Annotated in this window: 50 protein-coding genes and 1 CRISPR repeat array (2 of these 51 cut by a window edge); of the genes, 30 read left to right on the top strand and 20 right to left on the bottom strand. The window is 54.4% G+C overall.

Annotated features, from left to right (window positions below):
• Positions 1-414, top strand: the 3' portion of a protein-coding gene (gene hemL, locus EHV07_RS04120) for a glutamate-1-semialdehyde 2,1-aminomutase (RefSeq protein ID WP_147195364.1). 870 nt of this gene lie to the left of the window's left edge; the window shows 414 of its 1,284 coding nt (coding positions 871-1,284); its start codon lies off the left edge, out of view; its stop codon occupies positions 412-414.
• A 174-nt stretch (positions 415-588) separates the two neighbouring features.
• On the opposite strand, the gene fhuB is transcribed toward hemL, so the two are convergent.
• The 6 genes from fhuB to hrpB all read right to left on the bottom strand — a co-directional run bounded on the left by fhuB (position 589) and on the right by hrpB (position 11,807).
• Positions 589-2,568, bottom strand: coding sequence for a Fe(3+)-hydroxamate ABC transporter permease FhuB (fhuB, locus tag EHV07_RS04115; protein WP_147195362.1), 1,980 nt, complete (start codon positions 2,566-2,568; stop codon positions 589-591).
• Entirely contained in the window at positions 2,565-3,443 is an 879-nt protein-coding gene (fhuD, locus tag EHV07_RS04110; protein WP_147195360.1) for a Fe(3+)-hydroxamate ABC transporter substrate-binding protein FhuD, read from the bottom strand. The genes fhuB and fhuD overlap by 4 nt, the downstream gene beginning before the upstream one ends.
• 8 nt (positions 3,444-3,451) lie before the next feature.
• A complete protein-coding gene (gene fhuC, locus EHV07_RS04105) occupies positions 3,452-4,246 on the bottom strand; it encodes a Fe3+-hydroxamate ABC transporter ATP-binding protein FhuC (protein WP_147195358.1) in 795 nt (264 codons plus the stop codon).
• Positions 4,247-4,291: 45 nt separating this feature from the next.
• On the bottom strand, positions 4,292-6,481 hold the full coding sequence (fhuA, locus tag EHV07_RS04100) for a ferrichrome porin FhuA (protein WP_147195356.1): 2,190 nt from the start codon (positions 6,479-6,481) through the stop codon (positions 4,292-4,294).
• A gap of 276 nt (positions 6,482-6,757) precedes the next feature.
• A complete protein-coding gene (gene mrcB / locus EHV07_RS04095) occupies positions 6,758-9,289 on the bottom strand; it encodes a bifunctional glycosyl transferase/transpeptidase (protein WP_147195354.1) in 2,532 nt (843 codons plus the stop codon).
• Between the two features lie 76 nt (positions 9,290-9,365).
• A complete protein-coding gene (gene hrpB / locus EHV07_RS04090) occupies positions 9,366-11,807 on the bottom strand; it encodes an ATP-dependent helicase HrpB (RefSeq protein ID WP_147195352.1) in 2,442 nt (813 codons plus the stop codon).
• A 68-nt stretch (positions 11,808-11,875) separates the two neighbouring features.
• Here hrpB and thpR point away from each other — a divergent pair, with 68 nt between their 5' ends.
• The 9 genes from thpR to panD all read left to right on the top strand — a co-directional run bounded on the left by thpR (position 11,876) and on the right by panD (position 18,916).
• A complete protein-coding gene (thpR, locus tag EHV07_RS04085; RefSeq protein WP_147195350.1) occupies positions 11,876-12,415 on the top strand; it encodes an RNA 2',3'-cyclic phosphodiesterase in 540 nt (179 codons plus the stop codon).
• Entirely contained in the window at positions 12,412-13,116 is a 705-nt protein-coding gene (gene sfsA / locus EHV07_RS04080; RefSeq protein WP_147195348.1) for a DNA/RNA nuclease SfsA, read from the top strand. Before thpR ends, sfsA begins: the two co-directional genes overlap by 4 nt.
• Before the next feature lie 169 nt (positions 13,117-13,285).
• Positions 13,286-13,741: an RNA polymerase-binding protein DksA gene (gene dksA, locus EHV07_RS04075; protein ID WP_147195346.1), complete on the top strand. Its 456-nt coding sequence runs from the start codon at positions 13,286-13,288 to the stop codon at positions 13,739-13,741.
• Positions 13,742-13,794: 53 nt separating this feature from the next.
• Positions 13,795-14,673, top strand: a complete 879-nt coding sequence (gene gluQRS / locus EHV07_RS04070; RefSeq protein WP_147200521.1) for a tRNA glutamyl-Q(34) synthetase GluQRS — start codon at positions 13,795-13,797, stop codon at positions 14,671-14,673.
• Between the two features lie 189 nt (positions 14,674-14,862).
• A complete protein-coding gene (gene pcnB / locus EHV07_RS04065) occupies positions 14,863-16,281 on the top strand; it encodes a polynucleotide adenylyltransferase PcnB (RefSeq protein ID WP_147195344.1) in 1,419 nt (472 codons plus the stop codon).
• Positions 16,278-16,757 carry a 2-amino-4-hydroxy-6-hydroxymethyldihydropteridine diphosphokinase gene (gene folK / locus EHV07_RS04060; RefSeq protein WP_147195342.1) on the top strand — a complete coding sequence of 160 codons (480 nt, stop codon included), beginning with the start codon at positions 16,278-16,280 and terminating at the stop codon, positions 16,755-16,757. The genes pcnB and folK overlap by 4 nt, the downstream gene beginning before the upstream one ends.
• Positions 16,758-16,817: 60 nt before the next feature.
• Positions 16,818-17,612: a 3-methyl-2-oxobutanoate hydroxymethyltransferase gene (panB, locus tag EHV07_RS04055; RefSeq protein WP_147195341.1), complete on the top strand. Its 795-nt coding sequence runs from the start codon at positions 16,818-16,820 to the stop codon at positions 17,610-17,612.
• Positions 17,613-17,627: 15 nt separating this feature from the next.
• Entirely contained in the window at positions 17,628-18,482 is an 855-nt protein-coding gene (gene panC / locus EHV07_RS04050; protein WP_147195339.1) for a pantoate--beta-alanine ligase, read from the top strand.
• Positions 18,483-18,535: 53 nt separating this feature from the next.
• Positions 18,536-18,916 (top strand): aspartate 1-decarboxylase, encoded by a 381-nt coding sequence (panD, locus tag EHV07_RS04045; RefSeq protein WP_147200520.1) that lies wholly within the window; start codon positions 18,536-18,538, stop codon positions 18,914-18,916.
• 86 nt (positions 18,917-19,002) lie between these two features.
• Here the strand turns inward: panD and EHV07_RS04040 are convergent, their stop codons facing one another.
• Both EHV07_RS04040 and EHV07_RS04035 read right to left on the bottom strand, forming a co-directional pair.
• Entirely contained in the window at positions 19,003-19,773 is a 771-nt protein-coding gene (locus tag EHV07_RS04040) for an ABC transporter permease (RefSeq protein WP_147195337.1), read from the bottom strand.
• A complete protein-coding gene (locus EHV07_RS04035; protein ID WP_147195335.1) occupies positions 19,770-20,696 on the bottom strand; it encodes an ABC transporter ATP-binding protein in 927 nt (308 codons plus the stop codon). Before EHV07_RS04035 ends, EHV07_RS04040 begins: the two co-directional genes overlap by 4 nt.
• Before the next feature lie 107 nt (positions 20,697-20,803).
• Here EHV07_RS04035 and can point away from each other — a divergent pair, with 107 nt between their 5' ends.
• Complete coding sequence (gene can, locus EHV07_RS04030) at positions 20,804-21,469, top strand: carbonate dehydratase (RefSeq protein WP_147195333.1); 666 nt, start codon at positions 20,804-20,806, stop codon at positions 21,467-21,469.
• A 62-nt stretch (positions 21,470-21,531) separates the two neighbouring features.
• On the opposite strand, the gene hpt is transcribed toward can, so the two are convergent.
• Complete coding sequence (gene hpt, locus EHV07_RS04025; protein WP_147195331.1) at positions 21,532-22,068, bottom strand: hypoxanthine phosphoribosyltransferase; 537 nt, start codon at positions 22,066-22,068, stop codon at positions 21,532-21,534.
• Between the two features lie 258 nt (positions 22,069-22,326).
• Here hpt and EHV07_RS04020 point away from each other — a divergent pair, with 258 nt between their 5' ends.
• Both EHV07_RS04020 and EHV07_RS04015 read left to right on the top strand, forming a co-directional pair.
• Entirely contained in the window at positions 22,327-23,610 is a 1,284-nt protein-coding gene (locus EHV07_RS04020; RefSeq protein ID WP_147195329.1) for a cystathionine gamma-synthase family protein, read from the top strand.
• 255 nt (positions 23,611-23,865) lie between these two features.
• Complete coding sequence (locus tag EHV07_RS04015; protein ID WP_147195326.1) at positions 23,866-24,297, top strand: carboxymuconolactone decarboxylase family protein; 432 nt, start codon at positions 23,866-23,868, stop codon at positions 24,295-24,297.
• A 178-nt stretch (positions 24,298-24,475) separates the two neighbouring features.
• Here EHV07_RS04015 and cueO read toward each other — a convergent pair whose 3' ends face one another.
• Positions 24,476-26,062, bottom strand: a complete 1,587-nt coding sequence (cueO, locus tag EHV07_RS04010; protein WP_147195323.1) for a multicopper oxidase CueO — start codon at positions 26,060-26,062, stop codon at positions 24,476-24,478.
• Positions 26,063-26,260: 198 nt separating this feature from the next.
• On the opposite strand from cueO, the gene EHV07_RS04005 reads away from it, so the two are divergent.
• From EHV07_RS04005 to speD, 3 genes are all read left to right on the top strand, one after another.
• Positions 26,261-26,608: a YacC family pilotin-like protein gene (locus EHV07_RS04005; protein WP_147195321.1), complete on the top strand. Its 348-nt coding sequence runs from the start codon at positions 26,261-26,263 to the stop codon at positions 26,606-26,608.
• A gap of 111 nt (positions 26,609-26,719) precedes the next feature.
• A complete protein-coding gene (gene speE, locus EHV07_RS04000; protein ID WP_147195318.1) occupies positions 26,720-27,577 on the top strand; it encodes a polyamine aminopropyltransferase in 858 nt (285 codons plus the stop codon).
• 27 nt (positions 27,578-27,604) lie between these two features.
• Positions 27,605-28,414: an adenosylmethionine decarboxylase gene (gene speD / locus EHV07_RS03995; protein WP_147195315.1), complete on the top strand. Its 810-nt coding sequence runs from the start codon at positions 27,605-27,607 to the stop codon at positions 28,412-28,414.
• A gap of 45 nt (positions 28,415-28,459) precedes the next feature.
• On the opposite strand, the gene EHV07_RS03990 is transcribed toward speD, so the two are convergent.
• Genes EHV07_RS03990 through EHV07_RS03980 form a run of 3 tightly spaced genes read right to left on the bottom strand, consistent with a single transcriptional unit; the run spans position 28,460 to position 31,604 of the window.
• Entirely contained in the window at positions 28,460-29,218 is a 759-nt protein-coding gene (locus EHV07_RS03990) for a DeoR/GlpR family DNA-binding transcription regulator (protein WP_147195313.1), read from the bottom strand.
• 6 nt (positions 29,219-29,224) lie between these two features.
• Entirely contained in the window at positions 29,225-30,205 is a 981-nt protein-coding gene (locus EHV07_RS03985; protein WP_147195309.1) for a D-threonate 4-phosphate dehydrogenase, read from the bottom strand.
• On the bottom strand, positions 30,198-31,604 hold the full coding sequence (locus EHV07_RS03980; RefSeq protein WP_147195307.1) for a four-carbon acid sugar kinase family protein: 1,407 nt from the start codon (positions 31,602-31,604) through the stop codon (positions 30,198-30,200). The genes EHV07_RS03985 and EHV07_RS03980 overlap by 8 nt, the downstream gene beginning before the upstream one ends.
• Positions 31,605-31,806: 202 nt before the next feature.
• Here EHV07_RS03980 and EHV07_RS03975 point away from each other — a divergent pair, with 202 nt between their 5' ends.
• The 10 genes from EHV07_RS03975 (at position 31,807) to EHV07_RS03930 (ending at position 42,334) form a co-directional block, all read left to right on the top strand.
• Positions 31,807-32,949, top strand: a complete 1,143-nt coding sequence (locus EHV07_RS03975) for an iron-containing alcohol dehydrogenase (RefSeq protein WP_147195305.1) — start codon at positions 31,807-31,809, stop codon at positions 32,947-32,949.
• A 14-nt stretch (positions 32,950-32,963) separates the two neighbouring features.
• Positions 32,964-33,848 carry a dihydrodipicolinate synthase family protein gene (locus tag EHV07_RS03970; RefSeq protein ID WP_147200519.1) on the top strand — a complete coding sequence of 295 codons (885 nt, stop codon included), beginning with the start codon at positions 32,964-32,966 and terminating at the stop codon, positions 33,846-33,848.
• A gap of 47 nt (positions 33,849-33,895) precedes the next feature.
• Complete coding sequence (locus EHV07_RS03965) at positions 33,896-34,846, top strand: phosphoglycerate dehydrogenase (protein ID WP_147195303.1); 951 nt, start codon at positions 33,896-33,898, stop codon at positions 34,844-34,846.
• 84 nt (positions 34,847-34,930) lie between these two features.
• On the top strand, positions 34,931-36,250 hold the full coding sequence (locus tag EHV07_RS03960; RefSeq protein WP_147195301.1) for an MFS transporter: 1,320 nt from the start codon (positions 34,931-34,933) through the stop codon (positions 36,248-36,250).
• A gap of 78 nt (positions 36,251-36,328) precedes the next feature.
• Entirely contained in the window at positions 36,329-37,744 is a 1,416-nt protein-coding gene (locus tag EHV07_RS03955; RefSeq protein ID WP_147195298.1) for a sodium:solute symporter family protein, read from the top strand.
• A 1-nt stretch (position 37,745) separates the two neighbouring features.
• The gene (locus EHV07_RS03950) at positions 37,746-38,933 is read left to right on the top strand and encodes an exo-alpha-sialidase (RefSeq protein WP_147195296.1); all 1,188 of its coding nucleotides are present in this window, start codon (positions 37,746-37,748) and stop codon (positions 38,931-38,933) included.
• Entirely contained in the window at positions 38,930-39,178 is a 249-nt protein-coding gene (locus tag EHV07_RS03945) for a YhcH/YjgK/YiaL family protein (RefSeq protein WP_147195294.1), read from the top strand. Before EHV07_RS03950 ends, EHV07_RS03945 begins: the two co-directional genes overlap by 4 nt.
• A complete protein-coding gene (locus EHV07_RS03940) occupies positions 39,175-39,852 on the top strand; it encodes an SDR family NAD(P)-dependent oxidoreductase (RefSeq protein WP_147195293.1) in 678 nt (225 codons plus the stop codon). The genes EHV07_RS03945 and EHV07_RS03940 overlap by 4 nt, the downstream gene beginning before the upstream one ends.
• 166 nt (positions 39,853-40,018) lie before the next feature.
• Complete coding sequence (locus EHV07_RS03935; RefSeq protein WP_254446305.1) at positions 40,019-40,573, top strand: DNA-binding protein; 555 nt, start codon at positions 40,019-40,021, stop codon at positions 40,571-40,573.
• A 471-nt stretch (positions 40,574-41,044) separates the two neighbouring features.
• Positions 41,045-42,334 carry a glycoside hydrolase family 28 protein gene (locus tag EHV07_RS03930; RefSeq protein WP_147195291.1) on the top strand — a complete coding sequence of 430 codons (1,290 nt, stop codon included), beginning with the start codon at positions 41,045-41,047 and terminating at the stop codon, positions 42,332-42,334.
• Positions 42,335-42,470: 136 nt separating this feature from the next.
• Here EHV07_RS03930 and yacL read toward each other — a convergent pair whose 3' ends face one another.
• Entirely contained in the window at positions 42,471-42,833 is a 363-nt protein-coding gene (yacL, locus tag EHV07_RS03925) for a protein YacL (protein ID WP_147195288.1), read from the bottom strand.
• A 343-nt stretch (positions 42,834-43,176) separates the two neighbouring features.
• Entirely contained in the window at positions 43,177-43,986 is an 810-nt protein-coding gene (locus EHV07_RS03920) for a serine protease (protein ID WP_147195286.1), read from the bottom strand.
• A 478-nt stretch (positions 43,987-44,464) separates the two neighbouring features.
• On the opposite strand from EHV07_RS03920, the gene EHV07_RS03915 reads away from it, so the two are divergent.
• On the top strand, positions 44,465-44,821 hold the full coding sequence (locus EHV07_RS03915; protein WP_147195285.1) for a hypothetical protein: 357 nt from the start codon (positions 44,465-44,467) through the stop codon (positions 44,819-44,821).
• A gap of 144 nt (positions 44,822-44,965) precedes the next feature.
• Here the strand turns inward: EHV07_RS03915 and acnB are convergent, their stop codons facing one another.
• Both acnB and EHV07_RS03905 read right to left on the bottom strand, forming a co-directional pair.
• Positions 44,966-47,563, bottom strand: coding sequence for a bifunctional aconitate hydratase 2/2-methylisocitrate dehydratase (gene acnB, locus EHV07_RS03910; RefSeq protein WP_147195283.1), 2,598 nt, complete (start codon positions 47,561-47,563; stop codon positions 44,966-44,968).
• Between the two features lie 793 nt (positions 47,564-48,356).
• On the bottom strand, positions 48,357-49,355 hold the full coding sequence (locus EHV07_RS03905; protein ID WP_147195281.1) for an aldo/keto reductase: 999 nt from the start codon (positions 49,353-49,355) through the stop codon (positions 48,357-48,359).
• A gap of 99 nt (positions 49,356-49,454) precedes the next feature.
• On the opposite strand from EHV07_RS03905, the gene EHV07_RS03900 reads away from it, so the two are divergent.
• The 3 genes from EHV07_RS03900 (at position 49,455) to EHV07_RS25120 (ending at position 52,237) form a co-directional block, all read left to right on the top strand.
• Positions 49,455-50,363 (top strand): LysR family transcriptional regulator, encoded by a 909-nt coding sequence (locus EHV07_RS03900; protein ID WP_147195279.1) that lies wholly within the window; start codon positions 49,455-49,457, stop codon positions 50,361-50,363.
• A gap of 197 nt (positions 50,364-50,560) precedes the next feature.
• Positions 50,561-51,523 (top strand): Rpn family recombination-promoting nuclease/putative transposase, encoded by a 963-nt coding sequence (locus EHV07_RS03895; protein WP_147195277.1) that lies wholly within the window; start codon positions 50,561-50,563, stop codon positions 51,521-51,523.
• 507 nt (positions 51,524-52,030) lie between these two features.
• Positions 52,031-52,237, top strand: a complete 207-nt coding sequence (locus tag EHV07_RS25120) for an AraC family ligand binding domain-containing protein (protein ID WP_168199590.1) — start codon at positions 52,031-52,033, stop codon at positions 52,235-52,237.
• Positions 52,238-52,561: 324 nt separating this feature from the next.
• Positions 52,562-52,895: a CRISPR direct-repeat array (repeat unit 29 nt; unit sequence CGGTTTATCCCCGCTGGCGCGGGGAACAC).
• A 254-nt stretch (positions 52,896-53,149) separates the two neighbouring features.
• Here the strand turns inward: EHV07_RS25120 and lpdA are convergent.
• The 3 genes from lpdA to aceE all read right to left on the bottom strand — a co-directional run.
• Positions 53,150-54,574, bottom strand: a complete 1,425-nt coding sequence (lpdA, locus tag EHV07_RS03885) for a dihydrolipoyl dehydrogenase (RefSeq protein WP_168199670.1) — start codon at positions 54,572-54,574, stop codon at positions 53,150-53,152.
• 182 nt (positions 54,575-54,756) lie between these two features.
• Complete coding sequence (gene aceF / locus EHV07_RS03880) at positions 54,757-56,652, bottom strand: pyruvate dehydrogenase complex dihydrolipoyllysine-residue acetyltransferase (RefSeq protein WP_147195273.1); 1,896 nt, start codon at positions 56,650-56,652, stop codon at positions 54,757-54,759.
• A gap of 13 nt (positions 56,653-56,665) precedes the next feature.
• Positions 56,666-57,671 carry the 3' end of a pyruvate dehydrogenase (acetyl-transferring), homodimeric type gene (gene aceE / locus EHV07_RS03875; protein ID WP_147195271.1) on the bottom strand. The gene runs 1,658 nt beyond the window's last position, so 1,006 of the gene's 2,664 nt are visible here — the last part of the coding sequence; its start codon lies off the right edge, out of view; its stop codon occupies positions 56,666-56,668.

Here is a 57,671-nt window from a genome sequence, read left to right as displayed (position 1 = left end):
CCGGTTTACCAGGCTGGAACGCTGTCCGGTAACCCAATCGCGATGGCGGCCGGTTTTGCCTGCCTGAGTGAAATTGCTAAACCTGGCACCCATGCCACGCTGACCGAACTAACGACTCAGCTGGCAGAAGGGCTGCTGAAAGTGGCAAAAGAGACCCATATTCCGCTGGTCGTTAACCACGTAGGCGGCATGTTCGGCCTGTTCTTCACCGATGCGTCAGAAGTGACCTGCTATGCAGACGTGACCAAATGTGACGTTGAACGCTTTAAGAAATTCTTCCATCTGATGCTGGAAGAAGGCGTGTACCTGGCACCTTCCGCGTTTGAAGCCGGCTTTATGTCGCTGGCACACAGTCAGGAAGACATTCAGCGCACCATTGACGCGGCACGCCGCAGCTTTGTTAAGCTGGCCTGAGTAAGCAGTTAGCTGGTTAGCAAAACAGAGTGCGACTGCGCGGGGAACACAGGCCGCTCGTAAAGACGCAAAAAGCGCCGTCTATGGCAGCTCGACTCGCACCATCCATGGTGCGAGACGCTTTATTCCCGGCCTGTGTTCCCCGACTAAGCTCTGAGCCGTTTCTACAAAAACTCACACCTTCCGCAGCAGATAGACAAAGTAAGGCGCGCCGATAAACGTAGCCAGTAATCCCGCCGGAACCTGTGCCGGAAAAGCCACCATCCTGCCGCACCAGTCAGCCACTGCCATCAGTCCACCGCCCAATAGTGCAGCCATCACCAGCTGAGGTAATGCACGACGGAAACCGGTCATTCGGGCAATATGCGGCGCCATCAGGCCAATAAAACTCAGCGGGCCGATAGTCAGCGTTGCTGCGGCCGTCAGCGCAGCCGCCAGCAGCAGCAGTGCCATACGTGCAGGTTTTAACGCAACGCCCAGTGAGCGCGCTGTTTCGCCGCCCAGCGGCAGCAGCGTCAACCAGCGTCGGCAGAGCGGCGTTAGCGCCAGCAGCACTAACGCGACAAGAACCGTCCGCCATGCCTGAGCGGCATCAACGTTGTAAGTGGAGCCGGAAATCCACGTCATTAAATCCGCCATCCGTGGATCGCCACTGGCCATCAGCAGCAGCAGCAGCGTGGCGAATGCCGTACTCAGTGCCATCCCTGCCAACAGCATACGCTCCGGCGAGAAACCGCCACGCCCGCCAACAAAGGTAATAACCAACAGCGTCAGCGCCGCGCCCAAACTGCCCGCTGGCAGCAGCCAGCCAAACGCGTCACCGGGCACCAAAAACAGCATTACCACCACGCCAAATGCCGCACCGGAACTGATCCCCAATACTTCGGGACTGGCCATCGGATTGCCGGTCAGGCGCTGAACGATACAGCCCGCAACGCCAAGCATCATTCCGGTAGCAATGGCAGCGGTCAGGCGAGGCATGCGCCATGGCAGCAGCTGCTGCCAGAGTTCTCCGCTGGCCCAGTGCCAGCCGTGGGCATCACGTCCAAAGCTCAGCGCCACCCCGGCCAGAAGCAGCAATATCAGCGTGCCGGCCAGGCTCCAGCCCAGCACATGATGGCGCTCAACCGGCACATGGTCGCCCTGGTTCATCGCTGGCGGCGCGGAGGAGGTGCGTAAACGCGGCAACAACCACAGCAGCAGCGGTGAGCCGATAATAGCGGTCGCCGTTCCGGTTGACACTTCCCGCCAGTTAGCGGTTAACCAGATGACGCACTGATCGGCCAGCCACAGCAGCAGCATGCCGATCAGCGGTGCCAACAGTAGCCGACTGAGCAGCCGTCTTGCACCGAGCATTTTTGCCAGCAGCGGCGCAAACAGACCAATAAAGCCGATGATTCCTGCCGCATTGACCAGCTGCGCGCTCAGGACAATCGCCAGCGCCAGCACGCCCAGACGGGTGAGCGATAACGCCAGCCCCAGATTTTTCGCCACGCCGTCATCCAGACCCAGCAGCGTCATCGGACGCAGCAACAGCAGCGAGAGCAGAAAGCCCACCAGCAGTTTCGGCCAGAGAAAACTGACGTTGCTCCAGTCCATCTGATTTAGCGTGCCGGTGCCCCACAGAAAAATATTCTGCAACCGGTCATGGTTAAACAGGCCGATTATCTGATTTACCGCGCCGCAGTAGAGCGACATCACCAGGCCAGCCAAAATCAACGTAACCGGCGAAAGCCGTTTTCCCCAGGCAATGCCAAACACAATCAGCCCGACGAAAATCGCCCCGCCCATCGCCGCCATTTGCTGTACAGCAAGACCGCCCGGCAGGCTCCAGAGCGCCGCGACGGTCAGACCCAGCTGCGCGCCCGTTGCCACGCCCAGCGTGGTCGGCTCCGCCAGTGGATTGCGCAGTACCTGCTGGAACAGCAAGCCGACCAGCCCCAGCCCTGCGCCCACTAACAGCGACAGCGCCAGACGCGGCATCAGGCTGTAGTGAAACAGCATCTGGTCAATACGATCGGGCTGAGCGGCATGCAGCGTACTGAGCCATTGAGAAGGCGGCAGCTGCTGGCTAAAATTGTCATATGTCAGGCTTAACGCCAGTACAAACAGCAGCGTTAACAAAATGACCGGGAAACGTAGCGACGTTCTCATGCTGCCCCCAGCGCGCTGTCCAGCGAGCGGCAGAAACGCATTGCCGACAGCGTTGCGCCATAAAACCAAACCTGCGGCACCCGACGGAAGCGGTTTTCTTTCACAAAGGAAAATGACTGCCAGAGCGGCGTTGATGTTACCTGCTGCGTTAATGCATCGTCGCCGTGCGCGAAACAGATCGCATCAACATTGCTCAGCGTCGCCAGCCGTTCGATGCCAATCACCGCGCTGCCCCAAAAGTTGGTTTCACCCTGCCAGGCATTTTCAATTCCCAGCTCGTCCATCACTTCCAGAAACAGGCTGCCCTTGCCAAAAACCAGCGCGTGGCGAGGATCAAGCAGCGACATCAGCAGCACCGGCCGCTTTGCCCTGCCCGCCAGACGCTTTTTCGTTTGGGCAAGCGCCGCGTCAAATTCCACCAGATGCTGCTGCGCCTGTGGCAGACGGTCGAGGCGCTCAGCCAGCTGCAAAAGCGACTTGCGCGCCATCGTTAGCGGCTTACCGCTGTCATCGCTAAACGCAAAACCCATTACCGGCGCGATGCGTTCAATCTTCTCTTTCGCGGGCCCGTAGCCGGAAGAATAAAGGATCAGCGAAGGCTGCATCTGGATCATCAGTTCAAGGTTGGGCTCAGTGCGCAGACCGACATCCACGGTGGAGGCGGGAAGCACCGGTTCACCGACCCACAGTCCGTAATTATACATTTCGGCAGCGCCTACAGGCGCCACGCCCAGTGCCATCATCAGCTCGGTCGGTAGCCACTCGAGGGTAATGATGCGCTGAATATCAGGCCGGGCTGCCTGCACGCGTAATGAGGGCAGCAAAGGCGAAAGCGCCATCGCCATCAGCAAACGGCGGCGAAAATAGTTCGGCATAAAATCCCTTAGTAAACAAAGCTCACCGGCGTAACGCCGTCTGGGTGAGGCAAAATTCCCATCGGAATACCGTAAATGCGCTGAAGCACGTCGGGCTGCATAATCACGCTGGCATCGCCTTCGGCAATCATTTCACCCTGGCGTAGCGCAACAAGGTTGTCGCAGTAGCGTGCCGCCATATTGATATCATGGAGAACGGCGATCACGGTTAGCCCGCGCTCACGACTGAGCCGCTGAATCAGCGCCAGTACCTCAACCTGATGGGCGATATCCAGCGCGGAAGTTGGCTCATCCAGCAGCAGGCAGCGGCTGTTTTGCGCCACCAGCATCGCAATCCAGGCACGCTGCCGTTCACCGCCGGATAAGCTGTCCACCAGCCGTCCGGCAAAAGGTTTCAGTCCTACCAGGCTGATGGCTTCTTCTACCCGCTCACGATCCTCGTGCCCAAAACGGCCCAGCGCGCCGTGCCACGGATATCGTCCCATCGAGACCAGCTCACGCACCGTCATCCCTTCCGCAGGCGGCAGCTGCTGCGGCAAATAGGCCACGGCGCGAGCGAACATCTTGCTTTGCCATTCACCAAGCGGTTTACCGTTCAGCATGACTTTGCCACTGGTGGCTTGATAGTGCCGCCCCAACAGTTTCAGCAATGTTGATTTGCCGGAACCGTTATGACCAATCAGGCCGCAAACTTTACCGGTTGGGAAAGCGTGCGTTAACGGTTGCAGAAGCGTTCGGCCGGGAACGGCAAAGGTCGCGTTTTCAAGCGAGAAGGTAGTATCGGACGAGTGCGAAGAATGCATAACGGTCTTCTGATTGGCGGGTGCGGCGAACCGCACCCGGATAGATTAGAAACGGAACGTGGCTGTACCGACGATCTGACGTTCAGCACCCCAGTAGCAAGCGTAATCGCGATAGCAGCTGGCGACATAGTCGCGATCGAACAGGTTGTTGACGTTAACACCCACGGATGAGCCCGACAGGCCGAAACGGCCCAGGTCATATTTCACCATCGCATCCACGGTGGTATAGGCAGCGACGTTAAAGTTCTGGTTCGCATTATCGCCGGTACTGTACAGACCTTTGCTTTCGCCGACATAACGTACGCCGACACCGGTGGTCAGGCCGGAAAGCGCCGTTTCGTGGAAGGTGTAGTCCGCCCACAGCGAGGCCATATTTTTCGGCACCTGAACCGGCGTTTTTCCTTTCAGCAACGTATCGTGCGTGTATTCCGCATCGGTGTAGGTGTAGGACGCGGTCAAATCGACGTTAGCGTTAACGGCGGCCTTAGCTTCCAGCTCCACGCCGCGCGAACGGATCTCACCACCCTGATTACTGAACCGCACATCGGCAGGATCCGCCGTCAGGTTTTTGGTTTTAGTCAGCTGATAGAGCGCGCCGGTAATCACGATTGGGCGATCTTTCGGCACATATTTCACCCCGGCTTCATACTGCTTCGCGCGGGAAGGATCGAACGGCTGGCCGCTTGATGTTGTGCCGGAAGTTGGAATAAAGGATTCGCTGTAGCTGAAATAAGGTGCCACGCCGTTATCAAACACGTAGTTCAGGCCGCCGCGCCAGGTGAAAGCCTGATCGTGGCTTTTGACCAGGGTGCTGGCGTCACGGTTAAATGCCGAGGTCATGGCATAATCGTAACGCGCGCCCAGCGTCATCACCCAGCGATCCCACTCCATCTGATCCTGCGCATAAAGCCCGGTCTGCTCCTGCTTGTTCAGGTAGTGATAAGGGAAAGTGATAACCGTGCTGTCATTACCATACTGCGGATTCAGCGCGCTGAGCGAGGAGGCTGAACCGAAATTGGCGTTGATATCGTTGCGGGTACGCTGGTAATCCACGCCGAGCAGCAACGTGTGATCCAGTGCGCCAGTGGCGAATTTAGCCTGCGCCTGGTTGTCTACCGCAAACTGATTCAGTTCTTCTTCAGAACCGGCGTAGCCACGCGTGATGCTGTTGGTATTGCTGTCAAAACCATTACCGTAAATGCTGCGGTAATCGGTGCGCAAATCGGCGTAGCGCAGGTTCTGACGCACCGTCCAGGTGTCGTTAAAACTGTGCGAGAAGCTATAGCCAATCATTTTTGTGTTGCGTGAAATCTTGTTGCTGGCCTCGCCTTCGTCGAAGTCCGTACCCAGCTTGTGCTGTTTACCGTTAGCATCCGTTATTGGCACCACGGTGCCCTCACGAGGCAGCCAGCCGTAATAGCCGGTTTCAGGCTCGTTCTGGAAATAGGTCAGCAGCGTAAAGTTAGTATTGGCATCCGGCTGCCAGCTGAAAGAAGGCGCGATGGTGTAGCGCTTTTCCTTCTGCATCTCCTGTTGCGCATCCTGGCTACGCGCCAGGCCGGTTAAGCGGTAAGAATAAACGCCGCTATCGTCCAGCGCGCCGCCAAAGTCAAAGCCGGTCGAGAACAGATTATCGGTTCCCATCTGGAACTGGACTTCGCGCAGGGTTTCAGTTGTTGGCCGCTTGCTCACCAGCGAGACGACGCCGCCTGGATTGCTTTTCCCATACAGCACGGAAACCGGGCCACGCAGCAGTTCTGCGCGCTCCAGGAAGTAAGGATCGATAGCGAATTCAGAGTAGTTATCGCCCTGTAACTTCAGCCCATCGAGATACTGGTTAGTATTGGTTTCGCTAAAGCCACGAATCGACAGCGCATCAATCACCTGTGAGCTGCCGCGATTACCGGTCATCACGCCAGGCGTGTAGTTAAACGCTTCTTTTACCGTGTTGACGTTACGCGTTTCCAGCTCATCGCGCGTCACCACAGAGACCGACTGCGGATTCTTCTCGATTGGCGTATCGGTTTTGGTGCCGGTTGCACTGTGCTTCGCGGCGATAGTCGGTGCCGGGCCCCAGGCGCTTTCCTGCGGAGCGTTGGCAGCATCGGCGCTAACGGTAAGGGTTTCTTCGCCAGCCGCAAAAGCCGATGCGGAAAGACTCACTGCAACAAGGATCGCCAGTGGACGTAATGGGGTCGCTGGCGGGGACAAACGTTTCAAAGACAAAGTAGCCATTAGCATTTCTCTGAATCAAAAAGATGGAATGTAAACGCGAATTATTATTATATCGATTCGATAATATGCGAATTTCCGGAAAAGCTGCAAGAACAAATCCAGCCTGTTCCTACTGTCTGATGGCTGAATAGCCTGATGTTAATTGTGGAAAACAGAGTGGTAATCGGAATGTGATGATGAAAAGCGTATTTTTATTATTTAGTTAGCGGGAATCGGTTCAGATATCAGGCAAAAAAAAGCCGGTTTCGAGGAAACCGGCTTATCGCTACAGGTCAGTTACTTACCAAACATATCTTTGATCCAACCTGCCACGCCATTACTGTCTTTCTGCTCGTCCTGTTGCTGTTGCTGCTGCTGCTGCTGTTGCTCCTGCTGCTGCTGTTGCTCCTGCTGCTGCTGGACTTGCTGCTGCTGTTGCTGACACAGCGCGTTAGCATCCGTGGTCCAGACTGGCAGCGTACGCCAGCTGCTGCTGCCCGTGCCGCAGACAAAGTTACCGGCGGAATCAACGCTCATCGGCGCGATATCTTCCGGCGGCGTCGGCATCAGCGGCATTGGCGTCTGGTTATCCAGATAGCGACGGTAAATCTGCATTGCGCCGCTGGCACCATACAGTTTGGTGGTCTGGTTGTTATCGCGACCAATCCAGGTGATGGCGACTTCTTTGCCATCCACGCCCGCAAACCAGCTGTCGATCTGATTGTTGGTGGTGCCGGTTTTCGCTGCCAGATGCGCTTTTGGATAACGTGCGCCCAGCGCATGGGCCGTCCCTTCCTGCGCCACCTGCTGCATGGCATACAGCGTCAGATAAGCAGCCTGAGCCGGTACCGCGCGCTCCGCCTGAGGGAAGCTCTGATACAGCACCGTGCCGTCTTCAGCAATGACCGAGCGCAGCGCGGAAAGCGGTGCACGGTTGCCGCCGCTGGCAATGGTCTGGAACGCCTGCGCCACTTCAACCGGCGTCAGGTTCAACGCGCCCAGCAGCATTGACGGCACCGGGTTCAGCTGATCTTTCGCCACGCCCAGTTTGGTCCAGGTATCCACCACCTGCGGCAGTCCCAGCGTCATCCCCAGATTTACCGTCGGCACGTTCATTGAGTGCGCCAGTGCATCAACCAGCATCACCTGGCCACTGAAGCGGCGGTCATCGTTCTGCGGTTTCCAGATCTGGCCATTTGGCTGTTTCAGCGCGATAGGGTTATCGGCGATCCAGGTATTCAAACGGTAGGTGTCCGGCTGGCTGAGCGCGGTCAGGTAGGTCGCGGGCTTGGCCAGAGACCCGATTGAACGGCGAGCCTGCAAGGCGCGGTTATAACCGGCGAACTGCGGATCGGAACCGCCAACCATTGCGCGCACTTCCCCACTGAAACGGTCAACAATCACCATCGCCGTTTCCAGATCGTTCAGGCCACGCTGTTTACGCAGCGCCGGGATCCCATCTTCAACCGCTTTTTCGGCCGCATCCTGAGAAACCGAATCCAGCGTGGTGAAAATCTTCACGCCGGAAAGATCTTTCACTTTGTCGCCGAGCTTCGCCTGAAGCTCGTTACGCACCATCTGCATAAACGCAGGCTGAGGCGTAATCACGCCGCCTTTCGGCTGCACGCCCAGCGGACGTGCGCTGAGCATGTCGTACAGCTCCTGATCGATCACTTTCTGCTGCTGCAACAAACGCAGCACCAGGTTACGTCGCTCCAGCGACAGCTTCGGATTGCGCCATGGATTATACAGCGACGCGCCTTTCACCATGCCGACCAGCAACGCCTGTTGATCAAGGCTCAGCTCGTCGACCGGACGGCCGAAGTAGTACAGGCTTGCCAGCGGGAAGCCGCGGATCTGATCGTTACCCGCCTGGCCCAGATAGACCTCGTTCAGGTAAAGCTCCAGGATGCGATCTTTGCTGTAACGCGCATCCATAATCAGCGCCATATAGGCTTCGTTAGCTTTACGCCACAGCGAGCGTTTGTTGGTGAGGAACAGGTTCTTCACCAGCTGCTGCGTCAGCGTACTGCCGCCCTGCACTGCCCTTCCCGCCGTGATATTGGCCAGGAACGCACGTCCAATAGAATAGAAACTAATGCCATCATGCTGATAAAAATGACGGTCTTCGGTCGCCACCAGCGTATCTACCAGCAGATCGGGGAAGCCCGCGCGCGGCACGAACAGTCGCTGCTCGCCGTTTGGCGATTGCAGCATGGTGATCAGACGCGGATCGAGGCGGAAGAAACCAAAATCACGGCCGCTGTCGAGATTTTTAATTTCACTCAGGGCGTCGTTACTGAAAGTCAGTCGCGCACGGATCTGCCCTTCTTTGCTGTCCGGGAAGTCGAACGGACGACGGATCATCTCGATGCTGTTCGCCTGAACGGTAAACTCGCCAGGCCGCGTCATGCGCGTCACTTCACGATACTGCGTGCCTTCCAGCAGCGCGATCATCTCTTTCTTGTTATAAGACATGCCCGGCTCAAGGCTGACCATACGACCATAAACCGTCGCCGGTAACTGCCAGACTTTGCCATCAATACGGCTGCGGATCTGTGAATCGAGGTAAACCCCGTACACCACCATCACCACTATAAATACCAGCAGCAGCTTCAGTAATAAGCTCAGCCAGCCCCTCTTTTTGCGCGGTGGGCGCCCTTTTCCTTTACGTGGCACGGGTTCTGCCTCCTCATTGTTATGATTGTCATCCTGAAAATCAGCATAATTATCGTGTTCGTCATCCCTGCGGCGACCTCGTCCCGCTTTGTTACGCGGGGGTTTGGGCTGTTTACCTTTCCGCCCAATAGGTTCGCGATCGTCAGACATTCTTCTCTTCTCTCCAGGGCCGCATACTTTGTTCTTACACTCGCTGCTTCGGAACGGGAACCTTCCGAAACGCAGCTCAGGAAGGCGCAGAATACTTTTTCACGCGCCGGGTTGGCAGCGCGTTGGCCGGATCGTCTGGCCAGACGTGCTTCGGATAGCGGCCTTTCATCTCTTTTTGTACTTCGCGGTAAGCGCCCTGCCAGAACGCCGCCAAATCACGGGTAATTTGCAGAGGACGCTGTGCGGGTGAAAGCAGCTCCAGTACCAGCGGGATCCGTCCCTCGGCCACGCAGGGATTGCGTGCTTCGCCAAACATCTCTTGCAGGCGCACGGCCAGCGCGGGCGGCTTGTCAACATCGTAGCGAATGGCAAGCCGGCTTCCGGTGGGCACAGTGTAATGAGTTGGCAACAGAGTATCCAGCAGCTGACGCTGAGACCATGTGAGTAAATGTAATAAGGCGCTTACGGTGTCGATCTGCTTTAAGCCTTTCGCATCGCGCACGCCGCTCATTACCGGCAACAGCCATTGTTCAAGACCGGCAAGCAAATCGGCCTCTCCGGCAGCAGGCCAGTTTTGCTCGGGTAGCCAAAGCGAGGCGCAAACCAGACGGATACGTAACTGCTCGGCGGCAGGCGTCCAGTTAAGCACCGACAAACCCTTAAGGCGGATCCAGCGCAGCATCGCCGGATGCAGATCCGCTTCATCGGGTTTACTTAACGGCTGCGCCTTCAGCACCAGCTCGCCAATCTGCTCGCGTCGCCAGGCGCGCAGCGTGCCGCGGTCATCATCCCATTCCACTTCGGTATGCTGTTCGACCAGCTGAGGATGCTGAGCCGCAAGCGTGGCGATCTCTATCGGCATCGCCTGCAAAATTCTGGCATCAGGCTGCGCGTTTCCCTGCAACAGGCCGGGCGCAATCAGCCATTCATAGCGGGTTAAGGCTTCATCGTTATTAAGCATCGCGCCCATGCCGTTTGCCAGCTGATAACGCCCTTCCGCGCCGCGCCGACGAGCAATGCGGTCGGCAAAAGCAGAGGCAAGCAGCGGCGCAATCAAATCGCTGTCCGCTTTGCCGTTCTTAACCTGAAGCCGTTTTTGTAACTGGGCTGCCCGTTTCTGCCAGTTAGGCTGGCTGCGATGAAAACTGTCCCGCAGATCGGCACTGCTCCGTGCGGGTTCCTCCAGCATCGCCACCAGCAGCGCGGCCGTTGCCACTTTTGCCGGGTCGTTACCGGCAGCGATCAGCATGGCGGCAAAGCGCGGCTCGCTACCGAGTGCGGCCATCTGTCGTCCTTTGCTGGTCAACTTGCCCGCGCCGTCCGTTGCGCCTAACTGCTGTAATAACCGCTGTGCCTGATGAAGACTGGCCGCAGGCGGCGTATCCAGCCAGGTAAGCTGCGCGACGTCATGGCAGCCCCACTGCAACAGATCCAGCCACAGCGAGGCGAGATCGCTGTTAAGGATCTCTGCGTCGCTGTGGACTGCTGCCCGCTCCGCCTGTTCTCTGGCGATCAGATGCAGACACAGCCCCGGCTCAAGACGGCCCGCACGCCCCGCACGCTGGATCATTGAGGCCTGGCTAATACGCTGTGTTTGCAGCCGGGTCAGCCCGGTGCGGGCGTCGAACAGCGCCGTGCGTTCCAGCGCGCTATCCACGACCAGCCGAATACCTTCAATGGTCAAACTGGTTTCGGCAATATTGGTTGCCAGCACCACTTTACGGCGACCCGCTTTGGCGGGAAGAATCGCTTTGCGCTGTTCGCTCAGCGGCAACGCGCCGTATAAAGGACAGAGATCGACATCGCTTCCCACCCGCTCGCTAAGGTGTGTCTGGACACGCCGTATTTCTGCAACGCCGGGCAAAAACAGCAGCAGCGAACCCGCCTGCTCATTCAGCAGCTGGCTAACCTGCCGCGCTACCGCCTCATCAAAGCGATAGCTGGCGGGCAGCGAAGTATAGCGGCGTTCCACCGGAAAGGAGCGGCCTTCAGAGACAATCATCGGCGCATCGGGCAGCAGCGCCTGCAAGCGCTGATTATCAAGCGTGGCCGACATCAGCAGGATTTTCAGGTCATCGCGCAGTCCCTGCTGCACGTCGAGCAGCAGCGCCAGCGCCAGATCGGCTTGCAGGCTGCGTTCGTGAAATTCATCCAGGATCACCAGCGACACGCCTTCCAGCATCGGATCCTGTTGCAGCATACGTGTGAGAATCCCTTCGGTGACCACTTCCAGACGCGTTGCCGGCCCGGTGCGGCTTTCTGCGCGCATGCGGTAGCCCACCGTCTCGCCCGGCTCCTGCCCAAGCTGTTCCGCCAGCCGCTGCGCCACATTGCGGGCAGCCAGCCTGCGTGGTTCCAGCAGCAGAATGCGCCCGCTGAAGTCGGCCTGCTGCAAAATTTGCAGCGGCAGCCAGGTTGATTTTCCCGCGCCGGTTGGGGCAGCCAGCAGCACCTGCGGCGCATCCCGTAAGGCCTGTAACAATTCTGATAAAACGGCACTAACCGGTAATGAACCCACGTCTCTGCTCCTGGCCTTAATTTGTCGGGCATTGTAGCATTCCTGTTTCTGGAATACCGGGGAGCACCATGAGTGAGCAAAAAAGGCTGTTTTTCGGCATCGCGCTGCCGGAAGAGAGCAGGCAGAGCTTAATAAAATGGCGAGCCACTACCTTTGCGGAGGAAGCGGGACGTCCTGTTGCCGCAGCGAATCTACACCTGACGCTGGCCTTTCTTGGTGAAATCGGTGAAGAAAAAGGCCGGGCGCTACGGCAGATGGCCGGACGTATCAGGCAATCTCCTTTTACCCTGACGCTGGATGATGCCGGGCACTGGCCGCGCTCGGGCGTCGTCTGGCTGGGGCCAAAGCAGGCGCCGCGCGGCTTGCTCCAGCTGGCCGGGATGCTGAGATCTCAGGCCGCCCGCAGCGGATGTTATCAAAGTCCTCTCCCCTTTCATCCACATGTCACATTACTGCGTAATGCTACGCAGCCGGTCACGTTGCCGCCGCGTAATTTTCGCTGGCAGTTTCGCGTCGAGCGTTTTGCGCTGTTCGAGTCGGTTTTTGCTAAAGGCCGGACACGCTACAAAACGCTGGCAGACTGGGAACTGAAGCAGGATACGGAATGAAATTTACGCCCGCGCTGAAGCCAGCGACGCTGATCAAACGTTACAAGCGCTTTCTGGCCGATGTGATCACCCCTGAGGGGGAAGAAATGACCATTCATTGCGCCAATACCGGTGCAATGACCGGCTGCGCGACGCCCGGCGATACGGTGTGGTATTCGACCTCGGCAAGTTTAACAAGAAAATATCCGCACAGCTGGGAGCTGACGGAAACGCAACAGGGCCACTGGATTTGCGTGAATACCTTACGCGCCAATACGTTAGTTAAAGAGGCGCTGAGTACGCACACTATTCCGGAATTGTCCGGTTACACCAGTCTGCAAAGTGAAGTGAAATACGGCGCAGAAAAAAGCCGTATTGATTTCCTGTTAAAGGCAGACGACCGCGTCAACTGCTATATTGAAGTCAAATCCGTGACGCTTTTACACCAAGGTAAAGGGTATTTTCCGGATGCGGTTACCGTGCGGGGCCAGAAGCATTTGCGTGAACTGGCGAAAATTGCTGAAAATGGCCAGCGCGCGGTGATGTTATTTGCCGTTCTGCACTCGGGGATTGAGGACGTTACCCCGGCGCGTCATATTGATGCACGATACGCAGAACTCATGGCACAGGCGCGTGCAAGCGGGGTTGAAGTGCTTTGTTATAAAGCGCAGTTATCACCTGAAGAAATTATCCTGCAAAAGAGCGTGGCCGTTGAGGGATAAACTGCTGTAATTGGAACGATCTCTATATTGTGCCAAATACGCTTTTACTCACAGCCTTGTCAAGGGATGTTCAGGAATAATTGCCAACCTTTATCGCTTCTGCTATTTATAGCGACCTGTTTTTATCCCCGCTGGGGATCGATAGTGCGTGTTATCCAGGAGAAACAGCATGCAAGAAGGGCAAAACCGTAAAACCTCGTCCCTGAGTATTCTCGCCATTGCTGGCGTGGAGCCTTATCAGGAGAAGCCGGGCGAAGAGTACATGAATGACGCCCAGCTGGAGCATTTCAAGAAGATCCTTGAAGCCTGGCGCAATCAGCTCCGGGATGAAGTTGACCGCACCGTGTCGCACATGCAAGACGAAGCTGCCAACTTCCCCGATCCGGTTGACCGGGCTGCACAGGAAGAGGAGTTCAGTCTTGAACTGCGTAACCGTGACCGTGAGCGCAAACTGATTAAGAAGATCGAGAAGACGCTGAAGAAAGTGGAAGATGACGATTTCGGCTACTGCGATTCTTGTGGTGTAGAAATTGGTATTCGCCGCCTTGAAGCACGTCCTACTGCCGATCTTTGTATCGACTGTAAAACGCTGGCGGAAATCCGCGAAAAACAAATGGCCGGTTAATGGCTAATGGATTGTGCAGTGAGGCGCCTGCTTCACTGCCTGTCTCATCCTCTATGTACAACGCTTACGTTGGGCGTTTCGCCCCCTCTCCTTCCGGTGAACTGCATTTCGGCTCGTTGATTGCCGCGCTCGGTAGCTATCTACAGGCTCGCGCGCATCAGGGCAAATGGTGGGTTCGCATTGAAGATATCGATCCGCCTCGCGAAGTGCCCGGCGCGGCCAAACGCATCCTCACCCAACTGGAACAGCACGGTTTGCACTGGGATGGTGAGGTTCTCTGGCAGTCTCAACGTCATGAGGCCTATCGCGACGCGCTGGCATTTCTTCAGCAGCACAATCGTAGCTATTACTGCACCTGTCCGCGTAGCCGTATTCAGCAAATTGGCGGTCTTTATGACGGCTATTGCCGAAACCGACATTGTGGCCCGGCCAACGCGGCATTACGGCTACGACTGGATCAGCCAGTTGAGCAATTTCATGATAACTTGCGTGGGTTGATAACGGCAGATCCCGGGCTGGCGCGTGAGGATTTTATTATTCACCGGCGCGACGGATTGTTTGCTTATAATCTGGCCGTAGTGGTGGACGATCATTTTCAGGGCGTGACGGAAGTTGTACGGGGCGCCGACCTGATTGAGCCAACGGTCCGGCAGATTGCGCTTTATCAGCAGTTTGGCTGGCAGGCACCGGGCTATCTGCACTTGCCGCTGGTGATTAATCCAGATGGCAATAAGCTTTCCAAACAGAATCACGCGCCGCCGTTGCCGGAAGGCGATCCGCGTCCTGCATTGGTAAAAGCGCTGCACTTTCTGGGTCAGCCGGTGGAACAGGGATGGCGGGATCGACCGCTTTTGGCATTATTACAGCAGGCGGTGATGCAGTGGGATGTTGCGAAGATCCCGCAAAAGGATGCTTCGCTGCTAACACTGTAGCGGATTAATTTTAAGCGTCAGTGAGACGATAACAGACAACGGTTTGCTCATTTCATAGCAAACTGGACAGCCTGAGGCGTCAATGATATCGAAGGTATTTGAGATGAGCATTCTCAAATGAGCCGCACTGAGCTATGATTAGCCGCTGTTTTTTTATCGCCCAGCTTAAAATCACTATCGAGGTGTCCCATTTTTACCCGAGTTGCTAATTTTTGCCGAAAAGTTTTGAGCCGCGAAGGCGAGGCACCAGCCGAAATTGCTGAAGTGCAACAGATGACCGTTATCCCTCGCGATCGTCATACTATTTCGCGCAAAGATATCAGTGAAAATGCCCTCAAGGTACTGTACCGCCTGAACAAAGCGGGCTATGAAGCCTACCTTGTCGGCGGTGGCGTCCGCGATCTGCTGCTGGGCAAAAAACCAAAAGATTTTGACGTGACCACCAACGCCACGCCGGAGCAGATGCGTAAACTGTTCCGCAACTGCCGTCTGGTTGGCCGTCGCTTCCGCCTGGCACACGTGATGTTTGGCCCCGAAATTATCGAGGTTGCCACCTTTCGTGGTCATCACGAAGCGGAACAGCTGGCGGACGATCGCAACAGTTCTCAGCGTGGCCAGAACGGTATGCTGCTGCGCGACAACATTTTCGGTTCGATTGAAGATGACGCCCAGCGCCGCGATTTGACCATCAACAGCCTTTATTACAGCGTGGCCGATTTCAGCGTGCGCGATTACGTTGGCGGCCTGAACGATCTGCAACAGGGCATTATTCGTCTGATTGGCGTGCCGGAAACCCGCTACCGTGAAGATCCGGTGCGAATGCTGCGCGTGATCCGTTTCGCCGCCAAGCTGGATATGTCGATTGCGGCCGAAACGGCTGAGCCAATCCCGCGTCTGGCTACGCTGCTGCACGATATTCCGCCCGCTCGTCTGTTTGAAGAAACGCTGAAGCTGCTGCAGGCCGGTTACGGCTACAGCACTTATTTGCAGCTGCGTGAATATCAGCTGTTCCAGCCGCTGTTCCCGACCATTACCCGTTACTTTACGGAAAAGGGCGACAGCAATATGGAACGGATGATTGTGCAGGTGCTGAAAAACACCGACAACCGGATCCATAACCAGATGCGCGTTAATCCGGCCTTCCTGTTCGCAGCGATGTTTTGGTATCCGCAGCTGGAAGCGGCGCAGAAAATTGCGCAGGAAAGCGGGCTCGCCTATTACGACGCTTTCGCACTGGCGATGAATGACGTGCTGGACGAAGCCTGCCGCTCGCTGGCCATTCCAAAGCGTATTACCACGCTGGTACGGGATATCTGGCAGCTGCAGCTGCGCCTGTCTCGCCGTCACGGTAAACGCGCCTGGAAGCTGATGGAGCATCCTAAGTTCCGTGCGGCTTACGATCTGCTGGCGCTGCGTGCTGAAGTTGAGAACAACCAGGAGCTGCTGCGCCTGTCTGCCTGGTGGGGCGAATTCCAGGTGGCCGCGCCGCCACAGCAGAAAACGATGCTGAATACGCTGGGAGACGATCCCGTTCCACGCCGCCGCACTCGCCGTCCGCGCAAGCGCGTTCCTGGCCCGCGCCGCGACGGCAACAGCAACAACGTATGACCCGCGTTTATCTCGCTTTAGGCAGTAATCTTGCCGATCCATTGCATCAGGTGCAGGCTGCACTTGATGCATTGGCCGCCCTGCCCGACACGAGACTCGTCGCCACGTCCTCTTTATATCGCACGCCTCCTTACGGCCCGCCCGATCAGCCGGATTACCTTAACGCAGCCGTTGCGCTGGATACCGAACTGGCCCCGGAAGCGCTGCTTGATCTGACGCAGCGTATTGAGCTGGAACAGGGCCGCGTACGCAAAGATGAACGTTGGGGACCGCGCACGCTGGATCTGGATATCATGCTGTTTGGTGATTTGACGCTGAATACGCCGCGTCTGATCGTGCCGCATTATGATATGCACAACCGTGCTTTTATGCTGGTTCCGCTGCTGGAAATCGTGCCGGACATCGTGCTACCGGACGGGACTCGCGCCCGCGATCTACTCTCAGGCCTTGATTCGAGCGCCATCCTTCCCTGGTAGTGCAAACCCCCTTTCCATCGATTACTATACGTCCACAAAAACCCTTACCAAGAGGTTGTGATGAAACCGACTACGGTCTCTACCCTTCTCCAGTGGAAAAAAAGTGGGCAAAAGTTTGCCTCCATTACCGCCTACGATTTCAGCTTTGCCCGCCTGTTTGCCGATGAAGGGATTCAGGTGATGTTAGTGGGCGATTCGCTGGGAATGGTGGTCCAGGGACACGATTCCACCCTGCCCGTCACGCTGGCTGATATTGTTTATCATACCCAGGCCGTACGTCGCGGCGCACCTTCCGCCTTACTGCTCGCCGACCTGCCGTTTATGACGTATGCCACGCCGGAACAAACCTTTGCCAGCGCGGCAGAACTGATGCGCGCAGGCGCAAATATGATCAAGCTTGAAGGCGGCAAATGGCTGTGCGAGACGGTAAAGCAGTTGACCGAACGTGCGGTGCCGGTTTGCGGCCACCTTGGCCTGACGCCGCAATCGGTTAATGTCTTTGGCGGCTATAAGGTTCAGGGACGCAGCAGCGAGGCGGCGGATGCGCTGCTGGCCGATGCGCTGGCGCTGGAAGCCGCAGGCGCGCAGATGCTGGTGCTGGAATGCGTTCCCGTTGCGCTGGCGCAGCGTGTTACCGACACCCTCACCATCCCGGTTATCGGCATCGGTGCGGGCAACGTTACCGACGGCCAGATTTTAGTGATGCACGACGCGTTTGGCATCACCGGCGGTCATATCCCCAAATTCGCCAAAAACTTCCTGGCTGAAACAGGTGATATGCGGGCAGCCGTGAGGCAATATGATGCAGAAGTCAAAGCGGGAACCTACCCGGCCGATGAACACAGTTTTTATTAAACCAGGAGAAGCACCGTGCTAATTATTGAAACCTTGCCCATGCTGCGTCGCGAGATCCGCCGCTGGCGGCAGGAGGGTAAACGTATTGCGCTGGTGCCGACGATGGGCAATCTGCACGAAGGGCATATGACGCTGGTCGACGAAGCCCGGGCGAGAGCTGACATCGTGGTGACGTCCATTTTCGTTAACCCGATGCAGTTTGAGCGTCCTGACGATCTGGCGCGCTATCCGCGCACGCTACAGGAAGACTGCGAAAAGCTGAACCGCCGCAAAGTCGATCTGGTTTTTGCACCAGCGCCTGGCGATATCTATCCAAAAGGATTGAGCGAGCAGACGTTTGTTGATGTACCTGGCCTGTCCACGCTGCTGGAAGGTGCCAGCCGTCCGGGGCATTTTCGCGGCGTCTCAACCATCGTCAGTAAGCTTTTCAACCTGGTGCAGCCGGACCTCGCCTGCTTTGGCGAAAAAGATTATCAGCAGCTGGCGCTGATCCGCAAAATGGTGGCGGATATGGGCTATGACATCGACATTGTCGGCGTGCCGACCATTCGTGCTAAAGATGGCCTGGCACTCAGCTCCCGCAATGGCTATTTAACCGCAGACGAGCGTAAAATTGCGCCAGTACTAAGCGAAGTCATGAACAGCATGGCCGAGCGGTTGTCCAATGGTGAACGGCACGTTGACGAAATCATTGCCGATGCTGACGCCGCGCTGGCGGTAAAAGGGCTGCGAGCTGACGGCCTGGCGATTTGCGACGCCGACACGCTGCTGCCGCTTAACGTCGACAGCCAGCGAGCGGTGATCCTGATGGCGGCCTGGTTAGGCAAAGCCCGCCTGATTGATAACAAGCAGGTAGATTTAACGCAGTAAAGTGGTCACGCCTCGCTGGCGTTCGTTATGGCTATTTGAAAGGTAAGCAAGTGATGAACCGTACTATGTTGCAGGGTAAACTTCACCGGGTCAAAGTGACTCAGGCCGATCTTAATTATGAAGGGTCCTGCGCTATCGACCAGGACTTCCTCGACGCTTCTGGCATTTTGCAGTACGAAGCGATTGATATTTATAACGTGACCAACGGCCAGCGTTTTTCCACCTACGCGATTGCCGCCGAGCGCGGATCGAAGATCATTTCGGTTAACGGTGCCGCCGCGCGCTGTGCCTGCGAAGGCGATATTCTGATTATCTGTTCTTACGTAGAGATGCCGGATGCTGAAGCGCGGGAATGGCAGCCGAAAGTGGCCTATTTTGAAGGGGATAACGTAATGAAGCGTCTGGCAAAAGCGGTGCCGGTACAGGTTGCCTGAGTCTGCGCAGTAGGCTCCCTTCGCTTCAGATTTGTCAGCAGTCTGAAAGGCCGCGTTAGCGGCCTTTCAAATAATTAACGCCAGGGTTAGGTTCTCAACCCTCTCCCGCGCTGGATAAGCACCCAGACCAGAAGATAGAACACCACAATAAAGGCAATCAGTACGCCCAGCGTAAACACCAGCGGCACGTCGGAAATGCCTAAGAATCCGAAGCGGAAACCGCTGATCATATAGACGATAGGATTCAGCTTAGAGACCATCTGCCAGAAAGGCGGCAACAGCGTTAACGAGTAGAACACGCCGCCCAGGTAAGTCAGCGGCGTCAGCACAAAGGTCGGGATCAGGCTGATATCGTCAAACGTACGCGCAAAGACCGCGTTCAGCAGGCCAGCCAGCGAGAACAGGATCGCCGTCAGCAGCAGCGTCACCGCGACCATCAGCCATGAGTGAACATGGAACGGCACGAAGAACAGCGAAATGGCCGTCACCAACACGCCAACGCAGATGCCACGTGCCACGCCACCGCCGACATAGCCTGCGATAATGACATGCGTAGGCACCGGTGCGACCAGCAGTTCTTCGATATTGCGCTGGAACTTCGAGCTGAAGAAGGAAGAGGCGACGTTGGCGTAAGCATTGGTGATGACCGCCATCATGATCAGGCCCGGCACGATAAACTGCATATAGCTGAAGCCATGCATATCGCCAATCCGCGAACCGATCAGGTTGCCGAAGATAATAAAATAGAGCGTCATGGTGATCACCGGCGGCACCAGCGTCTGGATCCAGATGCGCGCGAAGCGGTTAATCTCTTTTCCCCAGATGCTCTTCAGGGCGACCCAATACAAATGTGTCATGCTTTTCCTCCTTTGCGACCGTTTACCAGGTCGACAAACAGCTCCTCAAGACGGTTCGCCTTGTTACGCATACTCAATACCTGCACGCCCTGATGGCTGAGCTGGCTGAATACGCTGTTTAGCCCCTGCTCGCGCAGCACCTCCACTTCCAGCGTTGAGGTGTCCACCAGCCGATACTGGAAACCTTCCAGCTGCGGCAGCGCGCTTTTGGGTGCCAGATCGAGAATAAAAGTCTCGGACTTCAGTTTCGACAGCAGCCCTTTCATGGTGGTGTTTTCCACCAGCTTACCGTGCTGAATAATGCCGATATTGCGGCACAGCATCTCAGCTTCTTCCAGATAGTGGGTGGTTAAAATGATGGTGGTGCCTCTGGCATTCAGATCCTGCAAAAACGTCCACATTGAGCGACGCAGCTCAATATCCACGCCTGCGGTGGGTTCATCCAAAATCAGCAGCTTAGGCTCGTGCATCAGCGCACGTGCAATCATCAGGCGTCGTTTCATCCCGCCAGATAGCATCCGCGCACGTTCGTTGCGTTTGTCCCATAAGTCCAGCTGCTTCAAGTATTTTTCAGCTCGTTTCAGCGCTTCAGGCTTCTCAACGCCATACAGGCCAGCCTGACTGACCACAATCTGCAAGACGGTTTCAAACTGATTGAAGTTGAATTCCTGAGGCACCAAACCCAGCTGACGCTTGGCATTGACCACATCCTGTTGCAGGTCATAGCCAAACACCCGCACTTTGCCAGCCGTTTTATTAACCAGCGAGCTGATAATACCGATGGTGGTGGATTTGCCCGCGCCGTTAGGGCCAAGCAGTGCGTAAAAATCGCCGGCCTCCACGCTGAGATCGATTCCCTTCAAAGCCTGAACGCCACCCGCATAGGTTTTGGTCAGTTTTTCGAGTTCCAGTGCATAAGTCATAGGTAAAGGATTGCCCTGTTTTGTATGGTTTTCTTGTTTAGCGTTTTAAATCACAGTTTGATGGCCTATATTACTGCGACGCATATCAAGTTATGGCGATATAAAAAATGAAAGACATTGAAACTCTCATCAGTAACAACCGCGAGTGGTCTCGCCTGCTGAAAGAAGAAAACCCGGAGTTCTTTGAGCGTCTGTCACTGGCGCAGAAACCTCGTTTTCTCTGGATTGGCTGTTCCGACAGCCGCGTACCTGCCGAACGCCTGACCGGTCTGGAACCGGGCGAGCTGTTCGTTCATCGCAACGTCGCAAACCTGGTTATTCATACCGATCTGAACTGCCTGTCCGTTGTGCAGTACGCTGTTGAAGTGCTGCAAGTCGAACACATCATCATTTGTGGTCACTATGGCTGCGGCGGTGTGCAGGCTGCGGTTGAAAACCCGGAACTGGGCCTGATCAACAACTGGCTGCTACATATTCGCGATCTGTGGTACAAGCATAGTTCGTCATTGAAACAGCTGCCGACGCCGGAACAGCGTTTTAATAAACTTTGTGAAATCAACGTGATTGAGCAGGTTTATAACCTGGGCCACTCAACGATCATGCAGTCTGCATGGAAGCGTGGTCAGGATGTCAAAATTCACGGCTGGGTTTACGGCATTCAGGATGGTCATCTGCACGATCTGGAAGTCGCCTCGTCCAGCATGGATGACCTTGAGCAGCGTTATCATGCCGGTATGGCTAACGCGCTGAAAGACTTACAAAACCCGAACTGATTTCCGGGCTGCATAATATAACAGGCCGGAAAATCCGGCCTTAGTCGATTGTGCGGTCAGTCTTACTCGTCCAGCATTACCACGTGGCCTACGTAAGGCAGATGGCGATAGCGCTGGGCGTAGTCAATGCCATAACCCACCACGAACTTATCCGGGATCGTAAAGCCGACGTATTCTACCGGCACTTCCACTTCACGACGTTCAGGCTTATCCAGCAGCGTGCAAATCGCCAGCGATTTTGGCTGACGCAGGCTGAGAATTTCCCGCACTTTGCTCAGCGTATTGCCGGAGTCGATGATGTCCTCCACGATTAATACATCCTTGCCGCGAATATCCTCATCCAGATCTTTCAGGATTTTTACATCGCGCGTGGTAGACATACCGCTGCCGTAGCTGGAAGCCGTCATAAAATCGACTTCGTGTGACACATCGATTTTGCGACAGAGATCTGCCATAAACATAAAGGAGCCGCGTAACAGGCCAACCAGCACCATTTCGCTGCCGCTGTCACGATAGTTTTCGCTAATCTGCTGGCCCAGCTCAGCAATGCGTTTGGCAATCTCTTCTTCAGAGATCATGACTTCTACAGTGTGTTTCATAGTTATGTCGATATTGTCGATGGCTTAACGGAAGCAGCCAAGTTTATCACACTTCACTCGTGCTTTTACCCGTTGCGGCTCAACCGGCGTCATATTCACCAGTCAGACATATAGACTTCAAAATGGCTGTTTTACATCATTTAATAATGCAATTGGTTTTAACGATAGATGAATAATTTATTTAATCGCCGGTTTGTCGGCATGCTAGCCTAGGCCCAACTTACTCTGTGTCAACATGCCTGACCGGCAGGAGATTGCATGGCTACCCCGCATTCCAAAAAAACCCACCTCGGTACTCGTGAGCTGCAACCTGAAACACAAATGCTGAATTATGGCTACGATCCGGCGCTGTCTGAAGGTGCGGTAAAACCGCCAGTATTTCTGACGTCGACCTTCGTTTTTAATACGGCAGAAGAAGGCCGTGATTTTTTTGATTATGTTTCCGGCAGGCGTGAACCGCCCGAAGGTGAAGGCAACGGCCTGGTCTATTCCCGCTTTAACCATCCCAACAGCGAAATCGTTGAGGATCGCCTGGCAATTTATGAACGCACCGAAAGCGCCGCCCTTTTTTCCTCGGGGATGTCGGCGATCTCTACCACCCTGCTGGCCTTTGTCGAGCCAGGCGATGCTATTTTGCATTCGCAGCCGCTGTATGGCGGGACGGAAACGCTGCTGACCAAAACTTTTCGCAAGCTGGGCGTGGCGACGGTCGGTTTTGCCGACGGCGTCACCGAAGCGTCGGTGCAGGCTGCCGCCGCTGAGGCGATGCAACAAGGGCGCGTATCGGTCATTTTGATTGAATCCCCCGCGAATCCGACCAACAGCCTGGTGGATATTGCGCTGATTAAACGGGTTGCTGATGCCATTGAAAAACAGCAGCAGCACCGGCCAGTGATTGCCTGCGATAACACGCTGCTCGGGCCTGTTTTCCAGCGCCCGACTGAACATGGGGCTGATTTATCGCTCTACTCTCTGACCAAATATGTGGGCGGCCATTCCGATCTGATCGCTGGCGCGGTCATGGGAAATAAAACACTGATTAAACAGATTAAATCACTTCGCAGCGCTATTGGCACCCAGCTCGATCCGCACTCCTGCTGGATGATTGGCCGCTCGCTGGAAACGCTGTCGCTGCGGATGGAGAAAGCGAACGACAACGCTGCGGCCGTTGCCGAGTTTCTGCGGACTCACAGCAAAATCGAAAAGCTGCATTATCTGTCGTTCCTGGCAGCGGATTCAGCTGCGGCGCAAACGTTTAAAAATCAGTGCAGCGGCGCGGGGTCGACTTTCTCATTTGATGTGGTCGGCGGTCAGGAAGCTGCATTCAAGCTGTTGAATACGCTGCAACTCTTTAAACTGGCGGTGAGTCTTGGCGGTACGGAGTCGCTGGCCAGCCATCCAGCCAGCACCACGCACTCCGGCGTACCGGCCGACGTGCGTGCCCGGATCGGTATCAACGAAGCGACGGTTCGCGTCTCGATTGGTATTGAGAACAAAGACGATTTAATTGAGGATTTGCGGCTGGCGCTGGCAGAGGTGTAAAGCGCGGCATTTCGGGCTGATATTTTCACTCATTTACTTTCATTACTACGCTGCCCTCTTTTAGCTAACGCAACTGCACAGACCGAAGCTCCGGCGGAATAGAGATTCCGCCGGGTTGTACTTTTATACCCGCTTTGCAGACGTTTTTTGCCGATGACATCAGGCCGCTTATCCCATCCCGGACAGCACCAACAAGAAAATGGCTGTTTATAAAAACAGGTATTATCTAAAAACGAATAACGTTGAGGAATTACGATGAGCCATCTTCGCCTGCCTTACTTTCAGTTATCAAACGACGCTTATGCCGGACTCGCGGCGACTAAAAAAGCGTTAGAAAAAAGCACGTTGGGTAAAGTGCTTATTGAGCTGGTTTATCTTCGCACTTCCCAAATGAATGGATGTGCTTTTTGTCTGGAAATGCACGCCAAATCGCTCAGGAGCTCGGGCGTGGAAAACGCTAAGATTGATGCACTTGCAGGCTGGCGAGTGAGTCATCATTTTAACGATAAAGAAACAGCGGCTTTGCAGTGGACAGAAGCATTAGTTAACGTCGGGGATACTTTTGCGCCTGATGACTATTTTGCAGCGCTGAAGGAACATTTTTCAGATAGCGAGATATCCGATCTTACTTTTGCCGTTTCTCTTATGTCCGCCTTTAACCGACTGGCTATCGGTATGAGGCAGTAAAATTCAGGTAACGGAACGGCTTATTTGCCAGTTCTTCTCATAAAAATATCCTGTAAGCAAAAAGCGCCTGCAAAACGTAAATTAAGCAGGCGTTTTTCTGTTAATAGTGCCGCTGCTTAGCAACGATGCGCGGCTTTAAAGCGTAAACACATCCAGTAAACCTGGCGTGCAATGTTAGCTAGGCACTCACCGTAAACCCAAGCATCATGCCGGTATCTTCATGTTCCAGCAGATGGCAGTGCGCCATATACGCCTGCTCTTTGGCGGCCAGATGATCAAAGCGCACCAGCACTTCGCTACGCCAGCCTTCGACGTGAACCGTATCTTTCCAGCCGCTACGGTGCGCGGCTGGCGGCTTGCCGTTTTCCGACAGAATACGGAACTGCGTGCCGTGAATATGGAAAGGATGCAGCATCGCGTCACCCTCGCCCGAAATCGTCCATTTCTCCGTTACGCCCTGTTTAACGTCAAAAGCGGGCTTATTCATATCAAAAGCGACGCCGTTAATCTTATTGCCCATGCTGAAATCATAATCTTGCGGCGTGGCTGACGGTTTCATGCCGGCCATCTCATGATGCGTGTCGTGAGGTATCTCATTATCATTATCATGAGCATCGCCGCTCATGCCTGCCATCGCCGCGTGACCGTATCTTTCCATCAGCGCCAGCATGCCGCGGCGGTCCAGCTCGGGATCCATCGACAGCTGTAGCCAGCGCGTCTTCAGCCCGTCCTGTGCAGGAAGCGCCGGAACGTCGACTAATTTGTCCGGCAACGAGCCGCTGGCCATGATCTGTAGCGGCTTGATGCTGAGCACCGGCAACGGCTGGTCGAACGGCGCCAGCGTCATGCCCATCTGCCTGACCGGCAGCGTTTGTAAATCGAAAGGTTTGCCGTCCAGGGTGTCAATCAGCACTTCAAAACGTTCCCCAGGCAACATCGCAAGCTCGGTTAGCTTTACTGGTTCGGCCAGCAGGCCGCCGTCGCTGCCGACGACGTACATGGCGCGGCGGTCACAGGTAGAGATATTCAGCGAACGGGCGTTGCAGCCGTTCAGCAACCGTAGCCGCAGCCAGCCACGCGGAACCGGATGCTGCGGATAAATCGCGCCATTCGTCAGCAGGGTGTTACCAAACCAGCCGACGGCGGCACTCATCACGTCAAGTTTGTAATCTATCTTGCCGCCGTCCATGCTCAGCCTTTTATCCTGAAGAATAACGGGGATGTCATCGACGCCCCACAGTTTAGGCAGCAGCAGTTTTTCAGCCGTATCGTCTTTGACCAGCACTAATCCTGCCAGCCCCTGTGCAACCTGATATCCCGTACGGCCATGCTGATGAGGATGGAACCAGCAGGTGGCCGCAGGCTGGTCAGGTGTGAAGCTGACGCTACGCGTTTGGCCTGGCGCAATCAGTGCCTGCGGCCCGCCATCAACCTCTCCCGGCAGTTCGAGACCGTGCCAGTGGAGAGTGGTGGCTTCGGGTAGCGTGTTATGCACATTCAGCTTCACGGGTTTGCCACGTTCAAGCTGAATCGCCGGGCCGAGAAGCCCCCCGTTATAGCCCCAGGTCGGCACCGACTGCCCCGCCCAGACCGACTGACCTTGCTGAGCCGAGATATTCACTACGCCGCGCACGTCTGGCGACAGTAACGTTGGAATGGGCAGCTCCGGGCGTGCCTGCGCGGCCATCAGCGAACGGCTCCATAACGGCAGCGCGCTGGCAGCGGCCATCGCGGTAGTCATCTTAATAAAATCACGGCGTTGCATCGGCCTTTCCTTAATCGGGCAATCGTTTGTCGCCCGCAGCATAAACCCTTACCCGGGAGCAAGGTCAAGTTTCCCCGACGCCCACCCGCTGGCCGCGGTAAATAAATGGCGAATTCCGGACATTTCTTTGGCAATTTTGCCTGTAGCCTGCCGATAACTGTGCTAACGTCTGGGTATTGCAATTGGTTGAGAACAATTATGAAGAAAAGCATCAGGGCTCTGTTGTTACTGGGTCTGTTTAGCTTCTCGTCGGCAAGTTTTGCGTTAAGCGAGTCTGAAGCGGAAGATCTGGCGGATCTGACCGCCGTTTTTGTGTATCTGAAAAATGACTGTGGCTATCAGGATTTGCCGGACGGACAAATTCGTCGCGCACTGGTCTTTTTTGCCCGACAAAATCGCTGGGATCTGAGCAACTACGGCAGCTTTAATATGAAATCGCTGGGCGCAGACAGCTACAAAGACCTCAGCGGCATTGCCGTCCCGAACGACAAGAAGTGCAAATCACTGGCTCGCGATTCTCTCAGCCTGCTCGCCTACGTGAAGTAATCCCGCCGTTTTACCGTTTCCCCTGCTGATAATTTGACCGTGCAACCACGGTCAGAGTTAGCTATGATATCGCCCCCATTTTTCGTGGCTGTAATGACAGGAGAGCCCATCATGGCCGAGAAAGAAATGTGGTATGAAACGCTTCATGCCGGGTTTGGACAGTATTTTTCTGTCGACAACGTGCTGTACCGTGAGAAGACGGAACACCAGGATTTGGTGATTTTCGAAAATGCCGCTTTGGGTCGCGTTATGGCACTCGACGGCGTGGTACAAACTACCGAGCGTGACGAGTTCATCTATCATGAAATGATGACCCACGTCCCTCTGCTGGCCCACGGCGCCGCAAAACGCGTGCTGATTATTGGCGGCGGTGACGGTGCCATGCTGCGTGAAGTCAGTCGACATAAAGGCATTGAGCAGATCACCATGGTGGAAATCGACGCGGGCGTGGTCAATTTCTGTAAGCAGTATCTGCCGAACCACAGCGCGGGCGCTTATGACGATCCCCGCTTTAATCTGGTGATTGACGACGGCGTGAATTTTGTCGCGACCTGTAGCGATAAATTCGACGTGATCATCTCCGACTGTACCGATCCTATCGGACCGGGTGAAAGCCTGTTTACCTCAGCGTTTTACGCCGGATGCAAACGCTGCCTTAATGAGAACGGCATTTTCGTGGCGCAGAACGGCGTCTGCTTCCTGCAACAGGAAGAGGCCATTAACAGCCATCGCAAGCTGAGCCACTATTTTGGCGACGTCAGCTTTTACCAGGCGGCGATCCCGACCTATTACGGCGGCATCATGACCTTTGCCTGGGCCAGCGATAACCCAACGCTGCGTCAGCTGGATGCGACAACGTTACAGGCGCGTTTCGATGCGGCTGGCCTGACGTGCCGTTACTACAATCCGGCGATCCATACTGGCAGCTTTGCCCTGCCACAATATCTGTTGAATGCGCTGGCCGAATGACCGCGCATTTTAAGGGGGTGAACGAAATTGCAAAAGCTTAAACTACATGGCTTCAACAACCTGACGAAAAGCCTGAGTTTTTGTATCTACGATATCTGTTACGCAAACACCGATGCGGAGCGTGACGGATACATTGCGTACATTGATGAGCAGTATAATGCTAACCGCCTGACTGAGATCCTCAGCGAAACCTGCTCGATTATCGGCGCTAACGTGCTGAACATCGCTCGCCAGGACTACGAGCCGCAGGGTGCCAGCGTCACCATCCTCGTTAGCGAGGAGCCAATCGACCCGAAAGATATCGATACATCAGAACACCCAGGCCCGCTGCCGGGTTCGGTCGTTGCCCACTTGGATAAGAGCCACATTTGTGTGCACACTTACCCGGAAAGTCATCCTCAGGGCGGCCTTTGCACCTTCCGTGCGGATATTGAGGTTTCTACCTGTGGCGTCATTTCGCCGCTTAAAGCGCTGAACTATTTAATCCACCAGCTGGAATCTGATATCGTCACCATCGACTATCGCGTGCGGGGCTTTACCCGTGATGTGAAAGGCGTGAAGCACTTTATCGATCATGAAATCAATTCCATTCAGAACTTTATGTCGGAAGACATGAAATCGATGTACGACATGATGGATGTGAACGTTTATCAGGAAAACATCTTCCATACCAAGATGTTACTGAAAGAGTTCGATCTGAAGCACTACTTATTTAACACCAAACCGGAAGATCTCAGCCCGCAAGAGCACAAGCGGATCACCGATTTGCTGTGGAAAGAGATGCGTGAGATTTACTACGGACGCAATATCCCGTCCGTGGGGTTTAAAACGCTGTAACAGCAGAAACGGGTGGCCAATGGTCACCCGTTTTGCTTTCAGGCATTACGTCAGGATCAGGTTGAATGCCTGACCACTCAGTTGAAGATGAGCGTCACTGCTCAAATGCTTATCCGTAATGACGTCGGTAAGGTTTTGCAGCGGCGTGGCGCAAAACAGCGACCAGGAACCGTATTTGCTGCTGTCTGCCAGCAATACGCGTTGCCGGGCGTTGGCCAGCAAATCCTCTTTCAGCCCCGCTTTCTCTTCCGTCGGCGTGGTGATCCCCTTCTCCAGACTCCAGGAATTACAGCTGACAAAAGCAATATCAGGGTAGATATTCCGCAGCAGTCGGCGACCATGTTCGCCGATACAGGACTGGCTGGAATCATCAATCCGCCCGCCGATGATCGTCACTTCAATCTGTTTAAACGCCGACAGAAACAGCGCAATGTGCAGGTCGGCAGTGATCACCCGCAGCGGCAGATGCGTTAACTGACGAGCCAGCTCCAGCATGGTCGTGCCCGCATCCAGCACCACGGAGTCGCCAGATTTCACCAGGCCGGCGGCAGCAACAGCGATCGCCTGCTTCTCGGCCAGATTGCGCTGCATTTTCTCCAGCGTGGTCGGCTGCGCAGGAATAAAACGATTCAGGGTGACGCCGCCGTGCGTCCGGCTGATCACCCCTTCCCGATCGAGCTTAATAAGATCCCGGCGAATGGTCGCGGGTGACGCTTCAATAGCAGCCACCAGCTGATCGACGGTAACGAGATTATGGCTTTTCAGATAATCCATAATCTGATCGAGGCGACTTTGTCCCTTCATATGTCCTTATGCCAGCTGCATCGCTAGCTGAATGGAAATCGCCATGCTCTCAGACTTCGCTTTACCTGTCCAGGCAATATCAAAAGCCGTGCCGTGGTCGGCAGAAGTGCGGATAAACGGCAGTCCGGCGGTGATATTCACCCCGTCATAAAAGCCCAGCAGCTTCAGCGGGATGTGTCCCTGATCGTGATACATCGCCACCACAATATCGTACAGGCCTTCGTAGCATTGCAGAAAAACCGTGTCCGGCGGGCAGGGGCCGAACACGCTGTAGCCCTGCGCTTTCATCGCCTCAACTGCCGGACCGACAATCCCGATCTCTTCGTCGCCGAACAGGCCATTTTCTCCGGCATGCGGATTGACGCCCGCCACGGCAATACGTGGTTTTTCAAAACCGACGCGTTTAAGGAAAGTATCTGCCATGCTGACTACCGTTTCTACACGTTCGCGGTTCAGCGTATCCAGGAACTTGCGCAGGGCGATATGCGTGGTGACATGAATGACCTTCAGGCGATCGGTGTGCAGCACCATGGCGTAATCTTTGCTGTTGGTCAGCTTTGCCAGCAATTCAGTATGCCCCGGATAGAGATGCCCGGCAGAATGCAGCGCTTCTTTATTTAGCGGCGCGGTGGCGATAGCGTGAACGTCCCCCGCCATTGCCAGTTCGGTGGCGCGTTTGACGCAGCGGTAAGCCAGATCGCCTGCATCAACCTGCACCACACCCGGCTTTAACGCCTCGGGATCGGTGAGCGGCTCGTCGATAATATTAATGATGCCTGGCGCAAAATGCGCATCGGCTACGCTGTTCAGCACGCGCAGCTCAGCCTGCGGCGTGATGCCCATCGCCAGAATCCGACGTAGTGTCGCCGCACATCCCACCACAATCGCTGGCGCGCCGGAGAGTTCTCCCTCAGCCAAAGATTTGATGATAATTTCCGGACCAATACCCGCCGGATCGCCCATGGTAACTGCAATAATTTTACTCACTCGCTTTCTCCTCAATAAAACGAAAAACCTCTACCAGGGTGTTGTCATCACCAAAACCGCCAGCCTTGGTGAGCACCAGCAGGTCATTTTTACACGCCAGCAGCTGGCCATAAGGCACGCAGCCCGCCACCTGTCCGACAATATGAAAGCCCTGAGCACCGAGCTTATGCGCCACCGCTATCGCCACGTCGCCGCCCGAAAGATACAGCCCGGCGGGCGTCGCCTCGCTCAGAATGTCACCTGTCAGTTCTGCCAGAAAAAGGCAGATGCTTTCGCCAAGCTGCTGGCGAGAGAGATCGTATCGTTCGCACAAGGCGGTAATGGCCCGACGCTGATCGGCCTGCTGACAGGTGCGGATGACGCAGTGTCGTCCTTGCAGCAAAGCCTGCCGTGCCGTTTGTAACCACTTATCGCTGTCCTGCCAGCCGGTAAACAGCTGGGTGATATCAACGTCAATCAGGCAGAGCGGCTTATGTTGCTGGAGTTGGGTTAGCTGGCGCTGGGTGATTTCGCTCATTGAGCCAACAACGGCCAGCACGGGTCTGAACTGCGAGGCTCTGCCGTGCGCGGTGGCTGCAACGGTTTCGGTTTCGGCTTCGGCTTCGGTTTCGGTTTCGGTTTCGGTTTCGGTTTCGATTTCGGCATAGCTGGCGTCGCCGTTGTCCGTGGAGCACAACCCTGCCCTGGCGGTTTGCGCCAGCAGGTTTCCCAACGCGTCACTGAGACCGGCTGCGCCCGCCAGCAGCGGTCGCTGAGCCAGCTGCGAAGCCGCTCGCATAATGCGCTGCAAATCGTCATCGGTTTCTGCATCAACCACGATCAGCAACTGCCCCTGGTCGATGGCCGCATGGATCCTTTCAACGAGATCCGCTTCGCGTACCGCAGATAAGGGAATGAGTCCGACAGGCAGCGAGCTTTGTTCTTTCAGCCGCAGCAGCACGCTGGCTTGCGTAACGGGCGTTTTTGGATCGCTGGCATATTCGGTTGTCGTTAACAGCTGCTCGTGAATAAAACAGCAGCCTTCCCGCGTGACGCGGCCCAGCGTCGGTACCGCTGGCGCGATTAGCGCGGCCGGTGCGCCGCTTGCCAGCAGCGCCGCCTCAATTTCCGCCCCGGGATTTCCACGCAGCGTCGAATCCATTTTCTTAAAAACCCAGCCGCTGGCCGCAATGTCTGCATGGCTGTGGATTGCCGCCGTCGCAAGGCGGGCGGCCAGTCCGGCGCTGACCGCACGACTGTCGGTGTTGATGACGTGAACATCGGCGTCCTGATCCCGTCGTGCATTGAACAGCACATTGACCCGCGCACCGGCTCTGGCCAACCCGCTGCCGGCATCATTGGCACCGGTAAAGTCATCAGCGATCACCAATACCGGCGTTTTCCACTGCAAGCGCGTCATCTTTTCTCCTGGCTAAAAGAACGGAAGCGGTTCGCTTCGACCGGTAATGATTATATTCAATCATGATTGATTATATGTGAGCACGATCAAATTAATCAAAATCAATTTGCCCTATAAAATTAGCCACCACTCGCTCACAGTCGTGAGTAAATGACTAATTAAAATCACTCGCGACAGCGCGGGCAGAAACAGGGTAAGGCGAATGAATATCAACAGCACCGTAATCAGTGGAACCCTTCATGACATTGGCTATCTGCTGCATGACTGCCAGCACGTGCTGCTGGTAACGGATAAAAATATTGCGGGGATTGCAGCGGTACAAACGCTGATTAAACACATTGCCAGTAAGGTACCGACCGTCAACATCATCGATTCGGTGCCGCCGGAACCAAGCCAGCATGACGTGGCGGCGATTGTTGCACCGCTGGCTATCAAGGGCATCGACAGGGTTATTGGTATTGGCGGCGGCAGCGTGCTGGACGTCGCTAAACTGCTCTCCGTGCTCTGTGTGGAAGATGCGCCGTCGCTGGACGCGCTGCTTCAGGGCGAAAAACCGCAGCGCCGCATCGCCTCATTGCTGATCCCAACCACTGCGGGCACCGGTTCAGAAGCCACGCCAAACGCCATCCTGGCGATCCCGGAAAAAGAGACCAAGGTCGGTATTATTTCGCCGGTGATGCTGCCGGACTATGTGGTGCTGGCGCCTGAACTGACCATCAGCATGCCCGCGCACATCGCCTCCTCTACGGGAATCGATGCGCTGTGTCATCTGATTGAGTGCTTCACGGCAACCGTAGCGAATCCGGTCAGCGATAACTATGCGCTGATCGGCCTGAAAAAGCTGTTTGCCAGCCTGGAAAAAACGCTGGCCGAACCCGACAACCTCGCGGCTCGTCTCGATATGCTTTGGGCCTCTTATTACGGCGGCGCGGCGATTGCGCATGCCGGGACGCATCTGGTGCATGCCATGTCTTATCCGCTGGGCGGCAAATATCACCTTCCCCACGGCGTGGCGAACGCCATCCTGCTCGCACCCTGTATGCGCTTTGTGCGCCCGGCGGCAGTCAGTAAATTCGCTCAGGCGTATGACCTGCTGCCAGATGCCGACTTTACGCTTAGCGAAGAAGAGAAATCTTTCGCGCTGGTCGATTACTTCGCCGCGCTGGTCAAACGCCTCAAGCTGCCCGCCAGCCTCGATGAGCTGGGCATTAATGCCGACCATCTTCCCTATCTGGTGGAGGCTGCGCTGGACGTACAGCGCCTGATGAAAAACGTTCCTGCTCCCGTCAGCGCCAGCGACGTTCGCAACGTCTATCTGACGCTGTTTCCGGCACTGAATCATTAATGACAACCGAGGATATGATGAAAAAAATTACCGGTGTATTAACCGCCATCGTGACGCCTTTTACCCGCGACGGCGACTACTTTGAGCGCGCGATGCGCGAGCAGATCCGCCGTCAGCTGGCGGCGGGCAACGGTATCTTCTGTGGCGGTACCAACGGCGAATTTTTCGTGCTCAACGAGCAGGAGAAGCTGGCGGTGACCCAAACCTGCGTGGACGAAGTAGCAGGCAAAGCGCATGTGGTGGCCCACGTCGGCGAAATCTCTACTCGCGAAACAATCCGGCTTGGCAAACAGGTCGCGGCCCTCGGCGTGGATGCTGTTTCGGTGATCACGCCTTACTTTGTGCCGCTGAAGCAGGCGGAACTGATCGTCCACTACGAAGCCGTGGCGGATGCACTCGACGTGCCGGTTTTCCTCTACAACATCCCGGCGCGTACCGGCAATACGTTGCAACCGGAAACCGTCCGCAAACTGGCCGCTCACCCGAATATCATTGGTATTAAAGACAGCGCGGGCAGCTATGAAAGCCTGAGCGGTTTTCTACAGGCGGCAGAAGGCCAGCAAAACTTTGACGTGCTGAACGGACCTGACTCGCTGATCCATCAGGGTTTTGTCGACGGCTGCTCCGCCTGTATTTCCGGGCTGGCAAACGTCGCGCCGAAAGAGATCAACGCTATCTGGGCGCGTTTCTATGCTGGTGATATCGACGGTTCGCGCAAGGCACAGGAAAACGTCACCGGCCTGCGCACCGATCTCTACAGCGTGGCCTTCTCGCCCGCCGCCGTGAAAAAAGCCGTGGCGCTGATGGGCTATGACGTGGGTGAAAGCCGCTATGCCGTACGCTTCAGCGACGACGACGCGCAGCGTATCCGCCAGATCGTCAATCAGTACACCCAATAATTTTGCGGCGGCCTGCTGCCGCCTGCTCCAATACCGGGACAAGCACGATGAAAGTTCTCTGTACTTCACCCTCGTTTGCAAAATATAACGCCCGACCTGTTACCGCACTGAAAGAACAGGGCCTGGAGCCGATCATGCTACCCGCCGACGCGCCGCTAAGCGCGCTGGAACCACATCTGGCAGAAACCGTAGCGATGATTGTCGCCTTTACCGACGTCAATGAAGAGCTGCTGTCGCGAGCACCAAAGCTGCAAATTGTCTGCAAGCATGGCGTCGGCGTGGACAATATCGATTTGATCGCCGCCCAGGCTCGCGGCGTTTTTGTGACCAACGTGCCGGATGCCAACAAGCATGCGGTGGCGGATTTTGCGTTCGCGCTGATCCTCAATATTGCCCGTCAGGTGACGACCGCCGCAACAGCAACCCGTGCCGGACAGTGGCCGCGTATTTTCGCTACGGATGTCTATGGCAAAACGCTTGGCATTATTGGGCTGGGCAATATCGGCAAACAGGTTGCCCTGCGCGCCAGCGGTTTCAATATGCGCGTACTGGCCTTCGATTTTTATCCCGACGAGAAGTTCGCCGCCGAGCACAATATCGAGTTTGTTTCGCTCAACGAGCTCACCGCGCAGAGCGACTTTATTACGCTGCATACCCCGCTGACGCCTGAAACGCGCAATCTGTTTGATAGCTCACGCCTCAGAATGATGAAGAAATCTGCCTTTCTGATTAACGTCTCGCGCGGCGGCGTGGTGAACGAAGAGCAGCTGTACCACGCGCTGACCGATAACGTGATAGCGGGTGCCGCCGCCGATGTTTTCGATCGTGAACCTCTGGAGACCCATCCGCTGTTCTCGCTGGCGAATTTCATACCTACCTCGCATATCGCAGGCTATACCGATGGCGCCATCAGCGCGATTGGCGAGCGTTGCGTGCAGCAGATTATCCAGTGCGTCTGCCAGCATCAGCGACCAGTTAATATTATGAATTCATTGTAATAAAGCCCGGGGCGCCGTTTCCGCCCCGACTAAAAAGCCGGACAGCGATCCGGATAATAACAACCTCTGTACCGGGCGATGACTATGAATACTGTTGCAGGAAACACCCGTATCCGCTGGTGGATTGCTGGCCTGATGTGGCTGGCGATTGCCATCAACTATATCGACCGCACCGTGCTGTCTGCGGCCGCCCCCCATCTGATCGACGAACTAAGCCTCAAGCCTGAAATGATGGGCTTTATTATGGCGGCGTTTTTCTGGTCCTATTCGCTGCTACAAATTCCGGCGGGCTGGTTTGCCGACCGTTTCGGGCAGAAAAAAGGGCTGGGTCTGGCAGTCGCCTGGTGGTCTATCGCCACCTCAATGATGGGGCTGGCGACCGGTTTTAAATCCCTGCTGGCACTGCGTCTGGCATTAGGCGTGGGCGAAGCGGCGGCTTATCCGAGCAATGCCGGGATCACCGCCCGCTGGTTCCCGGATAAAGAGCGCGCTACCGTTTCCGGCCTGTTCGACAGCGCCTCAAAATTCGGCGGCGCGGTGGCAATGCCGCTGATCGTCTGGATAATTTATCTGTTCGACTGGCGTCTGACCTTCCTGGTCATCGGTGGCGTCGGGTTGTTCTGGGTCATTGCCTGGTACTTTATCTACTTGGAAAACCCGGAAGATCACAAGTACATCAGCCCGCAGGAAGTAAATCTGATCCGTCAGGGCCAGGCCCGCCAGCACGGCGACAAAAACGTGAAGCCGATGAAATGGTACAAGCTGCTGCGCTATCGCAATATCTGGGCGATGTGCATCGGCTTCTTCACCATCAATTACACCTCCTATTTCTTTATTACCTGGCTGCCGACTTACCTGGTAAAAGAAAAAGGCATGGATTTTATCAAAATGGGAATGATTGCCGCCCTGCCGCTGCTGTGCGGAATGATTATTGAGGTCGCGGCTGGCTGGGCATCCGATCGGATAGTGCATAAAAAAGTGCTGTCGCTGACCGCCACCCGCAAGCTGTTCCTGACCATTGGCCTGCTGATGGCGCTGTGTATTGGTTTTGCGCCTTTTACTGACTCCGTCTTTATGACCGTTTTTCTGCTCTGCGTCGCGAAATCCGGCACTACGGTCGCTGCTTCGCAAGTCTGGGCGCTGCCCGGCGACGTTGCGCCGAAAAACAGCGTCTCTATCGTCGCCGGTTTGCAAAATACCGTCTCGAATATGGGCGGCGCGGTGGGGCCGATCGTCACCGGCGCTATCGTTGCGGCGACCGGTTCCTTTACCTGGGCGCTGGTCTTCTCCGCCGTGCTGGTGGTGATTGGCATCCTTAACTATCTGTTCCTGATGGGCAAAGTCGAACCCATTGACGACCACGACTCACTGCCGGCTCACCAGGTGTCGATGGGGCGCGTTTAACCCCTTTTCCTTAAACCCTACACAAGCGCGAACAGAACCTGAAGGTCGGCGCGCTTACACTCTTTGTGAGGCATCACTATGAAAGAGTTTTCCAACCAGGGCACGCTGATCATTATTGTAATGGTCGTGGGCTACATTTTGTTTACTACCTGGCTAACGTTCCGGTTAAGAAGTAAAAGCTCCGGCGATTTTATGGAAGGTGCGCGCTCCATGCCGGCCTTTATCGTTGGGATAATGCTGATGTCGGAATATATCGGTGCCAAATCTACCGTGGGTACCGCCCAGGCGGCGTTTGAAGACGGTTTTGCCGCCTCGTGGTCGGTAATTGGTGCCGCTATCGGCTTCCCGATTTTCGGCCTGCTGCTGGTAAAACGCATTTATAACACCGGAAAAATCACCATTTCTGGCGCAATTGCCGAGAAGTACGGTAGCACCACGAAAAACATCATCTCCCTTATCATGATTTACGCCCTGCTACTGGTGAACGTCGGTAACTACGTCAGCGGCGCGGCAGCGATTTCCACCGTGCTGAAAGTAAACCTGCCGGTGGCCGCTTTTATTACCGCTATCGTCAGCACGTTCTATTTTGCTTTTGGCGGCATGAAAGGAATGGCATGGGTGACCATGCTGCACAGTGCGCTGAAATATATTGGCATTCTGATTATTCTTGGTGTGGCGCTGAAAATGACCGGCGGCATTACGCCAATGGTGCAAAAAATGCCGGATTTCTACTGGACGTGGGACGGTCATGTCGGTGCCAGCACCATTATGGCCTGGCTGATCGGCACGATCGGGTCGATCTTCTGTACCCAGTTCGTGATTCAGGCGATCTCCTCGACAAAAAGCCCGGCAGCCGCGCGCCGTGCCACTTGGGTGGCGTTCTTTTTCTGCCTGCCGATTGGCCTCGCGATTGCGCTAATTGGCGTGGCGGCCAAGTACCTTCATCCTGAAATCAACAGCCTGTATGCGCTGCCGGTATTCTTGCAGGATATGAATCCGTGGCTGGCGGGCATCGTGACGACTTCGCTGGTGGCTTCGATCTTTGTCAGCGTCGGCACCGTCGCGCTGGCCATTGCGTCATTGATCGTGAAAGATTTTTACGTGCCGTATCGTCATCCTACACCGGAGCGCGAATTTAAAATGACGCGTCTGCTGTCGCTGGCGATTGGCTTTGCGCCGCTGATTTTTGTGCTGTTCGTCCCGGAAGTGCTGAAGCTGTCGTTTTTTACGCGCGCCATTCGTCTTTCGATTTCCGTGGTGGCGATCATCGCCTTCTATCTGCCGATGTTCAAAAGCGCGCGTGGAGCCAACTGGGGCTTGATTGGCGCCTGCGTAATGACCTCCGTCTGGTTTGTGCTCGGCGATCCCTTTGGCATTAACAACATGTATATCGCGCTGATCACCCCAGCGGTGATTATGGTTATCGACCACCTGATCCCGCGTCGCGTAACCGTTAAAGAAACCGAAAACACGCTGCAAAAAAGTGGAGCCTGATATGACTCAGCAAACCGTGGAACGCGATGGCCTGGTACATCCCGCAGACAATGATGCGGCCCTGCAAGTGGCGATGCTGCCTTCCGTCTGCCCACAAAATCATGCGGCTAATCTGCTGCCGCTGCCGGATGGCGATCTGCTCTGTACCTGGTTTGGCGGCACTCAGGAAGGCATTGCGGATATTTCCGTCTGGTGTTCACGGCTGGCGAAAGGCAGCCAGCGCTGGAGCGAACCGCTGAAGCTTTCCGACGACAGCAGCCGTTCTGAGCAGAACCCGGTGCTGTTTCTCGATCCCGAAAACGTACTGTGGCTAATGTACACCGCGCAGAAGTCAGGCAATCAGGATACCGCTATTGTTCGCTTCCGCCAGTCCGGCGATCTGGGCAAAACCTGGGGGCCCATCGCCACGCTGCTGGATAAGCCCGGCACCTTTATCCGCCAGCCGGTGGTGGTGCTTCCTGGCGGCAACTGGCTGCTGCCGGTGTTTTACTGCGTGACGCAGCCCGGTGAAAAATGGGTCGGCAACGCGGACACCAGCGCGGTAAAAATCTCCTCCGATAAGGGCAGAACCTGGCGGGATGTTGCCGTACCGGAAAGTACCGGTTGCGTGCATATGAACATTACGCTGCTGAAGGATGGCTCCCTGCTGGCGCTGTACCGCAGCCGCTGGGCGGATCATATTTATCTCAGCCGCTCCTTCGATCGGGGCGAGAGCTGGTCGGTTCCGCAGCCAACCGATCTGCCGAATAACAACTCGTCGATCCAGGTGACGACGCTGGCGAATGGCGATCTGGCGCTGGTGTTCAATGCCATGAGCGCCGAAGGCGCCAGTGAACGCCGCCTCTCCTTATACGATGAGATAGAAGATGAGGATGATGTCGCCGTCGCAACGCAGCCCGTTGTGCACCGCGGTAAGACCGCTTTCTGGGGGGCGCCGCGAGCGCCAATGACGCTGGCGATTTCGAAAGATGGTGGCCAGAGCTGGCCGTGGCAGCGCAATCTGGATGAAGGCGACGGCTACTGTATGACCAATAACTCACAGCAGAAGCTGAACCGCGAATTCTCCTATCCGACCATCAAAGAGGGTGTGAACGGCGAGCTGCATATTGCTTACACGTATTTCCGCCAGGCGATCAAATATGTTCGCGTCAGCGAGGCATGGGTGCTGGCAGCAAAGGAGGAGCAATGATCACCGGGCATTTAACGACGCTGCCGCTGGCAACCTTGCCACATCTGCTTAGCAATCTGCCGGCAAGGCCAGGGTACCAGCTTGCCATATTACAAGCGCATGATGACGGCAAAATCCAGCCGGTCGGTGAAGCAGGGTTCTGCACAATCGGCGTGGCGCAGACCGCGCCCTCAGAAAGCCCCCATACGGAATTTCACCGCCAGTACCTGGATATTCAGGTGGTGCTGGAAGAGGAAAAGCGATGAACCGTCATGCCCTGGTCACCGGAGCCAGCTCCGGTATTGGCGCGGCCGTCACCGATAAGCTGCTGGCTGAAGGCTGGCGCGTGACCGGTCTCAGTCGTACAGCGGTTAAGCGCGATAATCCACATTTTGCCTCGCGTTCGGTCGATCTTTTCGATACTGCTGCATTAAAACAGACGCTGGCCACGCTGCCGCCGGTCGATGCCATTATTCATGCAGCAGGCATGATGACGGCCGCGCAGCTGGGCGAGCTGGATGATGGCGTTAGCGAACAGCTTTGGCACCTGCATATCCGGGTCGCGGAGATCCTCGCTAACGAGCTGGTGGCGCAGTTACCAAAAGGAGGACGTATTGTTTTACTGGGCAGCCGCACGTCGACCGGCGCGGCGGGTCGTAGTCAGTATGTCAGCACCAAATCGGCGATGAAAGGTATGGTCAGAAGCTGGGCGGCCGAGCTGGCTCCTCGCGGCATTACGGCCAATATTGTTGCGCCAGGTGCAACGGAAACGCCGATGCTGACTAAGCCTGGACGCGAAAGCTCCCCCCCTAAACTCCCGCCGATTGGGCGCTACATCCAGCCGCAGGAGGTTGCCGCACTGGTCAGTTTTTTACTCTCTCCCACCGCCGATGCCATGACCGGCCAGGAGCTGGTGCTGTGTGGGGGAGCATCGTTGTAATCCTTTGTTATTGCTAATTTTAATATCTATCTCATTGAACAGCGAGCCATGACGTCATTTACTGTGCAGCTGGGCGACCAGGCTCAACCCCGCTTTACCAGTATTGATAATTAAATTTACAAACTGGTCAACTGAGCATGTGATAGTGGTCAAATGGAGGTGCCATATGAGCAATGCAACTATCGCTAAAGATCGGGCTGCTACTACTGGCTTAAACGAATACCAGCTGAATCTTCTCAAACGTATTAATAATATCGCTCTGGGCTTGATGCCTGAGTTTGAAGATAAATCAGAGGCTATGGGTGCTGTCAGCCTGGATGACAAGACTCTGTTTCAGCGCTTGTACACCACGATGCTGGAGCAAAATACACGCGTGCCTGACAGCGAGTTACGCAAGAATCGCCGTCGCCGTGAGCATCTTGAGAAGTTCTACGACCAGCTTCAGGAGATGGGAGGAACGCTCAAGGTACATGACGTTGCAAACATCCCTGGCATCTCTCGCCAGGGCGTTCACGCGCGTGTGAAAAAAAACAAGTTGCTTGCCTTTAAGCAGAACGGCGACTTTATCTATCCACGTTTTCAGTTCACCGATTCTGGACTACTGCCGGGGTTCGAAGAGGTTATGGGTGCTTTCGATCCTGCCATTCATCCGATGATGATTTTGAACCTACTGAAGACTCCGATTGATATATGGAAATGGCGTTCGTCGCTCACCCATTGATATATTGCAGAGCGGTGCGAATAAAAGAGAAATGGACGTGTTAATCCGAAATGCCAATCTCTTTGGCGCTGATATGGCGAGCTAAAAAAAGAGGGGCACCTGCATGCCCTCTCTAAGTCATTGCGGTTCAGGTGTAATCTCGAAGTTCAATAAGACTTCTAACATGTCATCATCCGACATGTATGGGTTCTTCCAGTCAGATGGGAATATCGCCGAGTCATACTCTTTGTATTCCAACACTGACACAATGCCATCGGGTGTATCTCTGAATGGCAGGTCACTGCCTGCCTTGCGCCACCTTTTCAGGTTTGAAATTCCATTTATTCATCCTGCTTTCTCCTCATTATCGAACTTTCGACTGATGACAATTCGAAAATGTCTCCGCTGATCCTGCACAAGAACGCGGCGTATTAAAAATGATAAATTCAGAACCTGTTTCTCCTCTGTTTCATCTACCTTAAGGCAGGAAAAATGGCCGTCTTAAACGTTTTAGATTTTGATGCGGTTCCTGATGCAACAACTTTATCCACCCAGGCCATTCAACGCGCTATCGACCGGGCTGCGCCTGGCGACAGCGTCCTGATCCCGGCGGGCCGTTTCCTCACCGGTTCACTGTTTTTAAAAAGCCATATGACGCTGGAACTGGCCGAAGGCGCAGTGTTGCTGGGCAGCCAGCAATTAGTCGATTACCGCAGAATCGAGACTCGTATCGCCGGAATTGACATGCCCTGGCCTGCGGCAATCATCAATATCAATCAATGTCGGAATGTTAAAGTCACCGGCGCGGGCACTGTCGATGGCCAGGGCGCGGTCTGGTGGCACCGATTCTGGGGCGATGACGAAAAAAGCGGTGTGCTGGCGGAATACAGCGAGCAAGGGCTGCGCTGGGTAGTGGATTACGAATGTGAGCGCCCGCGAAACGTGGTGGTTTATCAGAGCGATGAAGTCGAACTGAGCGGTTTCACTTCGCGCGAATCGGGCTTCTGGAATATTCATCTTTGCTATTCAAAACACGTTATTTTGCAAAACGTAAAAGTCAGCAACTCCACAGGCCCAAGCACCGACGGTATTGATATCGACTCCTGTCAGCATGTACGCGTCGAGCGCTGCATGGTTTCCTGCAACGATGACAATATCTGCGTCAAATCAGGCCGTGGCGCTGAAGCACAGACGCTGGCAAGAAAGGCCAGTGAGATCATCATTCGTGATTGTGAATTGCATAAAGGGTCCGGGATTACGCTGGGCAGCGAAACCTCTGGCGGCATCGAAAAAGTGATTATTGAGCATAATCGTTTCTTCGGTACCGGCGTGGGCTTTCGCATCAAGTCTGCCCGCAATCGCGGCGGCTTTATCCGAGACATTATCGTGCGTCATCTGACGCTGAAAGATGTCTGTTATCCTTTTATGATGCAGCTGAACTGGTTTCCGCAATACAGCTATGGTCAGAAAATCAGCGACGATCGGCCGCTGCACTGGCGTAAACTCAGCGAGGGCGTGGAAGGCATTGAAGGATTAACGCGGTTGGAAAATATCACTATTTCACATATCACCAGCCAGCTTACTCAGCCGCAGAACTTCTCCCGCGCATTTTTTATTGAAGGTGCCGCAGAATGCCCGATCAAGAATCTTACCTTCAGCCATCTTCACTTGCAGGCGCAGGAGTTTGGTAAAATTGCTGGCGTTACCCATCTGCGTTTTGAACAGGTTAATGTGGATGCGCCAGCGATGACGCTGACGGAAAACGATACTTACGAACGTTGATGGACGAATGAATGCGGCAGGCGGGATAGAAACCGCCAGCTCGACTCCCTATCGGCAGGCGTTTACGCGCGATCTGCACAACGGTTGCCTGAGACGAAAACCGCAATGAACGTTGCCCGGCCTGCCTTGCCCGGAACTATCTTCCCTGCAAGAAAGCACGGTAGGCAGCAATCACCGCCAGAAAATCCTCCACGCCGCAGAAGCACAAGCTTTCTTCGTCGTAGTAACTCATGCCCTCCTCCATCTCGTCGCCTTCGATGCTGAGCAGGTTGGCGCGAATAATCACTTCTTCTTCATCCAGCCAGATCGTGTATTCACGCCCTACGCGCTGCCACTGACGCTCGCTGCCTTTAACTTCAGCGACGGCGGCTTCAACCTCATCCAGCAGAGCCAGATTGTCTGCCGCTTCTTCATTAAACCAGTGGCCGACGGCTTCATGTCCCATCGACATGCGCACCTTCACGCCGCCGGTGATATCCCGTAAAAATTCGTATTCCATGTTGTTTACCTCAAACCTGATTGCGTGTGCTGATGCGCCGGGCGCGAATGATGGCGGATAGTGGGCATTATCGCAACCTGTCGGAAAAAAACAGCGAGTGGATAGCGGTATTGGGGAAATGATTGTTGATTCAAAATCGGCGGATCTTTTGCCGGACCCGGAAGGCTAATGCCTGCTGATGCTGCATCGGGCAAACCTTGCCAGCGCTGAGGCCAGGACGGTCTGCTGCACCGTGTTCTTGCCCAAACCTGCCGGCACTTGAGAAAAAGAGCGGCGATCGTATTATCAGTCCCAATCAGTATGCAGGGGCCGAAATTGAAAGATCCCGCCCCTGTCTGGAACACTATAAGTTATCAGTAATAAATTTATAATTACTGCCGCTCAGTGTGGTGTAATAAGTCAAGGTTGTCGGATCACCTGGATGATCTCCAGAACCACTTGATAAAACCCCCACTATCTTTCCATTAAGAGGACTATCATTTTGATAACCAATTAGTGCAGCTCCCGATTCCCCTCCATAAGTAAGGCATTTAGTCAAAGCAACAGCAGATGAGTACAGATGCCCATCAATTTTAAAGCGAGCTGTATATTGGTTAAACTTCCCAATTTTTTCTATTAATCCACTCGGATAGCTCACACTACCAAAAAAAGCATCAGGAAGGTCTGCTGTAATCTCTGTAATTGGATAAGTTCGAGTGGGATAATTTTTGGTTGTCGTTATCACTGCAATGTCATGATCGGAAGTGTCTAAATTCATCTCTGGATGTATGGCGATACTTTTAATCTCATAGGCAGTTCCAGGTTCGGGTTCATGGAGTCCGGCCGTGATGTAAACCTTTTTACCTTTTTTTTGATACTGCTGCATATTATATGCAACATGCCCTGCGGTCAGTATTTTGTCAGGGCTAATAAACGTTCCCGTTCCCCAGTCTACGGGTTTACCAGAGGAATCATTGACGTAGATCATAACTACCGAGGGAAGACTGTAACCAGAGGGGAATAAGGTATGAATATCATCTCCTGGATTACAGTGGCCTTCTGCTTTGATAGCTGAATCTGAAAATTTTATATTCTCGGCGCGAGCCGTTCCGCTAAAAGGGATCAGTAAGCATAAAATAATACCCGAGCCTGAAATAATAGTTTTAATTTTCATTTAAATCCTCTTTAAAATGAGGTATAGGGTAACAAGGGAGTTTCATTTATGAAAATAATTTCATCTACCGCTTTTATTTTTCAGCCACGCTATAACTTATCGTTTTGCTTTATTTTTAACGGCAGAGATCTAATTTTTCACCTGGTTAAGATCAATGATAACCCCCTTACTCGGTTTGACTTAAATCAAATATATTTCCGGACTCTCGCACATCCACCAGCCCATTGTTCTTTTGTTTAAGAAGAAATGATTATTCAGAAGCTTCAAACTATATTGTCAATGACGATACGACTCAGTTCCCGCGACAACAGAGGCTCGTTGACATAGATTTTATTAATCCAGCCATCGATAACAACCACCTTTTCCTCCCCCTTCGTTATACTGATAGCCAGGCGCGAGACAGAGAGACCTTAACCGTTCATGGCTGATATCTCGCTAAATTCCAGGCTAACGCCACTTTACGAAAGGCCAACGACAGGTGAAATTTAACGTCATTCTGGCAGTCACAACCTGCCTGTTTTCATCAATCCCATTGACCAGCCTGGCGGATACGCAGTGTGGCCCTTTTCATCTTCAATCTTCCGCCGAGGGAAAAGTGTCCAGCGTTAACGGCGTCAAAGTGAGAAAACAGAAGATCGATTTTTTGGCGCGCAAGGAAGACTACAACAACGTGTCGATGCGATGGATCGTTGCCGCGACTAAGTTTCAGGGAGATTACGCCATGCATTACGTGAAGCAAAAAGGCAAGCCGACGCTGGACGTCGAGATCGTGCGTAGCAGCCGCAGCGGGATCCGCATTTCTGGTTCATATGATTGTGAGAAAAAAGATCAATAGCGCCGGTGATGTTGCCAGCGTGCGCAATGACTGGAGCCGTTACTGAATGCCTGCAAATTGGCCATAAAAAAACCGGGGCTGGATAACCCCGGTTTAAGCCAGTTGACAGGATCCGGCGAGCGTTGAGCATCGCCGAATCAGCCGTTATACCGCAGTCTGGAAGATCACGCCGTCAGCTTTGTCGGTGTACTGAGCCAGCTGATCGAAGTTCAGATAACGATAGGTATCCACCGCCGTCTTATCAACCTGATTCATAAACTGCTGATACTCGTCCGGCGTCGGTAGTTTGCCCAGCAGCGAGGAAACCGCCGCCAGCTCTGCTGAAGCCAGATACACGTTGGCACCCGTCCCTAAACGGTTCGGGAAGTTACGAGTTGAGGTTGAAACCACCGTCGCGCCATCCTGCACGCGCGCCTGGTTACCCATACATAATGAGCAGCCTGGGATTTCAATACGCGCACCGCTTTTGCCAAACACGCTGTAGTAGCCCTCTTCGGTCAGCTGAGCCGCATCCATCTTGGTTGGCGGCGCAACCCATAGACGGGTTGGCAGCTGGCCTTTATGGCTGTCCAGCAGCTTACCGGCGGCGCGGAAGTGCCCAATGTTGGTCATGCAGGAACCGATAAAGACTTCATCAATCTTCTCGCCCTGCACGTCCGACAGCAGACGAGCGTCGTCCGGATCGTTTGGCGCGCACAGGATCGGCTCTTTGATTTCCGCCAGATCGATCTCAATGACCGCTGCATATTCTGCATCCGCATCGCCTTCCAGCAGTTGCGGATCCGCCAGCCATTTTTCCATGCCCTGAATACGACGCTCCAGCGTACGGCGATCGCCATAGCCCTCAGCAATCATCCATTTCAGCAGAACGATGTTGGAGTTGAGGTATTCGATAATCGGATCTTTGCCCAGCTTAATGGTACAGCCCGCCGCAGAACGCTCGGCAGAAGCATCGGAAAGCTCAAAGGCCTGCTCAACTTTCAGATCCGGCAGTCCTTCGATTTCCAGGATGCGGCCAGAGAAGATGTTTTTCTTCCCTTTTTTCTCAACGGTCAGCAAGCCCGCTTTGATCGCATACAGCGGAATAGCATGGACCAGATCGCGCAGCGTAATGCCCGGCTCCATTTTGCCTTTGAAGCGCACCAGCACCGATTCCGGCATGTCCAGCGGCATTACGCCCGTCGCGGCAGCAAAGGCCACCAGACCAGACCCCGCCGGGAAGGAGATGCCGATTGGGAAACGGGTATGCGAATCGCCGCCGGTGCCCACGGTATCCGGCAGCAGCATACGGTTCAGCCAGCTGTGGATAATACCATCGCCCGGACGCAGCGAGACGCCGCCTCGGTTCATAATGAAGTCCGGCAGCGTGTGGTGTGTGGAGACGTCAACCGGCTTCGGATAGGCGGCGGTATGGCAGAAAGACTGCATCACCAGGTCGGCAGAGAAGCCCAGACACGCCAGATCTTTCAGTTCATCACGGGTCATCGGCCCGGTGGTGTCCTGAGAACCGACGGAGGTCATTTTAGGTTCGCAATAGGCGCCCGGACGAACACCTTCGGTGCCGCAGGCCCGACCTACCATTTTCTGCGCCAACGAGTAGCCACGCGTGCTTGTCGCTACATCTTTTGCCTGACGGAACACGTCGCTGTGTGGCAGACCTAAAGCTTCACGGGCTTTGGTTGTCAGACCGCGACCGATAATCAGCGGAATACGACCGCCTGCACGCACTTCATCAAGCAGCACGTCGGTTTTCAGCGAGAAGTTCGCCAGCACTTCGCCAGTCTCATGGTTTTTCACTTCGCCTTTGTACGGCCAGATGTCGATAACATCGCCCATATTCAGGTTCTGCACGTCCACTTCAATCGGCAGTGCGCCAGCATCTTCCATGGTGTTGAAGAAGATTGGCGCAATGTTGTTACCCAGCACCACGCCGCCGCCTTTTTTGTTCGGCACGTAAGGAATATCGTCGCCCATAAACCACAGGACGGAGTTGGTTGCGGATTTACGGGATGAACCCGTACCGACCACATCACCAACATAGGCCAGCGGGAAACCTTTCGCCTGTAGCGCTTCAATCTGCCTGATTGGGCCAACGTTACCTGGCTCATTCGGCTCAATGCCCTCACGATCGTTTTTCAGCATCGCCAGAGCGTGCAGCGGGATATCAGGACGGGACCAGGCATCAGGCGCAGGAGAAAGGTCGTCGGTGTTGGTTTCGCCAGTGACTTTAAAGACGGTAACGGTAATTTTTTCAGCCAGTTCCGGGCGGGAAAGATACCATTCAGCATCGGCCCACGACTGGAGGATTTTTTGTGCGTGTGGGTTACCGGCTTTCGCTTTTTCTTCTACATCGTAGAAACTGTCGAACATCAGCAGCGTATGGGACAGCGCTTTCGCCGCAATGGGTGCCAGCTTTTCATCATCAAGCGCATCGATCAGCGGATGAATGTTGTAGCCGCCCTGCATGGTGCCCAGCAGCTCAATCGCTTTTTCAGGAGTAACCAGAGGAGAAGTCGCCTCGCCTTTCGCGACGGCAGCCAGGAATCCGGCTTTGACATACGCCGCTTCATCTACGCCCGGCGGAACTCGATTGATTAACAGATCAGACAGGAATTCTTCTTCACCCGCTGGCGGGTTTTTCAGCAGTTCAACCAGCGCGGCCATTTGGGAAGCATCTAACGGTTTAGGAACGATCCCCTGGGCAGCACGCTCGGCAACGTGCTTACGGTATTCTTCTAGCACGACGTTCTCCTCGCTCACATTGTAATGACCGGGCGCCCTCAGGCAAACTGCGCTTTTCTGTAGGGTAAGGTGCCCGGTTTTGCGTGGGCCAGCATAGCAGGATTTTGGTGGGTTGTTAATCTGTTTACAAAAAAGCAACATCACCACAGGGTCAACAACATGGACTAATTGCGTAATAAAAAGCCGGTTCAGGCGGCGCATGCGCTGTTTTTTTAGATGCTGCCCCAACCTGTTTAAAAGCGCACACAGCCTCGATTAGCCTTCTTTTTACAGGGGATTTAATACGACGATAAGCCGTTGATGCAAAAGCAACAGCACGTTTAATTGCTTATTGTTTCGTTGCGGCTACCGCTAAGTTAAGCCCCTAACGCGTACAAATTAGCTGGACAAATATTTCCGGTTTTTTTATGGCGTAATGCGGTTTCCTCCTGAACGCGAGCAAAATGGTGAAGAGCAGCGAGTTGTTAAATAACCCCTTACCGGTTTATCACTTCAGTGAATGATATGAATGTGTTATCAACGCTGATTCAGAAAAAGTTATGGAAACGGGGATAAATTTCACGCCGGAAACCGATCCTGTGTATTTAAACATGATGGCGCTACTTTCTAAGCTGCCTGGACGGCAGTGAACAGTAGCGGTTGCATCATAAGCCAGCGTTTTAAGAAGAAAGTTGACGCATAGCGTTAAAAAACCCTTTTTTCACACTGATGTTTGAGCTATCGAAAAAACAATAATTTAGCTGCGCGTGCAAAAAAAGGGTCAGAGAAATCAATTCAATCAGGCCTGGCTGTTTTATCTTTCCACCAGCGCGAACTCGGTTTCACTGTAACGCTCTCCGGCGATGTTTTCCGGGCTGAAAAGTTGGTCAAGTAACGCGACATCCTCCGCCATCAGCACGATATCTGCCGCCCGGCAGTTATCTTCCAGATGAGCGATTTTCCGTGCGCCAGGAATGGGAACAATGTGCTGCCATTTTGCCAGCACCCAGGCCAGAGCGAGCTGCGCTGTTGTACTGTTGTAGCCTGCTGCCATCTCACCCAGCTGACCGACCAACTTTTCATTATGGGCCAGGGCATCCGGCTGAAAGCGCGGTAGCGTGCGGCGGTAGTCCCTCTCATCCAGCGTAGACGGCGCCGCCAGTTTTCCGGTCAGAAAACCGCGACCTAAGGGACTGTATGGCACAAAACCAATGTTCAGTTGCTGGCAGGTTGCCAGCACATCGCGCTCAACGTCCCGACTCCACAGTGAATATTCGCTCTGTAAAGCACTAACGGGATGAATAGCATGGGCGCGACGCAGCGTCTCGCTGGAAACTTCTGATAACCCTACGTGTAGAATTTTTCCTTCCCGCACCAGATCGGCCAGCGTTGCCATGACTTCTTCTACAGGCACGACAGGATCCGGGCGATGCTGATAAAAGAGATCGATGGCCTCAATATTTAATCTTTTCAGCGACGTTTCTGCGACTTTACGGATATTAGCAGGCTGACTGTTAACGCCTTTAATCCTTTCCCAGCCCTCACCTTGCGGCAGGATATTAAAGCCAAATTTTGTAGCGACTTTAATTTGTTCTTTCCGACCTTTCAGCGCCTTGGCCAGCAGTTCTTCGTTATCGAAAGGCCCATAAACCTCTGCCGTATCCAGAAAATCGACACCCAAATCAAAAGCGCGATGCAGAGTATTGATGGCCTGCTGCTCATCGCTTTTGCCATAGGCAAAGGTCATTCCCATGCAGCCCAGACCGATAGCGGATACTTCCAACCCCTGATGACCTAATGTTCTGCGCTTCATAATTATCTCCGTTGATTTGCGATAAAGTCGTTATACTTTGCCCGGTTAAAATCAACAATTGACGTTTTTAAAGCGGATTAATGAAGAGTTTTCACTAATATGAAATCACGGGCTACGTTACAGGAACTGGAAATTTTTACCGCTATCGCGCGGCATCGTAATTTTCGTAAAGCGGCAGAGGAACGTAACGTTACGCCTTCCACCCTTAGCCATACGATCTCCAATCTCGAACAGCGGATCGGCGTCCGGTTGCTTAACCGTACTACCCGTAGCGTCTCGCTAACCGAAGCCGGGCAGGCTTTTTTGCAACGCATTGAACCCACAATCCAGGATCTTTCGCTGGCTGTAGATGAGCTGAATGACTGGCGCATAGCGCCACGCGGCACGTTGAGATTGAATCTGCCGCGCAGCGCCGAAGCGCTTTACCTTCGCACGGTACTACTCCCCTTTCGTGAACGCTATCCTGATATCGCGCTGGAAGTGACGACCAGCGATGGCCTGATCAATATTGTCGAAACGGGTTTTGATGCCGGCGTGCGCTTTGGCGAAGCTATCCCGCAGGATATGGTTGCCATTCCTTTTGGCCCCCGATTACAGGGTGCGGTGATTGCCAGCCCGGATTTTATTGAACGTTTCGGCGTTCCGCAGCATCCGCTGGAACTGGTGGATTTCCCCTGCATTCAGCGCCGTTTCCCCAGCGGGATAAACTACAAATGGGAGTTCTGCGAAAACGGCCGACCGCTCAATATCGCGGTTGCAGGCGGCCTGACGCTGGACAGTGATTACATTATGATTGAAGCCGTTGGTGCAGGTGCGGGCCTGGCGTTTGTCATCAGGGATTTGGTGCGTTCAAAGCTAAAAAGCGGTGAGTTGGTGGAAGTACTGGCAGATTTCGCGGCACCGTCAGAAGGCTTCTCGCTTTATTACCCGAGCCGGAAATATCATTCCACCGCACTAAGCTGCTTTATTGCGTGGCTGAGAGCGTTTAACCGGGCATGTGAATCCTAAAATAGATGCAGTAGCGTTAAGACTTCGCTGTTGGCAAAAACGCATTGACGAAGGATGGCATGCTAACGACAACATTGGTTTGTTATTGCTGACGTGGGGGACACATACCGCTCCCGATAAACTGCGGGTATGCAGGCCCGGATTTCGCTATAATCCCGCTTCTCGAAAAGAGAATTCCAGGGACAACGGAGCAGGGAATGTCTGACAGGAAAGCAAAGGGCCGCAGGAACGCGAGCCCGACACCGCACGATCTCGCCTTTAAACAGTTTCTGACCCATCCCGCTACCGCACGGGATTTTATGCAGCTGCATCTGCCCGCGGAGCTGCAGGCCGTCTGCGATTTCAGTACCCTCAAACTGGAGTCCGGCAGCTTTGTTGAAGAGACGCTTCGTCCCTATTTCAGCGACGTGCTCTACAGCCTGAAAACCACGACCGGCGATGATGGCTACGTCCACGTTCTTATCGAACACCAGTCCACGCCGGACAGGCACATGGCGTTCAGGCTTCTTCGCTACGCGGTGGCGGCCATGCAGCGCCACCTTGACGCCGGGCACAAAAAGCTGCCGCTGGTGATACCGGTGCTGTTTTATACGGGAAAGCGCACTCCCTATCCCTATTCAACCCGCTGGCTGGATGAGTTTAATCATCCCGGGCTGGCCGGTAAGCTTTACGGCGGTGAGTTTCCGCTGGTTGACGTCACGGTGATTTCCGACGACGAGATAATGGGCCACCGCAGCATGGCTGCCCTGACGCTGCTGCAAAAGCATATTCACCGGCGCGACCTGGCAGAGCTGCTGGACAGGCTGGCGACCCTGCTGCTGAGAGAACCGGTTACGGGACAACAGCTGACATCGCTGATAAACTACCTGATACAGACGGGTGAAACGGCAGACGCAGAGGCGTTTGTACGCGAACTGGCACAGCGTGTGCCGCAACATGGAGACGCTTTGATGACCATCGCACAACAGCTTGAACAGAAGGGCATTGAAAAAGGTCTTGAGAAAGGTCTTGAGAAGGGCATACAGCTTGGTGAAAAGCGTGGCATTGAGAAAGGTAAACTCGAAGTTGCCAGCACCATGTTGCAGAACGGCCTGGATCGCAATACCATCATGAAGATGACCGGGTTAACTGAAGACGATCTGGCGCAAATCCGCCATTGATAATTTACCGCTAAACCTGCTGCCCAACCGTCAGGATATACTGATGAAACAGGGGTAACCCCCTGTTTAGCCTCAGCCATCCCTCAGTTTTTTCATGTTGCTACGTTCTCCCTTAGATGCACCTTAGAGTATGTGCCTTAAGAAGCAGTTTTTGACGTAAGGGCATCACTATTTTCCGCCAGGAACGACACCAGGTATTTGGCTGTCAGCTCTGTCGCAACTCTACCTTTTCAGAAACCACTTTCTACACCTGATGTAAAAAATCTGGCGGATTGATCCCTCATCCAGCCTGCCCCTACGCTCTGGCATACATTTATATATCGGACTAAATTATCAATATTTCTGATGTGATTTGAGATCACAATCAGTAATTGGTCATGTAAATATTTATTCACAAATAATGCATGAAGGTATGATGAAGTGGCGCTATATCCTTCAGAATGGTTTAGCCGGAATGGTATTGAACACCCCCGAGCAAAGGCCTGTAATGCCTGAATTCATAAGCATTTGCATGACGAATATGTCATTAGTGCAAATCTGTCGGGAATCGAAGAAATCTGGCTCGCGGGAAAAACCTCGAACGTCGAAAGTGGTCAGGTAATCTTATATAACCCCGGTACTATCCAGACTTCCCGTTTTGACAATAAAGATGTGGAATTTATCAGTATCCATCCACCTCAGTCTGTTCTGAAAAAATTTGGCAGAGGAAGATAATCTGCGTAGTGATTGTAACGCGCCGGTTTTTGCGTGAAGGGATCATTAACGGCCCACGTTTATTCAGAGCAATATGTTTCTATGCAGCTTCAGCGCGGCAGGATAATGACTGCAGTCAGGAGCAGGAACGGATGTTGTTATGTGGTGAATTGCTTGAAACGCACCCCGGATCTCCAGAAAGTAACGGAAACAGAATTAGGATTGTAATCGAGTTTCTGCGTGAGTACTTGACCGTAAAACCGCAGCTGGAGGTATTGGCTCAGGTTACTAATTTAAGCAAATATTACTTGATTCGCCGCTTTACCCAACACACTGGAATGCCACCGGTTTATCCCCGCTGGCGCAGGGAACACGCACCGGGCGACCGCCAGCCGGGCTATATGCACGGTTTATCCCCGCTGGCGCGGGGAACACGGAAGGTATGGAGGATAGGGTATTATTGTATCCGGTTTATCCCCGCTGGCGCGGGGAACACGGCGCACCAATTTTCTCGCCGGAGTCGAGACGCGGTTTATCCCCGCTGGCGCGGGGAACACATCTCTTGCCGTTTCCTTGAACTGCCTAACACCGGTTTATCCCCGCTGGCGCGGGGAACACCCGGGCGATAATGGATTCCACGAGGTCGGCATCGGTTTATCCCCACGCATGTGGGGAACACCCAAAATTTATCCAGCTGAAAAATAAAAAATTTTCATCACGCCTAAATGCTACGGATTTTTTTATCTGACTTAAGCATTTTTTACAATGCGCTTTCAGCGAACGCCAGTAAAGCATTGCCCTCAACGCCTTAAGCATAAACGTTAATCTTGAGTGAATTAAGCACAACAGGAGCGGGGCGGGAAAATTGCTACCTGTCCCAAAAAATCCAAAAAAAAAGCCTCCAGCAAGGAGGCTTTTCATCAGCAAAGAAACTTACTTCTTCTTCGCTTTCGCATTTGGCAGGTCGGTAATGCTGCCTTCGAAGATTTCAGCAGCCAGGCCTACAGACTCATGCAGCGTCGGGTGAGCGTGGATGGTCAGCGCAATGTCTTCCGCATCACAGCCCATCTCAATTGCCAGACCAATTTCACCCAGCAGCTCGCCGCCGTTGGTACCGACAACCGCACCACCAATCACGCGGTGAGATTCTTTGTCGAAAATCAGTTTGGTCATACCGTCTGCGCAGTCGGAAGCGATAGCACGACCGGACGCTGCCCATGGGAAGGTCGCCGTCTCGTAGCTGATGCCCTTCTCTTTCGCTTCTTTCTCGGTCAGACCAACCCAGGCAACTTCTGGCTCGGTGTAAGCGATAGATGGGATCACTTTCGGGTCGAAGTAGTGTTTCTTACCGGAAATCACTTCTGCCGCGACGTGACCTTCATGAACGCCTTTGTGCGCCAGCATAGGCTGACCAACGATATCGCCAATAGCAAAAATGTGCGGCACGTTGGTACGCATCTGCTTATCGACACGGATAAAGCCGCGGTCATCAACTTCCACCCCCGCTTTACCTGCATCCAGACCTTTACCGTTCGGCACGCGACCAATCGCAACCAGCACCGCGTCGTAACGCTGTGGTTCCGCTGGCGCTTTTTTGCCTTCCATCGAAACGTAGATACCGTCGTCTTTGGCTTCAACGGCCGTGACTTTGGTTTCCAGCATCAGGTTGAACTGCTTAGAAATACGCTTAGTGAAGACTTTCACCACGTCTTTGTCAGCCGCAGGAATCACCTGATCGAACATCTCTACCACATCAATCTGAGAACCCAGCGCGTGATAAACCGTCGCCATCTCCAGACCGATAATACCGCCGCCCATAACCAGCAGACGCTCAGGGACTTCTTTCAGCTCCAGCGCATCGGTGGAATCCCATACGCGAGGATCCTCATGTGGAATGAAAGGCAGCTGGATTGGGCGCGAGCCCGCCGCGATAACGGCATTGTCGAAGTTGATGGTGGTAGTACCCTCCTCGCCTTCAACAACCAGCGTGTTAGCGCCGGTGAATTTACCCAGACCGGTGACCACATTAACTTTGCGGCCTTTCGCCATGCCAGACAGACCGCCGGTCAGCTGGTTAATGACTTTTTCTTTCCAGGAACGAATCTTGTTGATATCGGTCTGCGGCTTGCCAAACACGATACCGTGCTCTTCCAGCGCTTTAGCTTCTTCAATCACTTTCGCGACGTGCAGCAACGCTTTGGAAGGGATACAACCGACGTTCAGACAAACCCCGCCCAGGGTGCTGAAACGCTCAACGATGACGGTTTCCAGACCTAAATCAGCAGCGCGAAAGGCTGCAGAATAACCTGCAGGACCTGCCCCAAGTACCACGACCTGAGTTTTGATTTCTGTACTCATCATGACCTCTTAGTTAACCGCTGGGATATTCATTCATCCACCGGTACGTTTGCATCGCAAGAGTTTACAGAATTGTTAATGAACTGCAAACCACTTGATAAGAAACGTTTTCAACTACCTTGTCGACTTAAAACATCGCAAGTCGGCGATAAGAAGGCCGGCGTTCGCCGGCCTCAGACTCTTTACATCACCAGACGGCGGATATCCGCCATGATGGTTGCGATGTAGGCTGCAAAGCGCGCGCCTGCTGCACCATCAATCACACGGTGATCGAAGGAGAGCGACAGTGGCAGCATCAGGCGTGGAACGAACTCTTTCCCGTTCCAGACAGGTTCCATCGACGATTTAGACACGCCAAGGATTGCCACTTCCGGTGCATTAACAATTGGCGTAAATGACGTGCCGCCAATGCCGCCCAGGCTGGAGATGGTAAAGCAGCCGCCCTGCATATCGCTGGCCGTCAGCTTGCCGTCGCGGGCTTTCTTCGAAATCACCGACAGTTCGTTGGAGAGTTCAATGATGCCTTTCTTATTCACGTCCTTAAAGACCGGAACCACCAGGCCGTTTGGCGTATCGACCGCCACACCGATGTTAATGTACTTTTTCAGCGTCAGCTTCTGACCATCTTCCGACAGCGAACTGTTGAAACGTGGGAACTCTTCCAGCGCTTTGGCAGCCGCTTTCATGATGAACACCAGCGGGGTGATCTTCAGATCCAGTTTCTTTTTCGCTGCTTCGTCGTTCTGCTGCTTGCGGAAAGCTTCAACTTCCGTGATGTCGGCTTTGTCGTGTTGGGTAACGTGAGGGATCACGATCCAGTTACGGCTCAGGTTAGCACCAGAAATTTTCTGGATGCGACCCAGCTCGACTTCTTCAATTTCACCAAACTTGCTGAAGTCCACTTTTGGCCATGGCAGCATGCCAGGCAATCCGCCGCCGGCCGCTGCCGCTGGGGCAGTTTCCGCGCGTTTTACTGCGTCTTTCACGTAAGCCTGAACGTCTTCTTTCAGGATGCGGCCCTTACGACCGGAACCTTTAACCTTCGCCAGGTTAACGCCGAATTCACGGGCCAGACGACGGATAACCGGCGTTGCGTGAACGTAAGCGTCGTTCTCAGTGAAGTCGCCTTTCGACTCGGCTTTAGCCGGCGCTGGCGCCGGAGCCGCTGCGGCCTGTTTTGGCGCAGGGGCAGCGTCTTCTTTTTTCGCCGCAGGAGCCGCTGCTGGCGCAGCGCCTTCCACTTCGAAGACCATAATCAGCGAGCCGGTGCTAACTTTGTCGCCGGTAGCGATTTTGATCTCTTTAACCGTACCCGCGAATGGCGCAGGGACTTCCATAGACGCTTTATCGCCTTCTACGGTGATCAGCGACTGCTCGGCAGCCACTTTGTCGCCCACTTTCACCATGATCTCGGTGACTTCGACTTCGTCGCCGCCAATGTCAGGCACTTCTACATCTTTTGCACCGCTGGCTGCTGCCGGTGTGGCTGCCGCTTCTTCTTTCACTTCCGGTTTCGCTTCTGCGGTTGGCGCAGAGCCGGTCGTTTCGAAGATCATAATCAGTGAGCCGGTACTGACTTTGTCGCCCGTACCGATTTTGATCTCTTTAACCGTGCCGGCAAATGGCGCAGGCACTTCCATGGAGGCTTTATCGCCTTCCACGGTGATCAGCGACTGCTCGGCTTCCACGGTGTCGCCCACTTTGACCAAAATCTCAGTGACTTCCACTTCGTCGGAACCGATATCCGGCACGTTCACTTCTTTATTTTCTGCGCTTGCGGTCTGCGGCTGCGCGGCTTCTTTCTTCTCTTCCGCTTTCGCCGGTGCAGCTTCTGTAGCCGCGCCGTCAGCCGATTCGAAGATCATAATCAGCGAGCCGGTTTCTACTTTGTCACCGGTAGCGATTTTGATCTCTTTCACCACGCCTGCTTCCGGAGAAGGCACTTCCATGGAGGCTTTGTCGCCTTCCACGGTGATCAGTGACTGTTCCGCTTCAACCTTATCGCCCACCTTGACCAGGATCTCGGTGACTTCCACTTCGTCTGCACCGATATCCGGTACCTTGATTTCGATAGCCATTAATCTTTACCTCTTATGCCAGACGTGGGTTGACTTTGTCGGCATCGATATTGAATTTGGTGATGGCTTCCGCCACCACATTCTTATCGATTTCACCACGTTTAGCCAGTTCACCCAGAGCTGCAACCACCACGTAAGACGCATCCACTTCGAAGTGATGACGCAGGTTCTCGCGGCTGTCGGAACGGCCGAAACCATCGGTGCCCAGCACGCGGTAATCGCTGGCTGGCATGAAGGTACGGATCTGCTCGGCAAACAGTTTCATATAGTCGGTAGATGCCACTGCTGGTGCATCGTTCATGATCTGCGCAACGTAAGGTACGCGCGGCTCATCCGTTGGATGCAGCATGTTCCAGCGCTCACAATCCTGACCATCACGAGCCAGTTCAGTGAACGAGGTAACGCTGTATACATCGGAACCTACGCCGTAGTCTTTCGCCAGAATCTGCGCGGCGTCGCGTACGTGACGCAGGATTGAACCTGAACCCAGCAGCTGCACTTTCCCTTTACTACCTTCAATCGTTTCCAGCTTGTAGATACCCTTACGGATACCCTCTTCCGCACCCTCTGGCATGGCAGGCATGTGGTAGTTTTCATTCAGCGTGGTGATGTAGTAGTAAATGTTTTCCTGCGCGTCGCCATACATCCGCACCAGACCGTCATGCATGATGACCGCCACTTCATAGGCGTAAGCGGGATCGTAAGAGATACAGTTAGGGATGGTCAGCGACTGAATGTGGCTGTGACCATCTTCATGCTGCAGGCCTTCGCCGTTCAGCGTAGTACGACCGGAGGTACCACCAACCAGGAAGCCGCGAGCCTGCTGATCGCCGGCTGCCCAGCACAGATCGCCGATACGCTGGAAACCGAACATGGAGTAGTAGATGTAGAACGGGATCATCGGCAGGTTGTTGGTGCTGTAAGACGTTGCCGCCGCCAGCCAGGATGCGCCTGCGCCCAGTTCGTTAATCCCTTCCTGTAGGATCTGACCTTTTTCATCTTCTTTATAATAAGCAACC

It is taken from the genome of Pantoea sp. CCBC3-3-1 (assembly GCF_007981265.1).
Lineage (GTDB): Bacteria > Pseudomonadota > Gammaproteobacteria > Enterobacterales > Enterobacteriaceae > Erwinia.
Note: the sequence above shows the minus strand (reverse complement) of the source record. Positions and strands in the feature narration are given on the sequence as shown.

Excerpts from the sequence above, each read along its gene's own strand:
- fhuB (WP_147195362.1), bottom strand. The coding sequence starts at position 2,568 with ATGAGAACGTCGCTACGTTTCCCGGTCATTTTGTTAACGCTGCTGTTT.
- fhuD (WP_147195360.1), bottom strand. The coding sequence starts at position 3,443 with ATGCCGAACTATTTTCGCCGCCGTTTGCTGATGGCGATGGCGCTTTCG.
- fhuC (WP_147195358.1), bottom strand. The coding sequence starts at position 4,246 with ATGCATTCTTCGCACTCGTCCGATACTACCTTCTCGCTTGAAAACGCG.
- fhuA (WP_147195356.1), bottom strand. The coding sequence starts at position 6,481 with ATGGCTACTTTGTCTTTGAAACGTTTGTCCCCGCCAGCGACCCCATTA.
- mrcB (WP_147195354.1), bottom strand. The coding sequence starts at position 9,289 with ATGTCTGACGATCGCGAACCTATTGGGCGGAAAGGTAAACAGCCCAAA.
- thpR (WP_147195350.1), top strand. The coding sequence starts at position 11,876 with ATGAGTGAGCAAAAAAGGCTGTTTTTCGGCATCGCGCTGCCGGAAGAG.
- sfsA (WP_147195348.1), top strand. The coding sequence starts at position 12,412 with ATGAAATTTACGCCCGCGCTGAAGCCAGCGACGCTGATCAAACGTTAC.
- dksA (WP_147195346.1), top strand. The coding sequence starts at position 13,286 with ATGCAAGAAGGGCAAAACCGTAAAACCTCGTCCCTGAGTATTCTCGCC.
- gluQRS (WP_147200521.1), top strand. The coding sequence starts at position 13,795 with ATGTACAACGCTTACGTTGGGCGTTTCGCCCCCTCTCCTTCCGGTGAA.
- folK (WP_147195342.1), top strand. The coding sequence starts at position 16,278 with ATGACCCGCGTTTATCTCGCTTTAGGCAGTAATCTTGCCGATCCATTG.
- panB (WP_147195341.1), top strand. The coding sequence starts at position 16,818 with ATGAAACCGACTACGGTCTCTACCCTTCTCCAGTGGAAAAAAAGTGGG.
- panD (WP_147200520.1), top strand. The coding sequence starts at position 18,536 with ATGAACCGTACTATGTTGCAGGGTAAACTTCACCGGGTCAAAGTGACT.
- EHV07_RS04040 (WP_147195337.1), bottom strand. The coding sequence starts at position 19,773 with ATGACACATTTGTATTGGGTCGCCCTGAAGAGCATCTGGGGAAAAGAG.
- EHV07_RS04035 (WP_147195335.1), bottom strand. The coding sequence starts at position 20,696 with ATGACTTATGCACTGGAACTCGAAAAACTGACCAAAACCTATGCGGGT.
- can (WP_147195333.1), top strand. The coding sequence starts at position 20,804 with ATGAAAGACATTGAAACTCTCATCAGTAACAACCGCGAGTGGTCTCGC.
- hpt (WP_147195331.1), bottom strand. The coding sequence starts at position 22,068 with ATGAAACACACTGTAGAAGTCATGATCTCTGAAGAAGAGATTGCCAAA.
- EHV07_RS04020 (WP_147195329.1), top strand. The coding sequence starts at position 22,327 with ATGGCTACCCCGCATTCCAAAAAAACCCACCTCGGTACTCGTGAGCTG.
- EHV07_RS04015 (WP_147195326.1), top strand. The coding sequence starts at position 23,866 with ATGAGCCATCTTCGCCTGCCTTACTTTCAGTTATCAAACGACGCTTAT.
- cueO (WP_147195323.1), bottom strand. The coding sequence starts at position 26,062 with ATGCAACGCCGTGATTTTATTAAGATGACTACCGCGATGGCCGCTGCC.
- EHV07_RS04005 (WP_147195321.1), top strand. The coding sequence starts at position 26,261 with ATGAAGAAAAGCATCAGGGCTCTGTTGTTACTGGGTCTGTTTAGCTTC.
- speE (WP_147195318.1), top strand. The coding sequence starts at position 26,720 with ATGGCCGAGAAAGAAATGTGGTATGAAACGCTTCATGCCGGGTTTGGA.
- EHV07_RS03990 (WP_147195313.1), bottom strand. The coding sequence starts at position 29,218 with ATGAAGGGACAAAGTCGCCTCGATCAGATTATGGATTATCTGAAAAGC.
- EHV07_RS03980 (WP_147195307.1), bottom strand. The coding sequence starts at position 31,604 with ATGACGCGCTTGCAGTGGAAAACGCCGGTATTGGTGATCGCTGATGAC.
- EHV07_RS03975 (WP_147195305.1), top strand. The coding sequence starts at position 31,807 with ATGAATATCAACAGCACCGTAATCAGTGGAACCCTTCATGACATTGGC.
- EHV07_RS03970 (WP_147200519.1), top strand. The coding sequence starts at position 32,964 with ATGATGAAAAAAATTACCGGTGTATTAACCGCCATCGTGACGCCTTTT.
- EHV07_RS03965 (WP_147195303.1), top strand. The coding sequence starts at position 33,896 with ATGAAAGTTCTCTGTACTTCACCCTCGTTTGCAAAATATAACGCCCGA.
- EHV07_RS03960 (WP_147195301.1), top strand. The coding sequence starts at position 34,931 with ATGAATACTGTTGCAGGAAACACCCGTATCCGCTGGTGGATTGCTGGC.
- EHV07_RS03955 (WP_147195298.1), top strand. The coding sequence starts at position 36,329 with ATGAAAGAGTTTTCCAACCAGGGCACGCTGATCATTATTGTAATGGTC.
- EHV07_RS03950 (WP_147195296.1), top strand. The coding sequence starts at position 37,746 with ATGACTCAGCAAACCGTGGAACGCGATGGCCTGGTACATCCCGCAGAC.
- EHV07_RS03945 (WP_147195294.1), top strand. The coding sequence starts at position 38,930 with ATGATCACCGGGCATTTAACGACGCTGCCGCTGGCAACCTTGCCACAT.
- EHV07_RS03940 (WP_147195293.1), top strand. The coding sequence starts at position 39,175 with ATGAACCGTCATGCCCTGGTCACCGGAGCCAGCTCCGGTATTGGCGCG.
- EHV07_RS03935 (WP_254446305.1), top strand. The coding sequence starts at position 40,019 with ATGAGCAATGCAACTATCGCTAAAGATCGGGCTGCTACTACTGGCTTA.
- EHV07_RS03930 (WP_147195291.1), top strand. The coding sequence starts at position 41,045 with ATGGCCGTCTTAAACGTTTTAGATTTTGATGCGGTTCCTGATGCAACA.
- yacL (WP_147195288.1), bottom strand. The coding sequence starts at position 42,833 with ATGGAATACGAATTTTTACGGGATATCACCGGCGGCGTGAAGGTGCGC.
- EHV07_RS03920 (WP_147195286.1), bottom strand. The coding sequence starts at position 43,986 with ATGAAAATTAAAACTATTATTTCAGGCTCGGGTATTATTTTATGCTTA.
- EHV07_RS03905 (WP_147195281.1), bottom strand. The coding sequence starts at position 49,355 with ATGAAGCGCAGAACATTAGGTCATCAGGGGTTGGAAGTATCCGCTATC.
- EHV07_RS03900 (WP_147195279.1), top strand. The coding sequence starts at position 49,455 with ATGAAATCACGGGCTACGTTACAGGAACTGGAAATTTTTACCGCTATC.
- EHV07_RS03895 (WP_147195277.1), top strand. The coding sequence starts at position 50,561 with ATGTCTGACAGGAAAGCAAAGGGCCGCAGGAACGCGAGCCCGACACCG.
- lpdA (WP_168199670.1), bottom strand. The coding sequence starts at position 54,574 with ATGAGTACAGAAATCAAAACTCAGGTCGTGGTACTTGGGGCAGGTCCT.
- aceF (WP_147195273.1), bottom strand. The coding sequence starts at position 56,652 with ATGGCTATCGAAATCAAGGTACCGGATATCGGTGCAGACGAAGTGGAA.